This is a genomic window from Mycolicibacter acidiphilus (assembly GCF_018455725.1).
GTDB lineage: Bacteria > Actinomycetota > Actinomycetes > Mycobacteriales > Mycobacteriaceae > Mycobacterium > Mycobacterium acidiphilum.
Window position 1 is genome coordinate 1 of the sequence record NZ_JAHCLR010000013.1, and the last position, 57,047, is coordinate 57,047.

Here is a 57,047-nt window from a genome sequence, read left to right on the forward strand (position 1 = left end):
TGTCGGCACCTCGTTGCTACGACGCTATGACACCGCCTTGTTTTTCGATGCGCTATGACGCCTGAGCCCGCCGGGCGACACCGACTCTCAGCGCCGCAGCGCGGCCAACTCGGCTCTCGATCGCACCCCGAGCTTCGTGTAGATCCGCGTCAGGTGGTACTGCACGGTTTTCGGGGCGATGTAGAGTTCCGCGGCCACTTCGCGATTCGAGTGCCCCTGTGCCACCAGTGACGCCACCGACTCCTCCTGCGGTGTCAGCTCGGTGTACCTGCGCGGACCCCGGAGTTGGTGCAAGCCGCCGGCTTTGAGTTCCCGGTCGCACCGCTCCACGAACGTGCGCGCCCCCAGCGACAGGTACAGTTCCCGCGCGGTGCCGATGACCGTGTCGGCGTCGCGGCGTTTGCCGGCCCGGCGCATCGTCTGGCCATAGGCGAAATTGATGCGCGCCCGGTCGTAGCGCAACGGCAGGCCGTCGAGCAGTTCCAGGGCTTCATCGAAGCACCGCCTTGCCGCGACGAGATCGCCACCGGCGCCGAGCAACCGGCCGCGCGCACTGTACAGCCGCGCCTTCGCTGAGCGGCGCTCGGAGCAGAACCGCTCATGGGAGCGCAGCAGTTCCTCGGCGCTGTCGAGCCGGCCGACGCCGATCAGCGCACCGGCCAGCACATCCACCCACGGCCACAGTGCCGGTTCGTGTAGTGCGGTGTCCCACGACGCCCGAGCCAGTGGTTCCAGGGCCCGCAGTACGGCGGCGTGATCGGCCTCGGCTTCGGCGACGACGGCGCGGGCGATCATCGCGGGCAGCCGCATCAGCTCGTAATCGCCGGGGATCGCATCGGCCGCCGATACCGCGGCCGCCGCCTCCTGCCAGGATCCGCGCAGGCCGTGCACCTGCGCCTCGGTCCACGCCAGCAGCGGTGTCACCAGTACGATCCCGGTGCGCTCGGCCAACTCCCGGCCCGCCCGGGCGGTGTGCAGTGCGCGGTCCCAGTCACCGGTGCTGAACTGCACCCGCGCCAGCCACCCCAGCGCCCACAGGGTGATCCGCGACGACCCGCCCAACTCGGCCATCGCGACGGCACTCTCCAGGTTGCTGCGGGCGCCGTCCACGCCGTCCATGCTCAGCAGGAACCAGCCGCGGCCCATCGTGACGCGCTGCGCCTGCGCCCCGTAGCCGACGCGCTCACCGAGATCGTCGTAGGCTGCCCTGGCCTCGGCGGACCGGCCGGCCGCCGCCAGGCCCAGCCCGCGGATCGCTGCCGCCTCGATGCCGGCGGGTGACTCGTCGCCGGCAAGTGTGATGGCCTGGTCGGCCCAGCGCACCAATTCTTCACCACGACACCGCATCAGCGAGTTCAGCACGTAGCGCTGCGAGATCAGTGCGGCCGTCGCCGGATGGTGTTCGACGTTGACGATGTCCCAGGCCCGGCGCAGCCGCACCTCGGCCTCGGCCGCCCGGCCGCGCAGGATGGCGAGATAGGCCAGGGTTGCGTTGCGCAACGGGGTCTCGCGCAGGCTCTCCACCACCGGGACCAGCGTTGCCGCACCGGCACAGTCGCCGGCGGCCACCAGCGCGTCGACCGACCGGGTGAACCGGTCGTCGCGCACCAGCGGGTCGGCGGTGAGCCGGCTGGCGTCGCGGAACAGGGTGGCGGCCTGCGCCCACGATCCGGCTGCGGCCCGTTCGTGCGCGAACTCCTCGACCCGGTCGGCCAGCGCGGGGTCGGTCGTCGGGCTGGCGGCGACCAGGTGGCGCAATCGACGGGTCGGATCGGTGACGAGCTCGGCGGCGCGGCGGTGCGCCGCGGCGACGGCGTGCACCCCCATGATCGCGAGGACCGCCGCGGTCGTCATCGGGTCGTGCAGCCGGGCCCGGTATTCGGCTGTCACCGAGACCAACCCGGCCGCGGCACCCTCGTCGATCGCGGTGAGCGGGTCGGCCAGGCCGGCCAACTGCACGGCGGTGTCCAGCGGTTCGGCTGCGGCGAGAATCGCCAGGGCCTCGACCAGGGCGCGGGTCTCGCCGGTGCACCGATCCAGCCGGGTGCGCACGTCGGCGGTGCGGTAGGCCGGGGCGGGCAGCGCAGTGTCCGGGGACGTCCAGACCGACGTCGGCAGCTCGTCGAGCAGTGCGAGGACGTCCCGCGCGTTTCCACCGGTGTGCCGGGTCAACCGGGTGGCCATCACCGGGTGCAGCATCAGACCGTGCAGGCGTGCCAGTTCCGCCACCGCCGCCGAATCCAGCCCGGGCAGGGGCAGCTCCTCGACGCCGAACTCGGTCAGCGCGGGCGCGAGCGTCGCCGCGGCGAGCACCACCAGCAGCGGCAGCTTCCGATGTCGCCGCACGACACTGCTCAGCGCCCGCAGTGAGGCCGGGTCGGCGTGCTGCGCGTCGTCGACGGTGATCAGCACCGGTGCGCCGGCGCCGATCCGCTCGGCCAGCCAGTCCGCCGCGGTGACCGGATCCGCCGGAGGTGTGTCCTGCAGCAGTTGGCGCAGCACGCCGCCCGCGGTGCCGGTCTCCCACACCATGGCCTGCGCGGCATAGGTCGTCGCGCCGAGTGTGTCGGTCAGGTGGTGCAGCAGCGCGGTCTTGCCGATTCCGGGCGGACCGGTCAGGCACAGCATCGCCGCACCGCGGGCCGGCGTGTCCTCGAACCGGCCGACCAGTTCGGTGAGTTGACGATCACGTCCGACGCAGGTCACGGGCACGGTGACCATCTGTGCGCAACCCCCATCCGTCGAAACGACAGTGAAGGTTCAGCACACCACAATCCGGTGCCGGGACGGGCGCTAAAACACGTATTACCGTCGCACGTGTGACCACCACCCGGATGCCCGCCGCGTTCATCGGACACGGCAGCCCGATGAACGCACTGGAACGCAACCGCTACACCGAGGCCTGGCGCGGTTTCGGTGCGGCTGTCGGTCGGCCGCGGGCGATCCTGGTGATCTCGGCGCACTGGTACATCGGCGCGACCGCGGTGACCGCGATGCCGAATCCCCGCACCATCCATGACTTCTACGGGTTTCCGCAGGAGCTGTTCGACGTCCGCTACCCGGCGCCGGGGCTGCCGGAGCTGGCCGAGCAGGTCGCCGACACCGTCAAGCCCACCTGGGTCGGCGCCGACGCCGACAGCTGGGGCATCGACCACGGCGCCTGGTCGGTGCTGGTGCACGCCTTTCCGGGGGCGGCGATTCCGGTGGTGCAACTCTCGCTCAACGGATTCAGCAGCCCCGACGAACACTTGGAGCTGGGCCGGCGGCTGGCGCCGCTGCGTGACGACGGGGTGCTGATCATCGGCAGCGGCAACATCGTGCACAACCTGGGTGCGCTGGACTTCACCAAGCCCGACAGCGGATACGACTGGGCCCGCCGCTTCGACACCGCGGCCCGCGAGATCCTGGAGAGCGCGCCGACCGAGGTGATGACGCTGGACGCCCACCCGGATTTCCGCAATGCGGTGCCGACACCCGACCACTACCTGCCGCTGCTGTACATCGCCGGCCTCGCTGATGCCGAACCGCTGAGCCCGCTGGTGGACGGCTACGCGGCCGGATCGCTGTCGATGGCCTCGTACACCCTCGGACTCGACGCTCAACCCTGATCGCCGCCGGCGACCGGCAGCACCGTTCCGGTGATGTAGGAGGCCTCGTCGGAGGCCAGGAAGCAGATCGCAGCGGCCTGCTCGTCGAGGGTCCCGTAGCGCTTGAGCAACGACGAATCCAGGGTCTGGTCGATATGCGCCTGGAACCAGGACCGCTCGGTGTCGCTTCCGGCTTCCGGTGTGCCCCGGGAGATTCGGCGCGCCGGGGCCTGGGTGCCGCCGGGTGCGGTGGCGCAGACCCGGATCCCGGCGTCGGCGTACTCCATTGCCAGCGACGCGGTGATCGCGTTGATCCCGCCCTTGGCCGCGGAATACGGGATCCGATTGACACCGCGGGTGGCCGCCGATGAGACGTTGACGATCACCCCGTGTCCGCGGTGCACCATCGACGGCAGCGCGGCACGGCAGGCGAACAGGGTGGTGAGCAGGGAGCGGTCCACCTCAGCGCGGATCTCCTCGCCGGTGAACTCGGTGAACGGCTTGAAGTTGATCGCGCCGCCGACGTTGTTGATCAGCACGTCGATATGACCGAACCGGGAGATCGCCTGCTGCACCAGGGATTGCGCCCCGTCGGGCTGCTCCAGATCCACGGTGACCGCCAGCGTCTGCGGGCTTCCCGGCACCGGGGTGTCGGTGAGTTCCCGCGCCAGTTCGACGACCAGTTCGGAGCGATCGGCCAGCACCAGCGTTCCGCCTTCGGCGTTGATCCGCCGGGCGGTGCGCTCACCGATGCCCTGCGCGGCCCCGGTCACCACCACGACCTTGCCGTCGAAGCGGCCGGGCGTGATGAACTTCGGCCGCCGGACCGCCAGCGCGTCGGCCATCGCGCGCCGCATGGTCTGCTTGGACCGGTCGGCGTGCGCGGAGATCAGGGTTCGGGCACCGGCCCGGTCACCGGCCTCGAAAGCCGCGACGATGTCGACATGGTCCTTGGCGCACAACGGGTGACACCAGGTGGCGTTGCGCAGCACCTCGTCCATCCGGCCCTTCACCCCGAGTGCCTGATAGGCCTGCAGCAGGTGCTCGTTGCCGGTCAGGGTGAACAGGTACTCGTGGAACGCCGCGTTGGTCTCGGTGTACTGGGCGGCGTCGGCGAAGTGGTCCGAGTCGACGTAGGGCAGCGTCGACTCGGCCAGCAGTCGGTAGCCGGTGAGCTGCTGGCTGGTCAACCGGCCCAGGGTCAGTTCCACCGCCCCCAGTTCCAGGGCTTCCCGGGCTTCGAAGATCGCGTCGGACTCGTGGACCGCCGGGTGCTCCTCGCCGATCTGGTAGCCGTCGGGGGCGACGGTTCCATCCGCAACGACCGCCGCCGGTGCGGGCGGGGGAGTCGGTGCGGCGCCGAAGATCTCCTGGCCGACCAGTGACCGCCCGCCGGCGGGGATCAGCTCCTCACCGGCATCCTCATCGACCAGCGGGGCGAGCGATCCGCCGGGGACCGCGGTCGGCGCGAAGAGTTCCTGACCCAGGACGGCCCGGCCGTCGGGTGCGGGGATCAGTTCGTCGCCGGGGTTCAGCGCCGTGCCGGCGCCGGTGCCCGCCGGGATCAACAGCTGACCGAGAACCCGGTGACCCAGGTCGCCCTCGGCGGTGGCCACCACGGCGTCCGGGTGGGCGATGATCTCAGCGGCCGGCAGGATGAGCTGCCCGATCACCGAGCGGGCGTCGGCGGCCGGCAGCAGTTCCTCGACCGGGGCCGGGCGCGGCCCCGGCGGGGCGGCCTGCCCGGCGTCGGCGGCGCCGTCCGGGGTCACCGGCTCGGCACCGGCGGGCAGGGCCAGCGCGAACTTCTCGTAGTAGAACCCGGTCAGCGGGAGGTCGGCATCGGTCATGTGTTTGCGGACCGCCTCCACCATCGGCGGCGGTCCGCAGACGTAGATCGCCACGTCGCCGTCGTAGAGGTGCTCGGGGGACACCAGGCTGGTCACGTAGGCCCGTTCGGGCCCGCGGTTCGGCGCGGTGCTGTTCGGGTCGGAAACACAGTAATCCCAAGTGAATCCGGGCAGTCCGGCGGCGACTTCGGCGAGCGCGTCGAGTGCCACCAGGTCGGTGTCGTTGCTCACGCCGTAGATCAGGTGCGCCCGGCGCCGGCTGCCGTCGTCACGCAGCTTCCGCAGGATCGCCAGCACCGGTGCCAGCCCGGTGCCGCCGGCCAGCAGCAGCACCGGCCGGTCGGTCTCGCGCAGGAAGAACGATCCGTGTGGCCCGGTGAATTCGAGCCGGTCGCCGACCGCGGCCCGGTCGGTCAGATACGTCGACATCACGCCACCCGGTGTCAGCTTCACCAGGAACGTCAGCCGGTTGTCGTTGGGCGCGTTGCTGAACGAGTACGAGCGGGTCTGATCGGTGCCCGGAACCGAGATGTTGGCGTACTGGCCGGGAAGGAAGGTCAACTCCGCCCGATGCGGAATCTCCACGCCGATCAGCATGGTGCTGGCCGACAACCGGTTGAGTTGCACCAGGGTTCCCGAGTAGGAGGTGGCTCGGGTCTTGGCGACCTCGGAGGTGCTGCGGATCTGCAGGATCAGATTCGAGCGCGGCTTCATCACGCACGGCAGGCAGTACCCGGCTGCCGCCTCGTCCTCGGTGAGCGCATCGGGGACATAGTTGCCGCGGTCGTAGGTTCCGGACTCGCAGAACGCCTTACAGGTGCCGCACACCCCGTCCAGGCAGTCCACCGGGATGTTCACCCGCTGGCGGTACGAGGCGCCGGCGACCGTCTGGTCTTCGGCGCAGTCGATGAAGCGGGTGACCCCGTCTTCGAATCCGAGCGCCACCTGGTGCACAGGTGCGGCGCCCTTCGCCCCGGGCGGCGTGACGGTGGATGTTTCGGCGGGCGGCGCGGGTGGCAATGTGGCAGTCATGGTGAGTCCTCAGATGTGGTAGATGTCCACGACGTGGTCGATGTAATCGTTCTTGAGCACCACCGTCTTTCGCCGGATCAGCGGCTGGTCGCCGGAGAAGTCGATGGTGTAGAACGACGTCCCGTAGTACGGGTCGACCGCCTCATAGCGGTAGTACATGGTGTGCCAGTTGAACCGGATGTCGACGACATCGCCACGCCGGTCGATGACCTCCACGTTGGCGATGTTGTGGCTGGTGCGTGGATCCGGCAGTGAGGTGGCCGAGGACCGCTCGGTGCGGATCCGGAAGACCCGGTCGTGCAGGCCGCCCTTGTTCGGGTAGTACATCAGCGAGACCTCCGTCTGGGGGTCCTCGGTGAGCCGGTCGTCGACGTCCCAGGCGGGCATCCAGAACACGACGTCGTCGCCGTAGCACTCCAGCCACTTCTCGAACTCACGGTCGTCGAGATAGCGCGCCTCGCGGTAGAGGAACTGTTCGATCGCGTTCTGGGTGATGTGCTTGGTACCGGTCGGGGTGGATTCGGTGGTGGTCATCTGATGCTCCGTTCAGTGGCCGCAGGGGCTCGGGTGGGTTCTGTTGGCGCGGAGGGCGCGGCCGGCGCTGATCGCGGCTGCGATGGCCTGCTCCCTGGCTCGTTCCTTTTCCAGTCCGTCCTGCATCGCCTCCAGCCAGTACTGGTCCTGCACGACGAACAGGCCTTCGTCCTCGGCCTTGACCCCCGAGGAAAGGACGTCGTCCATGCCGAGCGACTTGGCCACCGGGTCCGGACCGGAGAGCCAGTGCTGGGCACCGCGACTGACGTCGTTCCAGACGGCGGTGCTGGAGTGGAAAGCGTTCTGGACCGACCGGAACTCCTCCAGGTCGTCGGGGGTTGCCATCCCGGTGGCATTGAAGAAGTCCTCGTACTGACGGATCCGGTTGGCCCGGGCCTCGGGGCTCTCGCCCTTGGGTGCGATGCACCAGATGCTGATGTCGGTCCGGTCGGCCGAGACCGGCTTGATCCGGCGGATCTGGGTGGAGAACTGGTCCATCAGGTAGACGTTGGGGTACAGGCACAGGTTCCGGGATCCGGCAACCATGAACTCGCCCTTCGCTTTTCCGTGGGCTTCCCGCAGTCGGTCGATCTCGCCGTAGAGCGGTCGGTCCTCCGGGTTGGCGGCCTGGGTCCACAGGCACATGTGGCCGTGCGGGAAGGCCCAGTACCCGCCGCCCTCCTCGGCCCACTTCGACGCGTCGAGCACCTTGGTCTCGTAGGCGGAGTCGCCGGTGGTGCGCCGCGACGTGGTGGCGGCGTAGTTCCAGTGCACCGAGGTGACGTGGTAGCCGTCGGCGCCGTTCTCGATCTGCACCTTCCAGTTGGCGTGCAGCGTGTAGGTCGAGGTGCCGCGCAGCACCTCCAGCCCCTGCGGAGACTGGTCGACCAGCAGGTCGATCACCTTCGTCGCGTCACCGAGGTATTCGGTCAGCGGTGCGACGTCGGGGTTGAGGCTGCCGAACAGGAAGCCGCGGTAGCTTTCGAACCGGGCGACCTTGGTCAGGTCGTGGGATCCGTTGGTGTCGAATTCCGGTGGGTAGCCGGCCCCCTCGGGCAGCTTGACCTTGAGCAGCTTGCCGTCGTTGCGGAACGTCCAGCCGTGGAACGGGCAGGTGAACGTCGACCGGTTGTCGGTCTTGCGCCGGCAGAGGATCGCGCCGCGGTGCGAGCAGGCGTTGACCAGGCAGTGCAGTTCACCGTCCTTGTCGCGGGTGATCACGACCGGGCTGCGGCCGATGTCGGTGGTGAAGTAGTCACCGGGGTTGGGGATCTGGCTGTCGTGGGCCAGGAAGATCCAGTTCCCCTCGAACAGGTACTTCATCTCCAGTTCGAAGATCTCCGGGTCGGTGAAGATCCGGCGGTTGACTCGGTAGAGCCCCGCTGCGGGATCTTCGATCACCGCGTCGGAGAGAACGTTGGCCAGATGGTCGAGCTTGCTGGTTGCGGGTGCAGTCATCGGGTGCCTCCAAAGGTTGGTGATTCAACCCTCGCACCGGGTGTCGACCGTCACACCAGGCATGTGCCTAGTCCTGAACTGGGCATGCATTCATAAATCAAGCAAATCAATATCGTGAAAATGCATTCTTGTTCGGTATGGATGACGGTCATACGCTGGGAGTCATGGCCGACCGGATAGTCCACGCCGGCATGCCGAGACCCGAGTGAGTTGCGAGAACGCCCATGGAGCTACGTCACCTACGTTATTTCGCCGCGGTGGCCGAGACCTGTCATTTCGGCCAGGCCGCCGAGCGTCTGCACGTCGCGCAGCCCGCCCTGTCGTACGCGATCCGGCAATTGGAGGCCGAGTTGAACACCACGCTGTTCAACCGCACCACCCGGCAGGTGGCGCTCACGGCGGCCGGTGAGTATCTGCAGAAGGAGGCGGCCAGGATCCTGGCCGATGTCGACGACGTGGTGCGCGGTGTGCGCCGGGTCGCCGAAGGCCGAAGCGGCCGGGTTCGGCTGGGCCTGACCGGAACTGCCGCGGTGTCGCATCTGCCGCGGATCGCCCGGATCGTCAAGGCGGAACTGCCCGGGGTCGACCTGGAGATCCAGGCCGACCTGCTCACACCGGAGCACTGCGACGCATTGCGTTCCGGCGCACTGGATCTCGGTGTTCTCCGACCGCCCGTGGTCGGCGAGGGGCTGGACCTGCAGACGATCGCCGTCGAGGCGCTGGTGCTGGCGGTCTCGGTCGACCATCGGCTCGCGGTGGAACCGGTGGTGTCGCTGGCGGATCTGCGCAACGAACAGTTCGTCGCCTACCAGAGCCGGGAATCGGCGGTCAACGACGCCGTGCTGCGGGCCTGCCGGAACGTCGGCTTCGTTCCGCACCGCGAGTACCTGGCACCCGGTACGGCGGTGCTGCTGGCCCTGGTCGCGGCCGGAATCGGGGTTGCGGTGGTGCCCGAGTCCGCGCGCCGGCTGCCGCTGGAGGGCGTGGTGTTCCGGGATCTGCTGGACGCCGGGACCATCGAACTGGCGCTGGCCTGGCGTGCCGGACAGGACACCCCGGTGGTCGCAGCCGTCCGCAACATCGTCCGGGACGCGTTCCCGGTGCTGACCACAGGAGGTTCGGTATGAAAATCACTGCGCTGGAGGCGATCCCGTTCGCCATTCCCTATTCCAAGCCGCTGAAGTTCGCTTCGGGGGAGGTGCACGTCGCTGAGCACGTGCTGGTGCGGGTGCACACCGATGACGGAATCGTCGGTGTCGCCGAGGCGCCGCCGCGGCCGTTCACCTACGGCGAGACCCAGGCCGGCATCATCGCGGTGGTCGAACAGATCTTCGCGCCGCAGATCATCGGGTTGACGCTGCTGGAGCGCGAGACCGTCGGCGCCCGGCTGGCGCGCACGGTGGGCAATCCGACCGCCAAAGCCGCGGTGGACATGGCGATCTGGGATGCACTCGGTCACACGCTGGGTATCGGCGTCACCGAGCTGCTCGGCGGTTTCACCGACCACCTGCGGGTCAGCCACATGCTCGGCTTCGACGAGCCCGCCGTGATGGTCGCCGAAGCAGAGCGGATGCGGGACCGCTACGGGATCAGCACCTTCAAGGTGAAGGTCGGGCGCCGGCCGGTGTCGCTGGACACCGCGGTCGTGCGGGCGCTGCGCGAGCGGTTCGGCGACGAGATCGAGCTGTATGTCGACGGCAACCGCGGCTGGACGGCCGCCGAGTCGCTGCGCGCGATGCGCGAGATGGCCGACCTGGACCTGCTGTTCGCCGAGGAACTCTGCCCGGCCGACGACGTGCTCGGCCGGCGCTGGCTGGTCGGCCACCTCGACGTTCCGTTCATCGCCGACGAGTCGGTGCCCACCCCGGCCGATGTGACCCGGGAGATCCTGGGTGGATCGGCGACCGCGATCTCGATCAAGACCGCGCGCACCGGGTTCACCGGTTCGCGCCGCGTGCATCACCTCGCCGAGGGGCTCGGGCTGGAAGTGGTGCTGGGCAACCAGATCGACGGACAGCTCGGCACCGCGTGCGCGGTGAACTTCGGCGCCGCATACCAGCTCACCTCGCGGCGGGCCGGGGAGCTCTCCAACTTCCTGGACATGAGCGACGACCTGCTCGCCGAGCCGCTGCAGATCCGCGACGGCGTCCTGCATGTGCCGTCCGGTAACGGCCTCGGAGTGGAGATCGATCCCGAGAAACTCGCGCGCTACCGCAGCGATCAGTGAACAAGACAGGAGATGAAACGATGACGACGATCGACGACTCAGAACTCAGCGCGGCCGCGTCCGGCAATGCGGCCAGCGATCGATTCGCCCTCGACAAGGGGGGCTTCGAGGAGGTCAAGGACACCCCGAAGGAACGGGTCGACATGCTGGCCCGCGAGGTGCTCACCGCCGTGCACGAGACCATCCGCAAGCATCAGGTGACCTACCCCGAATACAACGCGCTGAAGGCGTGGCTGATCAAACTCGGCCACGACGGTGAGTGGCCGCTGTTCCTGGACGTGTGGGTGGAGCACGCACTCGAGGAGGTGGTCACCGCGCACCGGCACGGCAACAAAGGCACCATCGAGGGACCCTATTACGTGCCCAACGCCCCCGAGTTGGGCCCGGACGCCACCATGCCGATGCGGCCCGACGAGAAGGGCGACCCACTGGTGTGGAGCGGCACCGTCACCTCGCTGGACGGTTCGCCGCTGTCGGCGAAGCTCGAGGTCTGGCACGCCGACGACGACGGGCTCTACTCGCAGTACGCGCCGGGCCTGCCGGTGTGGAACCTGCGCGGCACCGTCTCGACCGGCCCGGACGGCAGGTTCCGGGTGGCCACGATCAAGCCCAAGCCGTACATGATCCCGACCGACGGCGCCTGCGGCCAGCTGATCTCCGCGGCCGGCTGGCACGCATGGCGCCCCGCCCACGTGCACTTCAAGGTGTCGGCGCCCGGTCATGAGCTGGTCACCGGTCAGCTGTACTTCCCCGGCGACCCGCACAACGCTGACGACGTCGCCTCCGCGGTGAAGCCGGAGTTGATGCTCGACCCGAAGCCGCAGCCGGACGGCAGCTACACGGTGACCTACAACTTCGTCCTCGACCCGGTGCAGGGCTGAGACGATGCTGTTCCACGTACGCATGGACGTGAAGATTCCACACGATCTCGACCCGCGGCAGCGGACCGAGATCGTGGCCCGGGAGAAGGCCTATTCACAGGAACTGCAGCGGTCCGGGAAATGGCCACACATCTGGCGGATCGTCGGGGAGTACTCCAACATCTCGATATTCGATGTCGAATCCAATGACGAACTGCACGAGATCATTTCGGGTCTTCCGTTATTCCCCTACATGGACATCCGGGTGACGCCGCTGGCGACGCACCCCAGCGACGTCAAGGCGGGCGATCGCTAGCACGCCTGTCGGCGGGTGGCCGACTGCAGAAGTCGGATTTGTTTTTTCGATAAACCACGACTGAACGAGGTTTGGCGGTCTTATTCTGCTGTGCATCTCCGCGCCGCGGAGACGCACCCTATGTCAGTCCTGCGGGCCACCTGGGAGGGGCGAGTGTGAACGCGAGGGCGAAGCGGCGCAAGACCAAGAGCCTGATCAGCAGGTTCTGGGTGCTCGGAGTCCTGCTCGGTGTCATCGTCGCGGCGGGCTACGGGGTCAATGTCGTCGAGCAGATGTCCAACGACATCGGCAGCCCGCCGTCGCCGCCGTCCATTCCGCCCACCGTCGTCGAGGTGAACCCGAAAAACGTGGTCTATGAGGTGTTCGGCGATATCGGCAGCGGCGGTCGGGTCACCTATGCCGACCTCAACAGCAATCCCATCGAGGAGACCCTGAGTTCACTGCCGTGGTCGCATTCGGAGACGACGATGTCGCCCGCGGCCACCCTGAGCCTGGTCTCCCAGGGCTACGGGAGTTCGCTGGGCTGCCGGATCATCGTGAACGGCGAGGTGAAGGACGAACAATTCGTCGCCCATGAGAACGCCGCCGTCTCCTGCACGGTGATTGCCGCATGACCGGCACGCCGGTGAAGCACAGTCGCTTCGCCAAACTGATTCACGCCCTGTCGATCCCGATCATCCTGTTCTGGTTGGGGCTCGCGATCGTCGTGAACGTGTTCGTGCCGCCCCTGGAGAAGACGACGGAGGCCTTCGCCGCGCCGATGATCCCCCGGGAGGCGCCGTCGTCGGCGGACGCCGTCCGCACCGGTCAGGCGTACAACGAGTCCAACTACACCAGCGTCGCCGTGGTGCTCATGGAGACGCAGGGCGGTCGCAAACTCGGTGAGCAGGACCATCGGTTCAACGACGACCTGGTGCGCCGGCTGCGCGAGGACCACAAGCACGTCCAGTCGGTGCAGGACCTGTGGGGCGATCCGGTCACCAAGTCGGGCCAGCAGAGCCCGGACGCCGAGGCCGCCACGATCACCGTCCGCCCGGCCGGTGATCAGGGCGACCGCGACCGCGAACGAGTCGATCGAAGCCATGCGCGACATCGTGGAGAAGACCCCGAAGCCGGACGACCTCAAGGTCTACGTCAGCGGGCCGGCGCCACTGGCGGGGGATACCCTCAACGCCGCCGAAGCGAGCATGGACAAGCTGACGATCGTGACGGTCGTGCTGATCCTCGCGATGCTGCTGATCGCCTACCGCTCGTTGACCCGGGCGATCGTGCCGCTGATCGGGGTGCTGATCATCCTGGCGTCGGCCAAGGGGATCGTGTCGTTCGGTGTCCAGGCGGGCCTGTTCGGCATCTCATCGTTCGCGCTGAACATGCTGGTCGCCCTGGTGCTGGGCGCCACCACCGACTACGCGATCTTCTTCCTCGGCCGCTACCTCGAAGCCCGCCAGGCCGGCCTGGACCGCCTGGAGTCCTGGTACACCTCGGTCTCGCACACCTCGCACATCGTGCTGGGTTCGGGCCTGGCGATCTCGGGGGCGACGCTGTGCCTGAGCCTCACCCGACTCGACTACTTCAAGACCCTGGGCCCGCCGTGCGCGGTGTCGATGGTGATCGCCGTCCTGGGCGGACTCACCCTGCACCCGGCGCTGATCCACGTCGTCAGCCGGGTGGTGAAGCTGAAACCGCCTGCGCCGCGGGCGAATCCGATCTGGCGCGATCTGGGCACCAGCATGGCGCGCTGGCCGGCGGCGATGATCGCGGTGGGCGCGCTGCTGGTCCCGCTGGCCATCCTGGGGCTGTCGACCTACAAGGTCAGCTACGACGACAAGCGGTTCGCGCCGGCGCGGATGGAATCCCTGCAGGGCTATGCCGCCGCGGATCGGCACTTCCAGCAGAGCCAGCTGTCCACCGACTTCCTCTATATCCAGGCCGATCACGACATGCGCAACACCACCGACATGATCGCGCTGGACCGCATCGCGAAGAACGTCTACCGCACCCCGGGCATCGCGATGGTGCAGAGCATCACCAGGCCGAATGCCCGTCCGCTGCAACATGCCTCGCTGCCGTACTCGATGGGCAGCATGGGTACGAAAATCGGTGAGAACCTCGCCTTCCTGCGGGACCGCACTGCCGACATCGACACTATCGCCGAGAAGATGGGCGCCGTCGCCGATGCGGCCAGCCGACTGGAGCAGGTCACGAACGAGTTGGCAGCCGGCACCGACGTATCGAAGGATTCCGCGGAGGAGTTGTCCACGGCGGTCGACGGGATGCGGGATCACTTCGCTGATTTCATCGATTTCTGGCAGCCGATCCGCAGCTACTTCTTCTGGGAGCCGCACTGCTTCGACATCCCCATGTGTTGGTCGACTCGAGGGGCGATGGAGATCCCCGATGACATCGACAAGATGAGCGAGGCGACCAAGCATATGGTGGACGGCCTGACCATGGTCGACATCGCCACCCCGAAGATGGCGGCCCAGACCCACGAGATGGCGCAGAACACCTACGCGATGCAGGCGCTGACGCTGACGATGCAGAGCACGATGCACGCGCTGATTCCGCAGATGGAAGCCATGATCAATCCGATGGTCGACATGGCGCAGGCGTTCGACAACGCGAAGAACGACGACTTCTTCCTGATGACGCCGGAGGGCATGGAAACCCACGACTTCAAGGTCGGCCAGGACTTCTTCGTGACCGGCGACGGCAGGGGCGCCCGCGTGATCATCTATCACGAGGGCGAGGCGATGAGCGTGGCGGGCATCAAGCAGGTCGAAGACGCGATGGCCGCCGCGAAGGAGTCCCTCAAGGGCACGTCGCTGTCGAACTCGCGACTGTACATGTCCGGTGCGGCATCGAATTACCGTGACATCAAAGACTATTCGCGCAACGACACGATCATCATGATGCTCGCGACGTTCAGCCTGGTGTTCGCGATCATCGTGGTGCTGACCCGGGCGCTGGTCGGCGGGATCGTCGTACTGTTCACGGTGATCCTGTCGTTCGCTGCGGCCTACGGGCTGTCCAGTTTCATCTGGCACCAACTGCTGCACGTGGAGTTGTACTGGCTGACGCTGCCGATCGCGTTCATCGTGCTGGTCGCGGTCGGTTGCGACTACAACCTGCTGCTGCTGTCGCGCTACCAGGAGGAGATCCACGCCGGGATCAAGACCGGCATCATCCGGGCGATGGGCAGCGCCGGAAGCTCGGTGGTCACCGCCGGTGTCGTCTTCGCGATCACCATGCTGGCCCTGCTGTCCAGCGACGTCCTCAACGTCGGCCAGGCCGGCTCGACGATCTGCATCGGGCTGCTCTTCGACATGCTGATCGTGCGGATATTCCTGGTGATGCCGTTGGCGCGGGTGCTCGGCAAGTGGTTCTGGTGGCCGGAGAAGCTCCCGGAACGGCACCCGGAGCCGACACCCGAGGCTGCCCCCTCGACGCCGTAGTGACCCGCGGACGCCGCCTCAGCGGGCCTGAACGTCGGCGGTGACCGCACCGGTCAGCCGGATCAGGTCCGCGGGCGCCACCGCGACATCCCAGCCGCGCTGCCCGGCACTGCACAGCACCTTCTCGAAGCCCAGCGCCGAGGAGTCGACCACCGTCGGCAGTGCCTTGCGCTGCCCGAACGGTGAGATGCCGCCCAGCACATACCCGGTGGCGCGCTGCGCGGCGGCCGGATCGGCCAGCGTGGCCCTGGCGGCGCCGAGCGCGGCCGCGGCGGCCTTCAACGACAGTTTCGCCGGCACCGGCAGCACCGCGACTCCCAGCCCGCCGGGCACCGCGACCACCAGCGTCTTGAACACCTGCTCGGCGCGCAGCCCGTCGGTGCCGCCGGTGAGCCGCTCGACGGCCTCCGCGCCGAACGCATGGTCGCGCGGGTCGTGGTGGTAGCGCAGCACCTCGTGGGGCACTCCCGCGGCCACCAGGGCCGCGATCGCCCGGGTCGCGGCGCGGGTCACCCGGCCAGAATAACGGCCGGAAATCCGGAAATAGCGTTCCGGCCGGCACTGTTGAGCAAGTCAGTCGTGTGGCCGGTGCCGGGTGCCGGCGGCGGCCACCCTAGGATCTTCAGAGGAGTCGCAGGTGTCAACCTCAACCGGTCTGATGGATGTGCAGCCATTGCCGATGATGGACCCCGCGGCAGAAGGGACTGCGGCGATCGAGATGCCAGAGATCGAAGACGCGACCGAGGTCGGACCCCCGGCGACCCCTGATCATGTCCGCTCCGACGAGACCGATGAACAGCTGACGGCGCGCTTCGAACGGGACGCGATCCCGATGCTCGACCAGCTCTACGGCGGCGCACTGCGGATGACCCGCAATCCCGCCGACGCCGAGGACCTGCTGCAGGAGACGATGGTCAAGGCCTACGCCGGCTTCCGGTCGTTCCGGGACGGCACCAACCTCAAAGCCTGGCTGTACCGCATCCTGACCAACACCTACATCAACAGCTACCGCAAGAAGCAGCGCAAACCCGCCGAGTACCCCACCGATGAGATCACCGACTGGCAGCTGGCCGCCACCGCCGAGCACTCGTCGACCGGGCTGCGCTCGGCGGAGGTGGAGGCGCTGGAGTCGCTGCCGGACACCGAGATAAAAGAGGCGCTGCAGAAGCTGCCCGAAGATTTCCGGATGGCGGTGTACTACGCCGACGTCGAAGGATTCCCGTACAAGGAGATCGCCGAGATCATGGATACGCCGATCGGCACGGTGATGTCGCGGCTGCATCGCGGCAGACGCCAACTGCGCGGCCTACTGGCCGATGTGGCCAAGGACCGCGGCTTCATCCGCGACGAGGCGGCACCCGAGGAGGTGTCGTCATGACCGAGCACTCCCACGAATGCGGTGCACCCGGCCCGGACGAGCACGGGGTGGACTGCGCCGAGGTGATGGCCGAGGTGTGGACGCTGCTCGATGGCGAATGCACCGAGGACACCCGGGAGAAACTGCGGGAACATCTTCAGAAGTGCCCCGGCTGCCTGCGGCAGTACGGGGTCGAGGAGCAGATCAAGAAGCTGATCGCTCGAAAGTGCAGCGGTGAGAAAGCGCCGCGGCAACTCTACGAGCGGGTTCGGCTGGAGATCAGCCGTACCACGATCATCCGCCGCGGCGGCTAGGCGCACGATCGGCCCCTAGCTGCCGCCGCGCTGCTGCGGCCTCAGGCGTTGGGACGCTTGCCGTGGTTGGCCTTGCTGTGCTTACGGTCGCGCTTCTTGCGGCCACGCTTTGCCATGATCGATCCTCCTAGCAGGTATACCGGCTGGACAGTCTCTCATACCGGCCGGTGTGACGTGCGGCGGGGACGGTCCGGGACCGCCCCCGCCGCACCGTCAGTGCAGCGTCCAGGCGCCGGCGAGCGTCTGCGGCACCACGCCGCCAGCCGGGGCCGGGGCCGGCAGCGGGGCGCCGGGCGCACCCGCGGCGGGCGGGGTCAGCGCGCTGACATCGCTGGGCATCAGGGAACCGGCGCCGGGCACGACGCGGTTCAGCATCCCGTTGAGCACCTGCAGGAACGAGTTGGCGGCGTTCACCCCCGCGGCCGGCCCGGCGCCACCGGGTCCGGCGACGCCGGCGGGGACGGGGCTCACCGGGGGGACCGGAACCGGGCCGTCGGCGAACGCCGGGTTCGCCGTGGCCAGTGCGCCGCCGATGCCGATCGCGGCGGCCGCGGCCAGTGTCGTCGCACCGCGGACGAGTGCGGGGCGGAGGTTGGCAAAGCGGTTCGCAAACAACGGGGATACTCCTCAGATCGGTATCGACTCGGGCTGCGCGACAACGACGACGTCGCGCGTCAGAAACACTGGAGTAACGGTGCTATGAAATTGTCACAGGGGAAACACGACACGGTCACGGATCGAACTCTCTAGATCCGCTTATTTATCTTGCGGTTCGCTTAGTCGACGGGGGTGGCCGTGCGCGGCACTGCTGGTCGGCTGTGGTTCCATAGACCAACAGGTTTCAAGGAATCATCGACTGGGTGCTGAACGAGGTGGAAATGGCCGAGGACGTCCGCGCGGAGATCGTCGCCAGCGTGCTCGAGGTCGTGGTCCGCGAGGGCGACCAGATCAACGAGGGCGACACGGTGGTGTTGCTGGAATCGATGAAGATGGAGATCCCGGTGCTCGCGGAGACGTCGGGCTCGGTCACCAAAGTCGCGGTGAAGGTCGGCGACGTCATCCAGGCCGGCGATCTGATCGCCGTGATCGGCTGACACCGGCCCGCTTCCGGCGCGGCTCGCCCGATGTCCACACTCGGTGATCTGCTCGCCGAACACACTGTGCTGCCAGGCAACGCGGTGGATCACCTGCATGCCGTGGTCGGGGAGTGGCAACTGCTGGCGGACCTGTCCTTCGCCGACTATCTGATGTGGGTGCGGCGTGAACCGGGCCCCGGCGGCGCCGTCGTATGCGTCGCGCAATGCCGGCCCAACACTGCCCCGACGGTGCTGCTCAGCGACGCCGTCGGCACCGTGCCGGCGAGCGCGCCACTGGTGTCCGCGGCGTTCGAGTCCGGGTTGATCGAGCGGGACACCGCCGCCGAGACCCCCGGGGACCGGCGAACCGAGGCCGTCCCGGTCCGCTGCGGTGGCCGCGTGGTGGCGGTACTCACCTACCAGAGCGTGCCGGTCGCCGGTCGGGAAGCCAGCCGGCTGGAGGCGGCCTACCTCTCCTGCGCGCGCGACCTGGTGCGGATGCTGGCCGACGGCACCTTCCCGCGCGCCGGTGAGCCGATGCTGCCGAGTTCCAGTCCACGGGTGGGCGACGGCTTCATCCGTCTCGGGGTCGACGGCGTGGTCTCCTACGCGAGCCCGAACGCGCTGTCGGCCTACCACCGGATGGGGTTGGCCGCCGAACTGGCCGGTCAGGACCTGGTCGCCGTCACCCGGCCACTGGTCTCGGATCCGCTGGAGGCGCGGGAACTGGCCGAGCATGTGCGCGACTGTCTGGCCGGCGGCGCCGGCACCCGCTTCGAGGTGAGCGCCGCCGGCGCGGTGGTGCTGCTGCGGACCATCCCGCTGGTGGTCGACGGCGCCCCGACCGGCGCCGCGGTGCTGATCCGCGACGTCACCGAGGTGAAGCGTCGCGACCGCGCGCTGCTGTCCAAGGACGCGACGATCCGGGAGATCCACCACCGGGTCAAGAACAACCTGCAGACGGTGGCGGCGCTGCTGCGGCTGCAGGCCCGCCGCACGGTCAACGCCGAGGGGCGTGAGGCGCTACTGGAGTCGGTGCGCCGGGTGTCGTCGATCGCGCTGGTCCACGAGGCGCTGTCGATGTCGGTGGACGAGGTGGTGAACCTCGACGACGTGATCGACCGGATCCTGCCGATGATGAACGACGTCGCCAGCGTGGGCACCCCCACCCGGATCAGCCGGGTCGGGGTGTTCGGGGCGCTGGACGCCGACCGGGCGACCGCGCTGACGATGGTGATCACCGAACTGGTGCAGAACGCGATCGAGCACGCCTTCGACCCGGCCGCGACCGGCCGGTGCGTGACGATCAGCGCGCAGCGCTCGGCCCGCTGGCTCGACGTGGTGGTGCATGACGACGGCCACGGCCTGCCGGACGGGTTCAACCCGGAGAAATCCGATCGACTGGGGCTGCAGATCGTCAACACGCTGATCGGCACCGAACTCGGCGGCACGCTGACGGCCCGCAGCGCGCCCACCGGCGGCACCGAGATGGCGCTGCGGATACCGGTCGGGAGCCGTCGGCTCCGCCCGGCGCAGTAACCCGATCAACGCAGAACGACGCGGCTCCGATCGGAGCCGCGTCGTTCTACGTTGACGACCGGGTCAGACGCCGGTGCGCGCCCGGGTCCGGGCGTTCCGGCGCTTGAGCGCACGGCGCTCGTCCTCGCTCATGCCGCCCCATACGCCGGCGTCCTGGCCGGTCTCCAGCGCCCAGGTGAGGCACTCGGTGACCACCGGGCACCGGGCGCAGACCTGCTTCGCGGCCGCGATCTGGGCAAGTGCCGGTCCGCTGTTTCCCACCGGGAAGAACAGCTCCGGGTCCTCGTCGCGACAGACCGCCTTGTGGCGCCAATCCATAGGTCGTCAACTCCTTACTCTGGGCGCAGCGAGGCGCGCTAGCTTTTTCGACTGTTTAAAAGCGAACACAAGAAATCGTTACGGCTTGTGTTCGATCGCTCGATCGTTTCACAGCCTGCACAGATGTCAAGAGCAACCGTTATCACGTGGTCAACGTCACGCCCTCGCGGGGCTGCCGCCGGATCGCCGTCGACCCTGTACTACAGTGGGTTCAACTGTGCGCTCTAGACCACGCTGAGAAGTTATCTCCGCAGGTGATCGTGGGTTTTCCCGGATGGCGCCACGACGTTCAGTGCATCCGGGACCGAGCGGAACACCATCGCCGCCCGCAGCCCGAGATATTCCCCGTCGATCTGGGTCGCGATCGGTGTGTCGCCCGCGTCGACGCGCAGCGAGGCCACGTCGTCGTCGCGGATGAGCTGCTTGGCCGTGAGCTTCGGGTGCTTGGACAGCATCTTGCCGACCAGCCGCAGGGTGGGCAGCACCTTCAGGCTGGTGGTCGCGAACAGGCCCATCCCGCCCTCGAACGTGGTGTCGGGGTTGGTGAACACCGACCGGTCGTTGGCGTAGGTCCACGGGCTGCAGTTCGAGATGAAGGCGAAGTGCACGCCGGAGATCGGGTCGGCGTCGTTGATCCGCAGCGTCAGCGTCGGCTCCCGCCGGGTGGCGGCCAGCACCGTGCGCACCGACGCGCGGATGTAGCGCAACGCGCTGACGTCGCTGCCCTTCTCGCGCTCGGCCTCCACGGCGGCCACCACCGCACCGTCCAGGCCCATGCCGGCGTTCAGCACCGACCAGCGCTCACCGCAGTCGATCAGGCCGATCCGCCGCCAGCTGTGGCCGCGCTGATGGCCGTTGATCAGTTCGATCAGCTGATTGGTGGCGGCGATCGGGTCGGCCGCGATGCCCAGTGACCGGGCGAAGACGTTCGCGGACCCGCCGGGCACCACCGCCACCGCCGGCAGGTGCTTCGGCGGCGTCGACCCGGGCGTGCCCAGCAGCCCGTTGACCACCCCGTGCACGGTGCCGTCACCGCCGTGCGCGATCACCAGATCGATGCCGTCGGCGGCTGCGGCCTGCCCGATCTCGATCGCGTGACCGCGGTAGTCGGTGTGCACGACGGACAGGTCGAGGCGGCTCTTGAGCGCGTGTGTCAGCAGGTCCCGGCCGGCCGGGGTGGTGGAGGTGGCGTTGGGGTTCACGATGAGGACGGCGCGCACGACGCACAAGTCTAGGGGATGGACCTGGTTACGCTGGCCCGGTGAACTCCGTCGACGCCCCGCCGCGCGCCGTGCGCACCGCCGGTCTGCTGGTCGCGATTCAGGGTGCCGGCGGGCTGCTGGTGGCGGTGGCGCTGGTGCTGCGCGGGCTGGCCGGTGCCGACGAGCGGGTGGTCAACGGCTACGGCACCGCGGCCTGGTTCACGCTGGTCGGGATGGCCGTGCTGGCCGCCGGGTGGACGCTACGGCAGGGCCGGCGGTGGGGGCGCGGCATCGCGGTCTTCGCCAATCTGACGCTGCTGCCGGTCGCCTGGTATCTGGGGATCGGCTCGCACCGGTGGGCGTACGGCGCCGTCGTCGCGGGCCTGGCCATCGCGGTGCTGGGGCTGCTGTTCAGTCCGGCTGCGGTGCGCTGGACGGCGCAGCGTCCAGCGCCGACAGGATCGTCCTGAACTTGGTCGTGGTCTCGGCGAGTTCGTCGTCGGGATCGGACTCGGCCACGATGCCGCCGCCGGCGTGGGCCAGCGCGTGGCGGCGGTCCGCGGACAGTTGCGCGCAGCGGATCGACACCACCCAGCGGCCGTTGCCGTCGGCGTCGCACCAGCCGACCGCCCCGGCGTAGAAACCGCGGTCGCCCTCCAGCCTCGTCACCAGGTCGACCGCATCCGGGGTCGGAACCCCGGCGACCGCCGCTGTGGGGTGCAGCGCGAGGGCCAGATCCAGTGCGGTGGTGGAGGTTTCACGCAGTCGACCGACGATGGGTGTGCTCAGGTGCCAGACCGCCGCGGTGCTCGTCAGCTGCGGCTCGTCGCTGACCCGCAGGTCCGTGCAGAACGGCGCCAGTGCGGTGCGCAACTGATCGACGACCAGCTGGTGCTCGTGCCGGTTCTTGCTCGACTTCGCCAGTGCCGCACCGTTTTCGGTGTCGACACCCGGATCCGGTGAGCGTGGCGCCGAGCCGGCGAACGGGCGGCAGACGACCCGGTCGCCGTCGCGAGCCACCAGCAGTTCCGGGCTGACGCCGACCAGCGCGGTGCCGATGTGGGCACCCCCGGCCGGGCTGAGGTCGACCAGATAGCCGTAGCCGCTCGGGTCGGCAGCGGTCAGCCGGCGCAGCAGCGCCCGGGCGTCCAGCGGGGCGTCGGCGGTGAGCCGTAAACCGCGGGCCAGCACCACTTTCTCCAGTGCACCGCCGGGTGCGGCCAACGCATCGAGGGCTGCCCGGATGCGGGCGCGGTGCTCGTCGGCGGGCGGGGTCTCGGCCGTGACGGCCACCGGTGGCAGCGGCCGGGCCGGCCAGTCGGGCAGGCTGTCGCGGAGGTGCACACCGTCCGGCACGAACAGGGCGGCCGGATCGGTGAGGTCGAACGGCAACGCGCCCACCACCATCGGCGCCGACGCGCCACGCAGTGCCGCCCGCGCCGCGTCGGGATCGGTGAACGCGGTGCCGACCCGGTCGGCGAGCACCGTCCCGCCGGGACCGCAGAGCGCGAACGCCGGCTCGGCTTGGTGCGGAACCGTCAACTGACCCGGCCGGTCAGCCCGAGCGCGGCCAGCTGCCGGCCGCCGTGCTCGAACCCGCAGACCGCGAGCGACGCCGCGGCCATCCCGAAGTGCGCGCCATCGGCCAGTGGCAGTTGAAGCCAGCGGGTGATCACCGCGCGGGAGAAATGACCGTGCCCGGCGAACACCACGTCACGGGTGGGCAGGTGCTGCAGGGCGCGGGCGACGGCGCGGTCGGCGCGGTCACTGACCTGCGCCACCGATTCGCCGTCGTCGGCGCCGCCGTGCGTCCAGATCAGCCAGTCCGGTTCGGTCCGGCGGATCTCCGCGGTGGTCAGACCCTCGTAGCGGCCGTAATCCCATTCGGCCAGATCCGGGCTGACCTCGTCGATCTGCAGGCCGGCGAGTTCAGCGGTGGTCTGGGCGCGGCGCCGGGGGCTGGCGATCACCAGGGGGTTGTCCAGTTTCAGCCCGATCAGGGTTTCCCCGACGGCGACGGCCTGCTCGCGACCGGTGTCGGTCAGTGCCAGATCGGTGCTGCCGGTGTGCTGTCCACTCTTCGACCACTCGGTTTCGCCGTGCCGGAGCAATACCAGCCGGTGATCTTCGACTCCCACGCCCACCGATTCTGCCCGACGGCGGACACCCCCGCGCAACAGGCCGGGATGAGGCGGTGGTCGTGTCAGGATGGGCGGATGCGGATACTGGCGGTTGCCAACCAGAAGGGCGGCGTGGCCAAGACCACGACGGTTGCGTCGCTGGGAGCGGCGATGGCGGAGGCCGGGCAGCGGGTGCTGCTGGTCGACCTCGACCCGCAGGGCTGTCTGACGTTCTCGCTGGGCCACGATCCGGACAAGCTGCCGGTGTCGGTGCACGAGGTACTGCTCGGTGAGGTGGAGCCGAACGCCGCCCTGCTGCCCACCGAGGAGGGCATGACGCTGCTGCCGGCCAACATCGACCTGGCCGGTGCCGAGGCGATGCTGCTGATGCGGGCAGGACGCGAGTACGCGCTCAAACGGGCGCTGGCGAAACTGGACGACGAGTTCGACGTCGCCGTCCTGGACTGCCCGCCGTCGCTGGGGGTGCTCACCCTGAACGGGCTGACCGCCGCCGGCGAGGTGATCGTGCCGCTGCAGTGCGAGACACTGGCGCACCGCGGGGTCGGCCAGTTCCTGCGCACCGTCGCCGACATCCAGCAGATCACCAACCCGGATCTGCGACTGCTCGGCGCGCTGCCCACGCTGTACGACTCACGCACCACGCACAGCCGCGACGTGCTGTTCGACGTCGCCGACCGCTACAGCCTGCCGGTGCTGGCACCGCCGATCCCGCGCACGGTGCGCTTCGCCGAGGCGAGTGCGTCGGGCGCGTCGGTGATCGCCGGTCGCAAGAACAAGGGCGCGGTCGCCTACCGGCAGCTGGCGCAGGCCATCCTCAAGCACTGGAAGACCGGCACGGCGCTGCCGACGTTCTCCCCGGAGGTCTAACCCAGCGGCGATCGCAAGCGCGGCGGAGCCTGCGGAGCCGGGCGCAGCGGGTCGCCGCAATTAACCCAGCGGCGATCGCAAGCGCGGCGGAGCCTGCGGAGCCGGGCGCAGCGGGTCGCCGCAATTAACCCAGCGCGACGACGTCGTCGCCCCGCTGCTCCAGCACCGTCGCGCCCGACACCGCCGGAACCACGCCGGACGTGCCGGGTGGGCGGCTGACCGGGATGATCCGCTCCCGCTGACCGGTGTCCGGGTCGTAGACGCCGACACCGCCGGTCACCGGGATCAGCAGGCGGTCCGCCATCGACATCGCCGGTCCCAGTGGGACGGTCGCGCCGGTCGCCGGGACGGTGAACCGGTGGGCCAGGGTGCCGGAGTCGAAGACCTGCACCGCCGCGCCGGTCCACCAGCAGATCAGCCCGGTCGGCCGGGACACCGCCACGGTGGCGCTGGCCGCCGCGGGCGGACCGGAAAGTTGCGTCTCGGCGACGGTGGCGCCGGTCTGGTCGACCACCACGACCCGCGGATGCGGGGTCGGCAGGTAGACCGCGGTGTTGGTGCCGGTGTCGGAGTCGGTCACCGCCAGCACCCGGGCACCGGCGTCGGCGGCGACCCCCGGTTGCGGCACCTGCTGCAACTCCGGCTCGTCGTCCTCCTTGCCGGGCCGCAGCAGGGTGAGCTGCAGGCCGCTGCGCCCGGAACAGGACTCCAGCACCGACACCGACGACGACGCCGCGGCCGCCGACAGCAGGGTGCAGCCCTGCCCGAGGCCGCGTGCCGACGGCTTCACCCGGGCGTCGATCTCACCGTAGGACAGCACCCGCACCATGTCGGAGCGCCACAACTCCAGCCGGGTGCTGCCGAACGACAGCACCGAGCCGCCCTCGGACGAGACGGTGACCGTCCGGTCGGCGTAGCTGGTCCGGGCCGGCCCACGGTGGCCGGTGGCGGCCAGGACGGTGCTGACCTGGCCGCAGCCGCGGGCATCGGGGTAGACCGCGACGGCGTAGCGGTAGATCCACGACACCGCGCACAGGTTCACGCCGCGGGCGTAAGTCCAGCGGACCTGGCCGGTGACGGGGTCGCGCCCGGTCATCTCACGGCCGGCGCCGGTCACCAGGGTGCCGGAGACCAGGATCGGGCTGCCGGTGGCGGGGCTGGCCGCGGTCCACAGCGGGGTGAGCGCCTCGGGCACCGCGCCGGCCGCCGGCGGGTTGGTGGCCGGGGCCTCCGATGCCGCGATCGGCCGGCTGACGGTGGCCCGGGCGTCGCTGGTCCACCAGACGATCACGCCGGTCACCGCCACGATGATCGTGAGCACCGCCGCGGCCGTCAGGTCAGCGGTGGTGCGGCGTTCCGGTCGCACCATCAGGCGGCTGACACCGGGTCAGTCGCCGTTCGCCGTGGTCGCGGCCGGTTTGCGCGGACGGCGCCGACGACGCCGCCGGGCCGCGCCGTCGGCGGTCCCGGTGGGCGTGGTCTCGGTGGCGGTGCCGGGCCCGGCGGCCGGTGCCGCGGTCTCGGCGGTGCCCGCCTGACCGCCCCGGGTGCGCCGCCGTGACCGCTCCGTGTTGCGCGGCCGTTCGGCGCGGGGTTCGCGCTCGGTCCGCTTGGCGGGTGTCCGCTTCGCCTCGCCGACGCTGCCGCCGGCGTCGGTCGGGATGTTCAGCTCGGTGTAGAGGTGCGGGGAACTGGAGTAGGTTTCGGCCGGGTCGGGGCAGCTCAGGTTCAGCGCCTTGTCGATCATCGTCCAGCGGGCCAGCTCATCCCAGTCGACCAGGGTGACCGCCACCCCGGTGCGCCCGGCGCGGCCGGTGCGGCCGATCCGGTGCACGTAGGTCTTCTCGTCGTCCGGGCACTGGTAGTTGATGACGTGGGTGACGTCGTCGATGTCGATGCCGCGGGCGGCCACGTCGGTGGCGACCAGCACGTCGATGTCGCCGGTGCGGAATGACTTCAGCGACTTCTCCCGGGCGATCTGACCCAGGTCGCCGTGCACCGCACCGACCTTGAAACCGCGCTCGGCGAGGTCGTCGGCGACCTTCTGGGCGGTTCGCTTGGTGCGGGTGAAGATCATCGTGGCGCCACGGCCACGCGCCTGCAGCACCCGGCTGACCAGCTCCGCCTTGTCCAGCGCGTGCGCCCGGTAGACGAACTGCTCGGTGGCGTCGTGCACCGCCGAGGAGTGCGGCGCCTCGGCCCGGATGTGGGTGGGCTGATTCATGAAGCTGCGGGCCAGGGTGATGATCGGGCCGGGCATCGTCGCCGAGAACAGCATCGACTGCCGGTCGTCGGGAATCCGGGCCAGGATCCGCTCGATGTCGGGCAGGAAGCCCAGGTCGAGCATCTCGTCGGCCTCGTCGAGCACCAGCATCGACAGCCCGCCGAGCTGCAGGTGGTTCTGCTGGGCCAGGTCCAGCAACCGGCCGGGGGTGCCCACCACCACGTCGGCGCCGGCCTGCAGCGCCTCGATCTGCGGCTCGTAGGGGCGCCCGCCGTAGATGGCCTGCACGGACAGCGGACGGTCCCCGGCGCGCAGGTACTTGGCCGCGTCGGCCAGGTCGCCGGAGACCTGGATGCACAGCTCCCGGGTGGGCACCACGACCAGCGCCCGGGGGGTGCCGGTCAGCGGCTTGTCGGCGGAGGTGCTGACCCGCTGCAGCAGCGGGACGCCGAAGCCGTAGGTCTTGCCCATACCGGTGCGGGCCTGACCGATCAGGTCGTCGCCGGCCAGCGCCAGCGGCAGCGTCAGCTCCTGGATCGCGAAGGCGTGCTCGATGCCGTCCTCGGCGAGCGCCCGGACGATCTCGTCGCGGACGCCCAGCTCGGCGAACGTCGGTGGGGTGGTCGGGGCAGTGGTGGCGATAAGCGGGGTCATGCGGGGGCAGATGCCTTTCGACGTCGGCCCGAGGTGTCGGGCCGATTGCGTGCGGGTCCGGGCGCACACGCTGTGACCGTCGATACGTGCTGATTCGGGGGCCGTCTTCGGGGCCCTGCACTCGGTGAGAGGCGGGCCGACCGCGTGTACGCACATTGCGCGGCAGCGCCGAATCGGCACTGCCTGGCGGACATACTACCTGGTCGGGCCGTACTCGCATCCGATGCAGCCGAACGGGCGCGGGGAGCGGTCGTCGTGAACGCCTACAGTGTGGTGATGAATTCGGTACCCGCCGACCCGGTGGTGCAGCCCGACGAGGCCGCTCAGCCGCGACTGTCCACCGATCACCCCGGTATCAGTGAGCTTTTCGCGCTGCTGGCCTACGGCGAGGTGGCGGCGTTCTACCGGCTCACCGACGAAGCACGGATGGCGCCGGACCTGCGCGGCCGGATCTCGATGGCGGCGATGGCCGCCGCCGAGATGGGGCACTACGAACTGCTGCACGACGCGCTGACCCAGCGCGGTGTGGACGTGGTGGGCGCGATGTCGAAATACGCTGGCGCACTGGACAACTACCACCGGCTGACGATGCCCAGCACCTGGTTGGAAGCGCTGGTCAAGACCTACATCGGCGACGCGCTGGCCGCGGACTTCTACCTGGACATCGCCGACGGGCTGCCGGACGAGGCGGCCGACGTGGTGCACTCGGTGCTCGCCGAGACCAAGCACTCGCAGTTCGTCGTCGATGAGGTGCGGGCCGCGGTGACGGCCAGCGCCAAGCAGCGCAGCCGGCTGGCGCTGTGGTCGCGCCGACTGCTCGGCGAGGCGATCACCCAGGCGCAGTACGTGCTCGCCGACCACGACGAACTCGTCGACCTGGTGATGTCCGGAACCAACGGTCTGACGCACCTGGCCGGGTTCTTCGATCGGATGCAGCGCACCCACGACGACCGCATGCGGGAACTGGGTCTGGCCTGAAGGTCACGGGGCCCGTCCACTAGCCTGCTTGCATGAACCGGTTCGGCGCAGCCGGACGGTGTGACATCGACGAGACGTGGACGAAAGGGGCCGGTGTGGAGGTCAAGATCGGGGTTGCTGACAGCGCGCGCGAGCTGGTCTTCACCAGTGCCCAGACGCCCGACGAGGTCGAGAAACTGGTCGCCGACGCGCTGAGCAAGGGCGGCGAACTGCTCGCGCTCTCCGACGAGAAGGGCCGCCGCTACCTGGTGCAGACCGCCAAGATCGCCTACGTGGAGATCGGCGCCGCCGACAGCCGCCGGGTCGGGTTCGGGATCGGCGCCGACGCCGCCGACAAGAAGTAACGGCTCAGCGGCGCCTATCGGCGCTTACCTGGGCCTATCTGGTTAAAGGCACGTGTGACAGGCCGCCCCAGGCGAACGCCACCGTGCCCTCGATCGCGTCGTCCTTGGAGATCGGACGGTCGCTGTCCAGCCAGTACCGGGCACAGTCGACGCTGATCGCCACCAGCCCCACCGCCACCATTCGGGCCCGGTGCGGGTCGAGGCCGGAGTCGTGGCTGACCAGGTCGAAGACCGCGTCGATGCAGGACTCGGTGGCCACCCGCACCTGCACCGCAACCTGCGGTTCGGCGACGTTGTCGTTCTCGAAGATCAGCCGGTAGCCCTGACCGTCGTGCTCGATGAAGTCGAAGAACGCCTGCACCGCCGAGCGCACCCGCTGCCGGTTGTCGGTGGTGGTGCGCAGCGCCTGCCGGACCCCGGAGACCAGGTTGTCCACGTGCCGGTTCAGCACCGCCAGGTACAGCTCCAGCTTCGAAGCGAAGTGCTGGTAGAGGATGGGCTTGCTGACGCCGGCCCGCTCGGCGATCTCGTCCATACCGGCGGCGTGGTAGCCGCGATCGACGAAGACGTCGCTGGCCGCGGCGAGGAGTTGGCTGCGCCGCTCGTCGCGCGGCAGCCGGCTGCCCCGCTGGTTCGCCGGCCGCTTGCCACCCGCCGACACCTTGGCGGCGCCGCGGCCGGAAGGCTTTGCGGCACCCCGTTCAGTCGTGTCGGTCGGCTTGCTCATCGACTCCTCGATCCTGTGTGCAGCTGGTTCGATGACACTACGCGCCGCACCCGTCGTTGCCGGAATCGACGTCCGCCGAGTCACTGATCGAGCGGCCGATGATCGGACTCGGTTCGGCGTCGAAATGATCTCCGAAACGATCACAGCGGCGGATCCGGGCGCGGCGTCGAGTCGCAGCTCGCGGTGGCTGTGCCATCCTGGTCAGGTGACCTTTGACCCGGGGCGGCACGGGGGCGGCCGAGCGCCGGTGCTGCGTGATCGCTTCCGGGAGCCGCTGCGGGCGCAACGCGACCCGCTGGCCGCCGGGGCCGGGCGGGTGCGGTCCGACCGCGACGTCCACCGGCAGTGGCGCCGGCAGAGCTGGCTGGGCCGGTTCATCTCCACCTACGGCTGGCGGGCCTACGCGCTCCCGGTGCTGATGGTGCTGACGGTCGTGGTGGTCTACCAGGCGGTGACCGGGACCGGCGTGCGCACCAAGACGGTCGAAGAGCCGGTGCAGGGGCCGCCGACGATCGGGTCGGCCGGCACCTCGATCATCGGTGCGCCGCCGCGCGGCCTCACCCAGTTCGACATCAACCTGCCCATCGGGATCCTGCCGGGGGGCGGACCGTACAACGAGACCGGCGAGATGAGCTGGCACATCGTGCCCGGGACCACCCAGGAGTTCGGCCAGGGCACCGAGAAGGTGTTCGCCTACACCATCGAGGTCGAGAACGGCATCGACACGACTCCCTTCGGCGGCGACGAAGCGTTCGCCCGGATGGTCGATCAGACGCTGAGCAACCCCAAGGGTTGGACGCACAACCCGCAGATCGGGTTCGTCCGGGTCGACGCGGCCAGCCGGGTCAACCCCGACTTCCGGATCTCGCTGACGTCGCCGATGACGGTCCGGGAGGGCTGCGGCTACGAGATCGAACTGGAGGCGTCCTGCTACAACCCGTCCTACGGGGTGCACGCGGAGCCTCGGGTGTTCATCAACGAGGCCCGCTGGGTGCGCGGGGCGGTGCCGTTCCAGGGCGACATCGGCTCCTACCGGCAGTACCTGATCAACCATGAGGTCGGCCACGCCCTCGGCTACCAGCATCACGAGCCCTGCGACAAGCAGGACGGTCTGGCGCCGATCATGATGCAGCAGACGTTCGGCACCTCCAACGATGACGCTGCGAAGTTCGACCCGGACTGGGTCAAGGCCGATGGGAAGACCTGCCGGTTCAACCCGTGGCCCGCGCCGATCCCGTGAGCCTGGGCACAAACCCGTCGGGAAGGTTGGGCGCTCGTTTGTCGTTGACCGGACCACCTGCTGTGATGGTTCGGGTACGCGACTAATGAGGAGAGTTCGGTGTCGATATCGTTGCCGCCGCTGGTTGAACCCGCTGGTGAGCTGACCAGGGACGAGGTGGCCCGTTACAGCCGCCACCTGATCATCCCGGATGTCGGCGTCGACGGGCAGAAACGACTCAAGAACGCCCGGGTGCTGGTGATCGGCGCGGGTGGGCTGGGTGCGCCGGCCCTGCTGTACCTGGCGGCGGCCGGGGTCGGGACGATCGGGATCGTCGACTTCGACGTCGTCGACGAGTCCAACCTGCAGCGTCAGGTGATCCACGGCATCTCCGACGTCGGCCGGCCCAAAGCCGAGAGCGCACGCGACTCGATCCGTGAGATCAACCCGCTGGTGCAGGTCAACCTGCACGAGGTGCGGCTGGAGCCGGAGAACGCGGTCGAGCTGTTCAGCGGCTACGACCTGATTCTGGACGGCACCGACAACTTCGCCACCCGGTATCTGGTCAACGACGCCGCGGTACTGGCGCACAAGCCGTACGTGTGGGGGTCGATCTTCCGGTTCGAGGGGCAGGCCTCGGTGTTCTGGGAGGACGCGCCGGACGGACTGGGCCTGAACTACCGCGACCTGTACCCGGAGCCGCCGCCGCCGGGCATGGTGCCGTCCTGCGCCGAAGGCGGCGTGCTCGGCATCCTGTGCGCGTCGATCGGCTCGATCATGGGCACCGAGGCGATCAAGCTGATCACCGGGATCGGCGAGCCGCTGCTGGGCCGGCTGATGGTCTATGACGCGCTGGAGATGAGCTACCGCACGATCCGCATCCGCAAGGATCCGGCGACTCCGAAGATCACCGAGCTGATCGACTACGAGGAGTTCTGCGGAGTGGTCTCCGACGAGGCGGCCCAGGCGGCCGCCGGGTCGACCATCACTCCGGCGGAGTTGCGGGAGCTGCTGGACTCCGGGCAGGAGCTGGCGCTGATCGACGTGCGTGAGCCGGTGGAGTGGGCGATCAACCACATCGAGGGCGCCCGGCTGGTGCCGCAGTCGACGATCAACACCGGGGAGGGGCTGGCCGAGCTGCCGCAGGACCGGATGTCGGTGCTGTACTGCAAGACTGGTATCCGCTCGGCCGAGGCACTGGCCACCCTGAAGAAGGCCGGCTTCGCCAACGCGGTGCACCTGCAGGGCGGAATCGTGGCGTGGGCCAAGCAGATGCAGCCCGACATGGTCATGTACTGAGCGCTGCCCCGAGCTGATCCGCAGCGCGCCGTTCCCCGGGACACCTGCGGTTACGACATAGGCTGGACGGGTGACCCTGGAACCGCCGCCTGAGCACGTGTTGGCGACGTTCGGGCTGCGTGGTGCACGTCCGGTCCGGCTGGGCGCCGGCTGGGAAGACGGCTGGAAGTGCGGCGAGGTCGTGCTGTCGATGGTCGCCGACCACGGGCGGGCCGCCTGGTCGGCAAAAGTGCGCGAAACCCTGTTCGTCGACGGTATCCGGCTGGCCCGGCCGGTGCGTTCCACCGACGGACGCTACGTGGTGTCAGGGTGGCGGGCGGACACCTTCGTCGCCGGCAGTCCGGAGCCCCGCCACGATGAGGTGGTGTCGGCCGCGGTCCGGCTGCACGAGGCCACCGCCAAACTGGAGCGTCCGCGCTTCCTCACCCAGGCGCCGGTGGCGCCGTGGGCCGACGTGGACGTGTTCATCGCCGCTGACCGTGCCGCCTGGGAGGAGCGGCCGTTCGCCTCGCTGCAGCCCGGTGCCCAGGTCGCCCCGGGGTCGGTGGACGGTCAGCGCTCGATCGACCTGATCAACCAGCTCGCGACGCTGCGCAAGCCCACCCGGGCCTCGAATCAACTGGTGCACGGCGACCTGTACGGCACAGTGCTTTTCGCCGACGCCGCTGCACCGGGCATCACCGACATCACGCCGTACTGGCGGCCGGCGTCGTGGGCGGCCGGTGTGGTAGTGGTGGACGCCCTGTCGTGGGGGGACGCCGACGACGGGCTCATCGAACGCTGGTCGGCGCTGCCGGAGTGGCCGCAGATGCTGTTGCGCGCGTTGATGTTCCGACTTGCCGTGCACGCTCTGCACCCGCGGTCGACGGCGGAGGCCTTCCCCGGGCTGGCGCGCACCGCCGCGCTGGTGCGGTTGGTGCTCTAACCCGCGGTTCTGGGGAACCGATGCCGGACGGCGGCGAGATCCACCCGGCCGTCGACGGCGAGCACCCCTTCGGCACGCAGCCGCTCCAACTGCTCGGTGCGCAGGTGGTCCGTCGGCCGCCCGGACGCCCGGATGACCCGGTGCCAGGGCAGGTCGGAGCCGTCGACGCGCAGGATCCAGCCGACCGTGCGGGCGTTGGAAAGTCCTGCCGCGGCGGCGATGTCGCCGTAGGTGGCGACCTGCCCGGCGGGGATCGAGCAGATCAGCGCACGCACCAGTTCGACCTGTTCGTCGGTGACCGCGGCCATGATCGGCGGCTACCGCCGGTCCAGATGCCCGCGGAGCACGGCCGCCACCTCAGCCGGGCGCGCCTGCGCCACCATGTGGTCGCAGTTCAAGTCCACCAGGGTGAAGTCGGCGCCCAATCGTTCGTTCAGTGCATCGAGCAGCGCCGCACCGACGTAGGGCGGTGCGGTGTGCGTCGCCCGGACCAGCGTCGTCGGTGTGCCGACGGTCGGCAGCACGACGTCGCGGGCCAGTTCGCTCCAGTAGGACATCATCGCGGGAACGCTGATCCGCCAGCCGTACCGGCCGTTGGGCAGTGCGACCAGGTGTTCATCGAGTTCGACGTCGAGCAGCGCCGGATCCACGTCGGCCCAGGAGCCGTGGACCTTCTCGGCGCGGGCCTCGGCGGGGTCCGGGTAGTCCGGGGAGGACAGCATCGCTGCGGCGATCTCGGCCATCCAGCCGCCGTCGAGTCCGATCGCCGGGTCGAGCAGCACCAGCGAGCCGACCAGATCGGGCCGGGCGGCGGCAAGATGCAGCGCGATCGCGCCGCCGAAGGAATGCCCGACCACCGCCACCGGGCCGTCGGCGGTGTCGTCGAGCAGTGCGGCAAGTGCGGTGACATTGGCGTCGATCGTCCACGGGGCCGCCCACGACGACCGGCCGTGCCCGAGCAGATCCGGTGCTGCCACCGGGATTTCGGGGAAGTGTCCGGCGAGCGGTCGCCATCGTGCACCGTGGCCGGTCAACCCGTGGATGGCCAGCAGTCGAACCGGGCCGGCTGGCCCGTAGCGATGGACGTGCAGACCGTCGTGATCGGAACTCACCCGTCGATGGTGCCAGTCACCCGGCTGCGCTTCAACGTCACCTCGCAGTCGGCGCCGACGTCGACTTCGGACGGCCGATGCGACCGAGGCCGCGTAAACAGCACGCGCCGAGCGAGATAGCGCATTCCGAGCGAACGCGCTCCCTGCCGCCCGCGCTGTCCAAACATGCTGCTCAGCGATAGAATATGTACATCGATACGCATGAATTATCGATGAGGTATTCGAGGTGAGAAATGATGCTCATGAGAACAGATCCGTTCCGTGACCTCGACCGTCTGACTCAACACATGCTAGGCACCGCGGCACGTCCGGCTGTCATGCCGATGGATGCGTGGCGGGACGGCGACCAGTTCGTCGTCGAGTTCGATCTGCCCGGCGTACAAGTGGATTCGCTCGGACTCGACGTCGAGCGCAACGTGCTGACCGTGCACGCCGAACGCGCCGACGTCGACCCGGCCCGGGAGATGGTGTCGGCGGAGCGACCGCGCGGCGTCTTCAGCCGGCAGTTGTTCCTCGGCGAGAATCTCGACACCGACAGGATCGAGGCCGGCTACTCCGATGGCGTACTGCGCCTGACGATCCCGGTGGCGGAGAAAGCCAAACCACGCCACATCGCGATCAGCCACAGTGGTAACGGTCACGCGATCAGCGCCTGACGGCGACACGTGAACAACATTGCGACGTCCGACCCCTACGCGGTGCTGGGCGTCGCACGCAGTGCGACGAATGCGGAGATCACCCGCGCATATCGGCGGCTGCTGCGAACCCACCACCCGGACCTGCGATCCGGCGGTGACGCACCGACCCACACCACGGCTGAGTTGCAGCGGGTTCTGCAGGCGTATGCGGTGCTGCGCGATCCGGTGCGTCGTGCCGCCCACGACCGCGCGACGCGGCGGATGAACGGGCTGCGCGCAACCCGACCGGGTCCGCCGCCCCTGTGGGCGGGGCCGGTGCGCTGGCACGCGGTGCGCTAGCTGTCGGACCGTGATGCTGTCATGGGCGGTATGGCCAGGCGGTGGACTTCGGATGTCGATGCGGCGTTCGACACGGAGTCACGCGGGGTGCTGCGGGTCGTCGGCGGGCCCGGCACCGGCAAGACGAGCCTGCTGGTTGACGTGGCGGCAGCACACATCGGATCGGGTGTTCCGGTCGACTCGGTGCTGCTGCTGACCGGATCGGGTCCGGTGGGCAACCGGATTCGCGGCTCGCTGACCGGGGCCCTGCTGCGAACCGGCGGCGGCACTCTGCCGCCGGTGACCGGCGCGTCACCGGTGCGCACGCTGCACAGCTACGCGTTCGCGGTGCTGCAGTCCGCAGCGCGGCGGGCCGGGAACCCACCGCCGCGGCTGGTCACCGGCGCCGAACAGGACATCGTCGTCCGCGAACTGCTGGCCGGTGACGGTCCGCAGGCGTGGCCCGGGCCGCTGCAGGCGGCGGTGCACACCGACGGCTTCGCCACCGAACTGCGCGACCTGCTGGCCCGCTGTGCCGAACGCGGCGTCGACCCGACGGACCTGATGCGGCTGGGCCGGCGGTCCGGCCGCCCGGAGTGGACCGCGGCGGGCCGGTTCGCCCAGCAATACGAACAGGTGATGCTGCTGCGCGCCGCCGCCGGCACCGCCGCCCCGCAAGCGACGGTGCCGGCCCTGGGCGCCGCGGAACTGGTCGGCGCGGCGCTGGAGGCGCTCGCGGTCGACCATGACCTGCTCGCCGACGAGCGGGCGCGCATCCGGGTGCTGCTCGTCGACGATGCACAGCAACTCGACCCGCAGGCAGCCCGACTGGTGCGGGCGCTGGCGGCGGGCGTCGGGCGCACCGTGATCGCCGGGGACCCCGACCAGGCGGTCTTCGGATTTCGCGGCGGAACCGCCGACGGGCTGCTCACCGACGGGCCCGGCCTGGTGCTGGTCGAGTCGCACCGCTGCACGGCGACGGTCGCCGACGCGGTCCGCGGGACCGCCGCCCGGCTGCCGGGGCAGGGCGCGGCGCGGCAGCTCACCGGCAGCGGCGCCGGCGGGTCGGTCCGGTGCCGGCTGGCGTCCTCAGCGCGCGCAGAGGAGGCGCTGATCGCCGATGCGCTGCGCCGGGCCCACCTGGTCGACGGCGTGCCGTGGTCGCAGATGGCGGTCATCGTGCGGTCGGTGCCGCGCGCCGCGGCACGACTGCCGCGCGCCCTGGCCGCCGCCGGGGTTCCGGTGACGCTGCCGGCTACCGGTGGCCGGCTGCCCGAACAACCGGCGGTCGCCGCCCTGCTGACGGTGCTGACGGCCACGGTCGACGGGCTCGACGGTCCGTCCGCGATCGCGCTGCTGACCGGACCAATCGGGCGGATGGACCCGATCTCACTGCGCCAGCTGCGCCGACTGCTGCCGGATACCGACGGCGGCTTCCACGATCGCCTGGTCGCGGTGCTCACCGGGGAGTCGACCCGGCTGCCGGCCGCCTACGCACGAACGTTGCAGCGAGTGCGCGGGGTGCTGGCGGCAGCCACCCGGTCGCACGCTACCGGCGAGACCCCGCATCACACGCTGTGGCAGGTGTGGCACCGATCCGGGCTGCAGCGGCGCTGGCTGTCGGCGGTGCAGCGCGGCGGGCAAGCCGGTGCCCAGGCATCCCGTGACCTCGACGCGGTGACCGCACTGTTCGACGTCGCCGAACAGTACGTGGCGCGCACCGTCGGCAGCACGGTGCCGGGGCTGCTCGAGCACGTCGCCGCACTGCGCCTCGCGGTGCCCCGCACCGAACCGGCCGCCGGTGTCGAGGCGGTCAGCGTGCTCAGCGCACACGGGGCGCTGGGACAGGAGTGGGACTTCGTCGTCGTCGCAGGCCTGCAGGAGGGGTTGTGGCCCAACACCGTTCCGCGTGGCGGGGTGCTCAACACCCAGCGGTTGCTGGACACGCTCGATGGGATCGGCGCGGACACCTCGATCCGGGCGCCGCTGCGTGCCGAGGAACGCCGGCTGCTGGTGGCGGCGCTCGGGCGGGCCCGGAACCGGCTGCTGGTGACCGCCGTCGACGGCGGCGAGGAGGGTGGTGACGCCGAGGATCAGATCCCGTCCGGGTTCTTCACCGAGCTGACCGGCGTCGACACCGGCGACGACGATCCCGGCCGGTGGTCACCGGTGGTGGCGCCGCCGGTGCTCTCGGCTGCGGCGGTGGTGGGCCGGCTGCGCGCGGCGGTGTGCGCGCCGGCGGGCAGCGTCGAGGACGCCGACCGGAGCACCGCCGCCACCGAACTGGCTCGGCTGGCCCGGGCCGGGGTTCCCGGTGCCGATCCGGCGACCTGGCACGGGGTGGCGTCGGTCAGCACCGAGGAGCCGCTGCGCACCGACCGGGAACTGAGCCTGTCGCCGTCGTCGCTGCAGACCCTGCTCGACTGCCCGCTGCGCTGGGTGATGGAGCAGCACGGTGCACGTGACGGCGCCGATCTGCGCTCGACGATCGGGTCGGTGCTGCACGCGCTGATCGCGGAGACGGGCCGCAGTGAAACGGAACTGCTGGCCGAGTTGGACCGGGCCTGGCAGCACCTGCCGTTCGACGCGCAGTGGTACTCCGACAACGAGCTCGACCGGCATCGCGGCATGCTCGAGGCCTTCCACCGCTGGCGCGACCAGACCCGGGGCGAGCTGACCGAGGCCGGGGTCGAGATCGGGTTCGAGGGCCCGATCGACGGCGTTGACGGGGTGCGGCTGCGCGGGCGGGTGGACCGGGTCGAACGGGACGCCGCCGGCCGTCTGGTCGTCGTCGACGTCAAGACCGGCCGGACGCCGGTCACCAAGGACGACGCCCAGCGGCACGCCCAACTGGCCACCTACCAGCTGGCGGTCTCGGCCGGGCTGATCGCCGAGGGGGAAGAGTCGGGCGGTGCGCGGCTGGTCTACCTGGGCCGGCAGGTGGCCAGCGGCCCCGCCGAACGACACCAGGATCCGCTGACCCCGGAGGCGAACGAAGCCTGGCGCGCCGAGATCGCCGAGGCCGCCGCGGCGACCGTCGGCCCGGTCTTCACCGCGCGGATCAACGACGGCTGCCGGCACTGCCCGGTGCGGCCGATCTGTCCGGCGCACACCGAACGGCCCGGATCGTGACGCCGCGGTACGCGCCCGTCGACCTGGCCGATGCGCTCGGGCTGCACCGGCCCACCGAGGAGCAGGCCGCCGTCATCGCCGCACCGCCGGGACCGCTGGTGGTGATCGCCGGCGCCGGCGCCGGCAAGACCGAGACGATGGCTGCCCGGGTGGTGTGGCTGGTCGCCAACGGCTACGCCGAGCCCGGGCAGGTGCTCGGGCTGACGTTCACCAAAAAGGCGGCCGGGCAACTGCTGCGCCGGGTGCGGTCCCGGCTGGCGCGGCTGGCCGGTGCCGGCCTGATGACCGGTGAGCCCACCGGCGGAGCCCCGGACTCCCCGGACGCCCCGACCCCGACCGTCAGCACCTACGATGCGTTCGCCGGTGCGCTGCTCCGTGAGCACGGATTGCTGATCGGGATCGAACCGAGCACCCGGCTGCTCACGGCCACCGGATTCTTCCAACTGGTCCTCGACGTGGTCAACAACCACCCGGGCGCGCTGGCCACCGACAAGGATCCGGCCGCGATCGCCTCAATGGTGTTGCGGCTCAACGGCCAACTCGCCGAACATCTGGTGGACACCGACGCGCTTCGGGACACCCACCGCGAACTGGAACAGCTGATCACCACCCTGCCGCCCGGCCCACGCCAACGCTCCAGCGGACCGACCAAGGAACTGCTGAAGCTGCTGGACGCCCAGACCGGACGCGCCGACCTGGTGCCGATCATCGACGCGCTGCACCGGCGGATGCGTGCCGAACGGGTGACCGATTTCGGGGTGCGCATGTCGGCTGCCGCGAGGCTGGCCTCGACGTGCGGCTCGGTCGGGGAGCAGTTGCGGGCCACCTACCGGGTGGTGTTGCTCGACGAGTACCAGGACACCGGGCACGCACAGCGGGTGGCGCTGTCGGCGCTGTTCGGCGGCGGTGTCGACGACGGTCTGGCGCTGACGGCGGTCGGCGACCCGATCCAGTCGATCTACGGCTGGCGCGGCGCATCGGCCACCAATCTGCCCCGGTTCGCCACCGACTTCCCGCTCTCGGACGGCAGCCCGGCGCCCACCCTGCAGTTGCGCACCAGTTGGCGCAACCCGGCCGAGGTGCTGCAGGTGGCCAACGCGGTCTCAGCCGAGGCGCGCAGCCGGTCGGTCGATGTGCGCACGCTGCGCCCGCGCCCGGATGCTCCGCCGGGAACGGTGCGGGCGGCCCTGCTGCCTGATGTGGTCGCCGAACGCGAATGGGTGGCCGAGCACCTGGCGCAGTGCTATCAGCGGGCCGACGCCGCCGGGGTCGCCCCGCCCACCGCCGCAGTGCTGGTGCGCCGCAACGCCGATGCCGCCCCGATCGCCGAGGCGATCCGGGCCCGCGGTGTGCCGGTGGAAGTCGTCGGGCTGGCCGGTCTGCTGTCGGTCCCGGAGGTCGCCGACCTGGTGGCGATGCTGCGGCTGATCGCCGAACCGACCGCCGGTCCCGCAGCCGTGCGGGTGCTGACCGGTCCGCGCTGGCGGTTGGGAGCCGCCGATCTGGCTGCGCTGTGGCACCGTGCACGTGAGCTGCGGGGCACTGGGCGCACTGCCGGGCCGGAATCACCGACGGAGATCGCCGCCCAAGCCGATCCCGATGAGCGCGACGATGCGTGCCTGGCCGATGCTCTGGCCGACCCCGGTGCGCCGGAACGGTATTCGGCCGTCGGGTATCGACGGATCGAGGCGCTGGCGGGGGAGCTGTCAACACTGCGTGCTCAACTGTGGCAGCCGCTGCCGGATTTCGTTGCGGAGGTGCGCCGGGTCCTCGGGCTGGACTGTGAGGTGCGTGCCCGCTGCACGCCGACGGCGGCCGAGACCTCGGAGACCGGCACCGAGCACCTAGACGCGTTCGCCGACGTCGTCGCCGGCTACGCGGATCCGAACGGCAGCGCCATCGGCCCGACGCCGGCCACGGTGCCGAGCCTGCTGGCCTACCTGGATCTGGCCGAGGAGCAGGAGAAGGGGCTGACCTCGGGTGCCCCCGCCGTCGTCGCCGACCGGGTGCAGGTGCTCACCGTGCACACCGCGAAGGGCCTGGAGTGGCAGGTGGTGGCGGTGCCCCACCTGGTGGACCGGGTGTTCCCGTCCAACGCCGCCCGGCGCAGCTGGCTCGGCGACCCCGGCGAGCTGCCGCCGCTGCTGCGCGGTGACCGTGCATCGGCCGGCGACCACGGGGTTCCGGTGCTCGACGTCTCGACCGTCGTCGATCGAAAACAACTGTCCGACACCATCGTCAGTCACCAGGCTCAGTTGGACCGCCGCCGGGTCGACGAGGAACGCCGACTGCTCTACGTCGCGGTCACCCGGGCCGAGGACACGCTGCTGGTGTCGGGGCATCACTGGGGTGCGACCGAGACCAAACCGCGCGGACCGTCGGACTTCCTCACCGAGGTCAAAGCCGTGATCGACGAATCGGCGTCGTCCGGCCAGCCCTGCGGTGTGGTCGAGCACTGGGCGCAGACACCCGCCGATGGGGATTCGAATCCGTTGCGGGACAACGTTGTCGAAGCCTCCTGGCCGGTCGACCCGCTGGGTGCACGCCGTCGTGATGTGGCGGACGGTGCTGCGCTGGTGGCCGCTGCGATGACAGCAGAACCGGCTGCGGTCGACAGCGTCTGGACGGCGGACGTGGAAGCACTGCTGGCTGAGCGCGCCCGTGCCGGTGAGCAACCCGAACCGGTGCTGCCGAACCAGGTGTCGGTGAGCAACCTGGTCGAGTTGAGCCGCGACCCCGACGGTGCGGTGCAGCGGATCAGTCGGCGACTGCCCGCAAGACCCGACCCGCACGCCCTGCTCGGTACGGAGTTCCACGGCTGGGTGCAACGGTTCTACGGCGCCGACCGGCTGTTCGACCTGGCGGATCTGCCCGGCGCCGCCGACACCGATGTGGCCGTGGCCGACGCCGAGCAGTTGGCGGCGCTGCAGGACGCGTTCCGCGCCTCCTCGTGGGCTGATCGCACCCCGGTGGCCGTCGAGGTGCCGTTCGAGATGATGCTCGACGGCACCGTGGTGCGGGGCCGGATCGACGCGGTGTTCGCCGACCCGGACGGCACCGTCACCGTGGTGGACTGGAAGACCGGTGCAGCGCCAGATGGTGCCGACGCACGCCGGCAGGCCGCAGTCCAGTTGGGGGTGTACCGGCTGGCGTGGGCGGCGCTGGCCGGTTGTGACGAATCGGCGGTGCGTGCGGCCTTCCACTACGTGCGCAGCGGGGTCACCGTGGTGCCCGACACGCTGCCGGGCCCGGCGGAGTTGGCCGCGTTGCTGCATCCGCAACCCGGGTGATGGCTACAGTGGGTCCGTGCGTCAGGGTGACCGGTGACCGTCCGCCGTGGGTAGGGGCAGTTGGCGGCGTCGGCTCGGCGGGGAATCGGGGGAGCCCGGCTACGCACTCGTCGGCGTGCTGCACGCTCCCCAGCGCCAGGCCAGCCCCGGTGCGATCGTCCTGCGCCGTACCCTCATGGCGCTGGCGGCGCTGGCCGTCGCGACCCTCTGCGTGTACTTCGACCGCGACGGCTACCAGGACGTCCGGGGGGACCGGCTGACGTTCCTGGACGCGCTCTACTACTCCGCTGTCACCCTGTCGACCACCGGCTACGGCGACATCACCCCGGTCACCGAGTTCTCCCGGATGATCAACGTCCTGGTGATCACCCCGTTGCGGGTCGTGTTCCTGATCCTGTTGGTCGGGACGACATTCGAGGCGCTGACCGAGGAATCGCGGCAGGCGTTCAAGATTCAGCGTTGGAGGAGGAAAGTGCCCAACCCCACCGTCGTCATCGGCTACGGCACCAAAGGCCGGACCGCGATCGACGCCATGCTCAGCGACGAGGTCCCGATGGCGGACATCGTCGTGGTCGACACCGACCCGGCCGCGCGCAAACGCGCCAACGACGCCGGGCTGTTCACCGTGGACGGCGACGCGACCAAGTCCGGCGTCCTGCGCAAAGCGAACGTCCAGCATGCGTCGTCGGTCATCGTGGCGGTCGGCGAGGACGCCACCGCGGTGCTGGTCACGCTGACCGCACGTGAGATCGCCCGGGACGCCAAGCGAGACGTCAAGATCGTCGCGGCGATCCGGGAGGACGAGAACCAGCATCTGCTGCTGCAGTCCGGTGCGGACTCGGTGGTGGTGTCCTCGGCGACCGCCGGGCGGCTACTCGGCATCGCCACCAGCACACCGATGGTGGTGGAGGCCATCGAGGATCTGCTGACCCCCGGTGAAGGTCTGGCCATCGTCGAACGGGAGGTCGACGCGACCGAGGTCGGCGGCTCGCCGCGGCATCTGCGCGACATCGTGCTCGGCGTGGTCCGGGACGGCCGCCTGCTGCGGGTGGGCGCACCCGACGTCGACGCGCTTGAGGCCGGTGACCGCCTGCTGTACGTGCGCAACGTGGCGAACTAGTGGACTTCCAACTCAAGCAGGTGCCGCTGCTGTCGCGGGTCGGCGCGGACCGGGCCGACCAACTGCGCACCGATGTCGACGGGGCTGTCGCCGGCTGGCCGCAGGCGGCGCTGCTGCGGGTGGACGGCCGTGGTCAGGTACTGGTCGCCGAACACCGGGTGGTGCTGGCCGACGCGATCGAACTGGGCCCGACACCGCCGCCGGACGCGGTGTTCCTGGGCCGGATCGAAGACGGTCGGCACGTCTGGGCGGTGCGGGCCGCGCTGCAGGCGCCGACGGGCGTCGACACCACCGTGCTGAACCTGCGGGCCACCGGCGACATCTTCGACGACGTCAGTGCCCAACTGGTGTCGTCGGCCGTTGCGCTGCTGAATTGGCATGACAGTGCACGCTTTTCAGCGGTCGACGGGTCCGCGACCCGGCCGGCGCGCAGCGGCTGGGCGCGGGTCGACCCGGTGACCGGGCGGGAGGAGTTCCCGCGCATCGACCCGGCGGTGATCTGCCTGGTGCACGACGATGCCGACCGGGTGGTGCTGGCCCGTCAGCACGGCTGGCCGGAGCGGATGTTCTCGCTGCTGGCCGGGTTCGTCGAAGCGGGCGAGTCGTTCGAGGTCTGCGTCGCCCGCGAGGTGCACGAGGAGGTCGGGCTCACCGTCCGCGACATCCGCTACCTGGGCAGTCAGCCGTGGCCGTTTCCCCGATCGCTGATGGTCGGCTTCCATGCGGTCGCCGATCCCGGCGGCGAGTTCGTGTTCAGCGACGGCGAGATCGCCGAAGCGGCCTGGTTCACCAGGGGTGAGGTGCGCGCCGCGCTGGCCGCCGGTGACTGGCAATCCGGTGCGTCGAATCAGGACCTGCTGCTGCCCGGCTCGATTTCGATCGCTCGGACGATCATCGAGTCCTGGGCGGCGGTGGATGGGTAGCCGAGCCGTGCTGCCGATCGCGCTGGCAGCGGTCGCGGTCGGCGCTGCCGTGACCGGAGTGTGGGTTCTCACCGGGCGGGGTGTGCCCGAAGCGGTGGGCCCGCCCGGCTTTCCCGACCTCGCCGGCTATCGGGCCGTCGACGCGGCGTCGTACCGGAGCAGTGCCGGTGGTGAAGCCGAGGTGGTCTTCTCCACCCGCGGCGGCGTGGAGTGCCGGCTGCCCGAAGATGCGGACCGTCTGGGCGGTGCCCGGTGCTCGGGCCTGCTGCCCGGCCTGCCCGAAACCGCGGACTCCGGATTGGGGTGGACGAACTGTCCGGCGGTCGGTACGGACTGGGGGAGTTCAGCGAATTACTTCCCCTGGTACGTCTTCCATGCCCGAAGCGAGGGGTACCTCCCGCGCGCACCTGGTGCCGCATACCATTCCAATCCGCCGTGCCGCCCGTCGTTCCGCTCACCGATCTTGGAAGACGGGCAGCGGATCAGCGCCGCGCACATCACCTGCGCGGTCGGGCCCGGCAACCAGCTCTCCTGTATCGACCCGGTTCTCAACCGCGGTTTCGTGTTGACGCCTGCCGGCAGTTGGACGTTCTAGATGCTGTCACCGCGTGCCGCAGCGATGCCCCGCATGATCGGGGCGGTGGCCGGCGCCGTGCTGATGATCGCTGCAGGGTTGCCGATCACCTCGTGTCATCGCGGCGCGGGCGGCGGCGGCCGGTCCGACTCCGAGCCGGCGGCTGAATGGTCGACACCCGCCGGGGCGGCGATGATGGCGCTGGACCGGGCACCGGTGCAGGCTTGGCAGCGAAGCGCCGTCGACCTCGGTCTGCCTGCGGACACCGGCCTCGGGAGGGTCTTCGCGACCAGCGGCGACAACGCGTACCTATTCACCAGCGGCTGCATCGGCAGGTGCGGTGACCGGCCGATACGCAACTGGGTGTACGGCATCGACAGTCGCACCGGGGCGCCGCTGTTCGCACCTGTGGAACTCACCGCGGCATTTTCCGGCACCGCGCGGTGCTACTCCAACGGCCCGCGGCTGGCGGTGTGCGTCGGCTCCGATCAGGACGGCTCGATTGCCGTCGTCGATCTGCAGCGCGGAGTGCTGAACTTCGCCGGTGTCACCGACTGGAAAGCCCTGGAGGTGTGGGGTTCGCGGCCGGTGGTCAACGAGCCGGACGGGTTCTACGGTATCGGTGCGCACGGCGAGCGCACCTGGCATTACCCGGGGCGCGGCGCATTCATCGGGGTCAAGTTCGATGACCCCTCCGACGATGATCAGCGTCCTGAGGTCGCCGTGCGCTTCGTTCGCGACGCCACCCCCGCGTATCGGGTGGTCTCGCTGCTCGACGGGGCGGACCGTACCCCGGTGCCGCCGGCCGGCATTGAGTTGAAGGCCGCCGCGGCCTACACCGGCGGCTTCGCGTACCAGTACCGGAACCGGGATGGCTCGGTTGGGGTGCTGCTCTATGACGACACCGGCCGGCTACTCAACCGAGTGCCTATGGCGCGGAACGTGCTCTGGGACAACCCCGTGCTGCCGACCGTCCTTGCGGGTGCAGAGTTGACGCTGTATCGGGCGAGCGGTGAGCCGGTTATCACGGTCCCGGCCGCTCAGCAGGTGCCGTCATTGCGGGTCGCCGGTGACACCTTGTTCGTCTGGCAGCGGCCCGACGGCGCCGGCGGCGCGCTTTGGAAGACATACGACCTGAGCACCGGCCGGGCCGGCTCGACCTGTCGGCTCGATATGTACTACGACGGTGGTAACGGTTACCTCGGCACCGACGGGCATACCGTCGTCGACAAGGGCGCCGGCGGCATGGATCTGGTCGGCACGGATCTAACCGGGTGCCGGACGGTCTGGACGGTTCCGGTGGGTCCAATCGCGTCGGCCTGCCGGGTCGCCGGCCGGATCGTCGTCGTCACACCCGAACACTTGACCGCGCTGCGCCAGCCGGATTAACCGGCCAGTTCCGCCAGCTTCGCCTTCACGTCGCGCCCGGTCGGGTTCGTCAGCGTCGAGCCGTCGGCGAAGCGCAGCGTCGGTACGGTGCGGCAGCCGCCATTGGCCGACGCGACGAATGCGGCGGCGGCCGGATCCTGTTCGATGTCGATCTCCTCGAACGGGATCTCGTACTTGTTCAGAACTTTCTTGAGCTGGCTGCAGTAACCGCACCAGCGGGTCGAGTACATGACAATCGGGGTCATAGTCATCTGAAACTAGTCGCCCGCTCGGGTTATGCCCGAACCGGTGTCGGGGGCGCCTGACAAGATGGACGCCGTGGTGGACGGCAGCAACGCATTGATCGCCGGCCTGGACGCCGAGCAGCGGGCGGCCGTGCTGGCACCCCGCGGCCCGGTGTGCGTACTGGCCGGGGCCGGGACCGGCAAGACCCGCACCATCACCCACCGGATCGCACAGCTGGTCGCGGGCGGCCACGTCGCCGCCGGACAGGTGCTGGCGGTGACGTTCACCCAGCGGGCCGCCGGCGAGATGCGCACCCGACTGCGCGCCCTGGGTTCGGTGAGCGGTTCCGGGGTCGGCAACGTGCAGGCGTTGACCTTTCACGCCGCCGCACGGCGTCAGTTGCGCTACTTCTGGCCGCGGGTGGTCGGTGACACCGGCTGGGAGCTGCTGGACCGCAAATTCGGGGTGGTGGCCCGCGCCGCCGGACATGCCGGGCTGCGGCTGTCCAACGACGACGTCCGCGACGTGGCCGGTGAGATCGAATGGGCCAAGGCCTCGCTGATCGGGCCCGAGCAGTACCCGGTGGCCGTCGCCGCCGCCGGCCGGGACACCCCGGTGGACGCCGCACAGCTGGCCGCGGTGTACGCCGGCTACGAGGCGCTGAAGGTCCGCGGCGAGGTGGCGATGCTCGACTTCGACGACCTGCTGCTGCACACCGCCGCCGCGATCGAGAACGATCCCGCGGTGGCCGCCGAATTCCGGGACCGCTACCGGTGTTTCGTCGTCGACGAATACCAGGACGTCACCCCGCTGCAGCAGCGGGTGCTCTCGGCGTGGCTGGGGGAGCGCGACGACCTGACCGTGGTTGGCGACGCCAACCAGACCATCTACTCGTTCACCGGCGCCTCACCGCGCTACCTGCTCGACTTCACCCGCGACTTCCCCGACGCCACGCTGGTGCGGCTGGAACGCGACTACCGATCCACCCCGGAGGTGGTGTCGCTGGCCAATCGGGTGATCGCCGCCGCCCGCGGCCGGGTGGCGGGCAGCAAGCTCAAACTGATCGGGCAGCGCGAGCCCGGCCCGACACCGACGTTCCGCGAGTACCCCGACGAGGTCGCCGAGGCCGCCGCGGTCGCCAGGGCGATCGGCACTCTCATCGAGGCCGGTGTCGCCCCCGCGGAGATCGCCGTGCTGTACCGGATCAACGCCCAGTCCGAGGTGTACGAGGAGGCGCTGACCGAAGCGGGCATCGCCTACCAGGTGCGCGGGGGAGAGGGCTTCTTCACCCGGCAGGAGATCCGGCAGGCGCTGGTCGCGCTGCGCCGCGCTGCCGAACGCGGGGCCGACGGCCCGCTGGCCGAGATCGTGCGCGGCATCCTGGAACCGCTGGGGCTGACCGCCGAACCGCCCAGCGGTGCCAAGGCGCGGGAGCGCTGGGAGGCGCTCGCGGCGCTGGCCGAACTGGTCGACGAGGAGGTGGCGCAACGGCCGGCCCTGGACCTGCCCGGTCTGGTGGCCGAACTGCACACCCGGGCCGATGCCCGGCACGCGCCGACCGTGCAGGGCGTGACGCTGGCATCGCTGCATGCCGCCAAGGGACTGGAATGGGACGCGGTGTTCCTGGTGGGCCTGGCCGACGGCACCCTACCGATCTCGCACGCCCTGGCCCACGGCCCGGACTCCGAGGCGGTCGAGGAGGAGCGCCGACTGCTGTATGTGGGGGTCACCCGCGCCCGGGTGCACCTGGCGCTGAGCTGGGCGTTGGCCCGCGCCCCGGGCGGACGGGCCGGCCGCAAGCCGTCGCGGTTCCTCAGCGGCATCGCCCCACAGGCCGACGCGGCGGCGTCGGCACCCGCCCGGCGTAAGGCCCGCGGCGCTCCCAAGCACTGCCGCATCTGCGGCAAGGCGCTGAGTTCTCCGGCCGCGGTGATGCTCAGCCGATGCGAGACGTGTGCCGCCGACGTCGACACCGAACTGCTGACCGCGCTCAAGGACTGGCGATCGCGTACCGCCACCGAATTGAAGGTGCCCGCCTACATCGTGTTCAGCGACAACACGCTCACCGCGATCGCCGAGATGCTGCCCACCGACGAGGCCGCACTGGTCGCGATCCCCGGCATCGGGGCGCGAAAGCTGGAGCAGTTCGGGCCGGACGTGCTCGACATGGTCCGCAGCCGGGGCTGAGCCGTCGCCGAAAAAAATCGGTTGTGGGCCAGCGGCTCGACCGATTACCCTGCTCAACCATGACCACCCGAAGCACGGTCGCGGTAGCCGCCGCACCCGCCGCAGCGCATGCCGCTGCCGGCGTGTCCGTGCATCGTGGTTTCGGTTAACCCGTCAACCGACCGACTCGATGGCCACGGACCCGCTGCGGATCCGTGGCCATTTTTCGTTTTCCGAACCAGGAGCACCCCGATGAAGAACCGATTGCGATTGCCGTGCCGCACCGAACCCGATCTGTGGTTCGCCGACGACCCCGCCGACCTGGAACGGGCCAAAGCGCTATGCGCCGGTTGCCCGATCCGGCAGCAGTGCCTCACCGCGGCGCTGCAGCGGGCTGAGCCGTGGGGCGTGTGGGGTGGTGAGATCCTCGACCGCGGTGCGGTCGTCGGTCGGAAACGCCCGCGCGGCCGCCCGCGCAAAGACCAGGTGGCGGCCTGAGTGCACCCAACCCTTTGGCGTCATCGAGATTGCAGCCTGGGTCGCCGATCTCGCTAACCCACGACCGTCGGCGCAACCTGAACGAGGCGGTCCGACCGCCCGGTTCGACCGCCTACGCCGCCGGTTCAGCGAAGCCCGGGACGAACTCCTCGCTGAGCCGTCTGATCGGCACGTGCGCGTCGAGCTGGCACATGATCGCCGTGGTGGACGCCAGCACCCGCATCGGCATCGCCAGCTTCGGCGGCAGGTCCAGCTGGCGGGCGGTCTTGAGCTGCTCCACCGGGCGCTCCAACTGCTTGCCGGCCATCTTCTGCAGCCACTTGCGGGTGTAGTGGAACACCTCGACCTCGACGGGCTGGACGTACTGGCGCAGCATCTCGTCGATCTCGCGGACCGACACCTCCTGGCCGGGCTGGATGAAGCCGCCCTGGCGCATGGTGGCGATGACGCTGTCGTAGTCCTTGTCGCGGGCGAAGCGGACCGCGGCACCCAGTTCCGGCGGGAACCCGCCGGGCATCGGGGCGACCGCCCCGAAGTCGATGACACCCATCCGGCCGTCGGGCATCAGCATGAAGTTGCCCGGGTGGGCGTCGCCGTGGATCAGTTCCAGTCGGCGGGCGGCGTCCCAGGTGAACTCGGCCAGCCGGGTGCCCATCAGGTCGCGCTGCTCGACGGTGCCGTTGCGGATGATCTCGGCCATCCCGACGCCTTCGATCCACTCCTGAATCACGGTCTTGGGGGCGCTGGCCACCACGTTGGGGATCAGGAAGTGCGGGTGCCCGGCGTAGGCCTTGGCGAAGATCCGCTGGTTGTCGGCTTCGAGCCGGTAGTCCAGTTCCATCTCGGTGCGCTCGATCAGCTCATCGACCACACCCTGCACGTCGACGCCGGGCGCCAGCTGCTTGAAGATCCCGGTCAGCCGCCGGATCGTCTTCAGGTCGGCGCGCAGCGCCTCGTCGGCGCCGGGGTACTGGATCTTCACCGCGACCTTGCGGCCGTCGGCCCAGACCGCCCGGTGCACCTGGCCGATGCTGGCCGAGGCGACGGGGGTGTCGTCGAACTCACTGAACCGTTCCCGCCACTTGGTGCCCAACTGGGCGTCGAGCACCCGGTGCACCTTGTCGGCGGGCAGCGGTGGGGCGTCCTTCTGCAGCTTGGTCAGCGCCTCGCGGTAGGGCTCGCCGAACTGCTCGGGGATGGCGGCCTCCATCACCGACAGCGCCTGCCCGACCTTCATGGCGCCGCCTTTGAGCTCACCGAGCACGGTGAACAACTGGTTGGCCGCCTTCTCCATCAGTTCGGCGGTGACCTCATCCTTGGACTTACCGGCCAGGCGCTTGCCCAGTCCCAGTGCGGCCCGACCGGCGAACCCTACGGGCAGGCTGGCCAGTTTGGCGTTGCGCGCTGCACTCCCACGCTTGATTTCTGACACCTGTCCATCATCCATGACGGGGTTGTGGCGTCCGTCACCGCGTTGGGCATACGGCCGTCAGCAATCACAAAGCGGATGCGGATCCCAATGCCGCGTCATGATGGTTCCCGCTGCCAGATCGAACTCCAGGGTGGTGTTGAGGATGGGCGGCGGTGCCGACTCGCCGACGGTGCCGCGAACCGCCGCCAGCACCCGGTTGACCTGATCGAGGGCCAGCGCCGCCGTCGCCAGCAGTGTCGGCCGGTCGGCGTGGGCGACGGTGTCGCGTAACTGGGCGGCGAGCGCAGGCCAGGCGGCGTCCCGGTCCCGCCGATGCAGGTCTGCGCAGTTCAAACACGAGGTCATACCCGGCAGCACCAGGGGGCCGACCAGTCCGGTGCCGTCGCGCACCCGCACCGGCAGATGCGGGACCCGGTCGGCGTGCAACTCGCGCAGCAGTCGGGGATCGGTGACCAGATAGTCCGACAGCACCACCAGGTCGGTGTCGGAGGCGCTGATCGAGGCGTGCGGTGCGCTGCTGTGCCGGATCCGCGCTCCGGAGCAGCGCAGGGCCTCGACGAGAAGATCCGATAGCGGTCCGCGACCATGAACCCGGATCGACGCCGCTCGGCGTCGCCGGGACCGGGGCGTGTCCCGGGCTGCCACCCGGGCCGTCACCAGCGCTCCCAGCAGGTCGTCGAAGTCCGCGGCGTCGGCCAGGCCGTGCTGCGCGGCATCGTGGTGCAGCGCGGCCAGTGTGGTCGGCGTCTGCATGGTCCGCAGCACGGCGGCCAGTCCGGTGGTGGTCAGTCCGGCCGGCGGGCGCACCAGCACGGCGCGGCGCGGATCCCAGCCGACCTGCACCGCGCCGTCGGGTCGCAGCAGCACCGGCAATGTGGAGTCGAGTGCGTAGACGGCCGTGTCGGAGGCGGGCATGACGGCGACCGTGCCACACCCGGCGGCGCGGTGCTGTCAGTCATCCACAGGCGGGTCAGCCGCCGAGCGCTGCGATCAGATCCTTGATCTTCGCCGCGTCGGTGTCGGAGACCGATTCGTCGACCTCCACCGCCTCGATGAGGTCGGCGCGCAGCCCGACACCGTTGGCGGCCTCCTTGGTCGTCAGCTTGGCGCGGGTGCGTGCCGTGTAGAGGCGCTGACCGAGCGTGCCGGAGGGGGTCGCGGCGGCGCGGGCCATCAGGGTGTCGTAACAGATGCGGATCTCGCTGAGCGCCACCGCGACCGACGGCGCGGTCCGGCTGCGGCGCGCGGCGTGGGTCAGCGAGCGGTGCAGCTTGCGCAGGCCGGCCAGGATGATCCCGACCCGCTCGCCGAACTCGGCGTCGTCGGTGTCAGGCAGTTCGTCGATCGCCGAGCCGTACATGTGCATGGCCGCCTCGGCCATGCCGACGATCACCGGGCCTTCGCCCTCATCCAGTACGGCCTCGGCCATCGTTCCTCCATGCGGTCAGCGCGAATTAAGTGAATAGTGGTGTGACGCGCCGGATTTCGGGTCCGTACCCGGTTCGGCACCGGCCGAAACGGTAACGCGCTTTGATCCCCCAGGCAAGACCCGGCGCGGGCTCACAACCGCGGCCGGCGAGCCAGGTCGCGGATGCGCTGAGCGCACCGGTCTTCGTAGTTCCGGATCTCGGCATCCATCCGTTGCAGCCGCTGCTGGTAGACGGCGGCCTGCTCGGTGCGGGCGATCCGCTCGGCGTCCAACTGGACCCGGACCGCCGGGTCGGTAGTGGTTTCGGCAGTCGACCAGTCGAGGCCGTCGGTGACGGTGGTGAACGTTTCGGTGTCGACGCGGTAGCGCTCGGACTCGATGCGGCGGATGAGGGCGATGAACGGCTGACGCCGGGCGTGGATGGAGTCCTCGGAGCTTTGCCACAGGCCGGCTAGCTCTTCGAGTGCCTCGCCGACGAATCCCAGGGTCGCAGCCGCTTCGCCGGCGTGGTTCTGCAGGTAGCTCAGCGTCGGCGTGGCGTTGACGGGCGTCCGGTCGGCCACCGGTTTCACTTCGGCGATGAGCCAGTCCATCACCTCGCACACAGCCGCACCGGTCGGGCGGTGGCCGACCTCGCGCTCGTCTTGGCGCCGCTGGGTTTCCAGGAAGCGCAACATCGCGTGCAAGGCGCTCATCGTGTGGCCATTGTCAATACGCTGCGGACGCCGACAAGACCGGCGCTCACTTCTCGCCGGTGTCGCCCAGATCTTTCTCCAGCTGCGCGATCGCCGCGTCGATCCCGCTGGTGTCCCCGCCGATCAGCCGGTCGATGAACGCCGCCGGATCGTCGAGGTCGTCGGCTTGCGGCAGCAGGTCCGGGTGCTCCCACACCCGGTCGCGGGCGTCGATGCCGACCGCAGTCGTCAACCGCTCCCACAGCATCGCGGCCTCGGCCAGTTTGCGCGGCCGCAGCTCCAGGCCGACCAGGGTGGCGAACGTCTGCTCGGCCGGGCCACCGGTGGCCCGACGCCGGCGCAGGGTCTCCGACAGCGCGGCGGTCCCCGGAATCCGGTCGCCGAGGGCGGCGGTCACCACCGTGCGCACCCAGCCCTCGATCAGCGCCAGCAGCGTCTCCAGCCGCTCCACGGCGGCCAGTTGCTCCGGCGTCGACTTGGGCTCGAACACCCCCTGGCCGAGCAGTTGCTCCATCGCCGCGGGGTCGGCCAGCGACGACGGGTCGAAGCTCTGCGCCAGCTCCTCGATGCCGTGGATGTCGATCTTCATGCCGCGGGCGTAGGCCTCCACGGTGGAGAGCAGTTGGTTCGCCAGCCAGGGAATATGGCTGAACAGCCGGTGGTGGGCGGCCTCCCGGGCGGCCAGGAACGTGACGACCTCGCTGCGCGGCTGCTCCAGCCCTGCGGAGAGCTTCTCGACGGCATCCGGCAGCAGCGCGGCCACACCTCGCGGCCCCAGCGGCAGGCCGATGTCGGTCGAGGTGAGCACCTCACCGGAGAGCCGCCCCAGCGCCTGACCCAGCTGGGAGCCGAACGCCATGCCGCCCATCTGCGACATCACCGACATCAGTGGGCCGGCCATCGCCTTCGCCTCGTCAGGCAGCGCCGAGGCCCACACCGTCGAAACCTGCTCGGCCATCGGGTCGCAGAGCCGCCGCCAGGTCGCCAGGGTGTTGTCCACCCAGTCGACCGGGGTCCAGGCCGCGGTACTCGTGGTGCCGGCAGGCAGCGACGTCGCCCCGTTGAGCCAGGTCTCGGCCAGGTGCACGGCATCACCGATGGCGGTGTTGGTCGGCGCCGAGATCGGGGCGACCGACCCGATCGACTGCGCCGCGACCCGACGGGCCAGGTCGTAGTTCACCGGCCCGGCAGTCCCAGCGCTCGCCGTCGGGTTGCCGGCTCCGCTGAACATCTGCCCGAGCTGAGTGAAGATCTGACCCAGGTCCGCCATGTTGAACGTGCCGCCGCCGCCAAATCCCATGCCGAACGGGTCGGCCGGACCGGATCCGGAGTCGTTGGCACCGCGCTTGTCGCGGTCGGGGTCGTCCCCGGGGGAGAAACCGAAGGGCAGATCAGCCATGTGCCCAACGGTACTCACCGCCGCCGCGCGTCGCGCAGCACACGCCCGGCAAACGACGCTCGGAGTTGGATCGGATGCGGGCCGTTTACCATACCCGGAGTGAACAGGCGGATTCTGACTCTGCTGGCCGCGCTGCTGCCGGTGCTGACGTTCGGCGTGCTGCTGGCGGCGGTCACGGTGCCCTTCGTGTCGCTGGGTCCGGGCCCGACGTTCGACACCCTGGGCAGCATCGACGGCAAACAGGTGGTCGACATCCAGGGCACCAAGGTCCACCCGACGACCGGACACCTCAACATGACCACGGTGTCGCAGCGGGACGGCTTGACACTCGGCGAGGCGCTGACGCTGTGGCTGTCCGGCCGGGAGCAACTGATGCCCCGCGACCTGGTCTACCCGCCCGGCAAGTCGCGGGAGGAGGTCGACGACGACAACAACGCCGACTTCCGGCAGTCCGAGCAGAGTGCGGCCTACGCCGCACTGGGCTATCTGCGCTACCCGGCGGCGGTCACCATCGCCGAAGTCCGCGATCCCGGGCCGTCGCTGGGGGCGTTGCAGGTCGGCGACGCCGTCGACGCCGTCAACGGCCGGCCGGTGTACACCGTCGACCAGTTCACCTCGATGCTCTCCGCGACCAAACCGGGCGAGGTCGCGGTGCTCGACTACCGCCGCAAGAACGCCCCGCCGGGTGTTGCGCGGATCACCCTCGGCGAGCACAAGGACCGGCCCAGCGGCTTCCTGGGGGTCTCGGTGCTCGACGCGCCGTGGGCGCCGTTCACCGTCGACTTCAACCTCGCCAACGTGGGCGGCCCGTCGGCGGGCCTGATGTTCTCGCTGGCGGTCGTCGACAAGCTCACCGACGGCGCCCTGGCCGGCCCGAACTTCGTGGCGGGCACCGGCACCATCAAGTCAAACGGCCAGGTTGATGCGATCGGCGGCATCGCCCACAAGATGGTCGCCGCCAAAGAGGCCGGGGCGACGGTGTTCCTGGTGCCGTCCCAGAACTGCTACGAGGCGAAGTCCGACAGCAACGGCATGCAGCTGGTGAAGGTCGACACCCTGGCCGAGGCGGTGGACGCGCTGCACACGATCACCGGTGGCGGTCAGCCACCGTCCTGCTGACGCCTGGTTGGCTACAGTGGGGCGGTCAGCCGAACCGACTTAGGGAGCGTGGCACGTGGGTATGCGGCCCACCGCGAGGATGCCGAAATTGACCCCGCGCAGCCGGATCATGGTCGGGAGTGCCCTGGCCGTCATCGTTGCACTGCTAGTGGGGCCGCGCCTGGTCGACGGCTACGTCGACTGGCTGTGGTTCGGTGAGCTCGGGTATCGATCGGTATTCGTCACGACGCTGCTCACCCGACTGGTCGCCTTCCTGGTGGTGGGAGTGTTCGCCGGTGCGCTGGTCTTCGCCGGGCTGGCGCTGGCCTACCGGGCCCGTCCGGTGTTCGTGCCCAGCAACGGCGCCAACGACCCGGTAGCGCGCTATCGGGCGGCGGTGCTGCCGCGGCTGCGACTGGTCGGGATCGGGGTGCCGGCGGCGATCGGACTGCTGGCCGGCATCGTCGCGCAGAGTTACTGGGTGCGGATCCAGTTGTTCTGGCGCGGCGGTGATTTCGGGATCGCGGACCCGCAGTTCGGCAAAGACCTGGGTTTCTACGCCTTCGACCTGCCGTTCTACCGCCTGGTCGTCGGTTTCCTGCTGGTGACGGTGTTCCTCGCCGCGATGGGGAACCTGGTGGCGCACTACATCTTCGGTGGGATTCGACTGTCCGGCCGCGGTGGTGTGCTGAGCCGGCCGGCGCGCATTCAGGTCGTCAGCCTGATCGGGACCCTGGTGCTGCTCAAGGCGGCCGCGTACTGGCTGGACCGCTACGAACTGCTCAGCCACACCAGAATGGGCAAGCCGTTCACCGGGGCGGGGTACACCGACATCAACGCGGTGCTGCCGGCCAAGATGATTCTGCTGGCGATCGCATTGATCTGTGCAGTCGCGGTGTTCTCGGCGGTCGTGCTGCGGGACTTGCAGATTCCGGCGATCGGGCTGGTGCTGCTGCTGCTGTCGTCGGTGGTGGTCGGGGCGGGCTGGCCGATGCTGGTCGAGCAGTTCAGCGTCAAACCCAATGCCGCGCAGAAGGAGAGCGAGTACATCGCCCGCTCCATCGTCGCGACCCGGCAGGCCTACGGTCTCACCGGCGACGTGGTCACCTACCGCGACTACAGCGGCGACGCGCGGGCAACGGCCGCGCAGGTCGCCGCGGACGCGGCCACCACCTCCAACATCCGGCTGCTGGATCCGACGATCGTCAGCCCGGCGTTCACCCAGTTCCAGCAGGGCAAGAACTTCTACTTCTTCCCCGACCAACTCACCATCGACCGCTACCGCGACCGCAGCGGGCAACTGCGCGACTACGTCGTCGCCGCCCGCGAACTCAACCCGGACCGGCTGATCGACAACCAGCGGGACTGGATCAACCGGCACACCGTCTACACCCACGGCAACGGGTTCATCGCCTCACCGGCGAACACCGTCCGCGGCATCGCCAACGACCCCAACCAGAACGGTGGCTACCCGGAGTTCCTGGTCAACGTCGTCGGGGCCAACGACACGGTGCGTTCTGACGGCCCGGCGCCACTGGACCAGCCGCGCGTCTACTACGGGCCGGTGATCGCCAACACCCTGGCCGACTACGCGATCGTCGGGCGCAACGGTGTCGACCGCGAGTACGACTACGAGACCAACACCGACACCAAGAACTACACCTACACCGGTGCCGGGGGCGTTCCGATCGGAAACTGGCTGGCGCGCAGCGTGTTCGCCGCGAAGTTCGCCGAACGCAACTTCTTGTTCTCGTCGGTGATCGGCTCGGACAGCAAGATTCTGTTCAACCGGGACCCGGCCAAGCGGGTGCAGGCGGTGGCGCCGTGGCTGACCACCGACTCCACCATGTACCCGGCGATCGTCAACAAGCGGCTGGTGTGGATCATCGACGGCTACACCACCCTGGACAACTACCCGTACTCGGAGCTGACGTCGCTGTCGTCGGCGACGGCGGACTCCAACGAGGTGGAGTTCAACCGGCTGCTGCCCGACCGGCGGGTGTCCTACATCCGCAACTCGGTGAAGGCCACCGTCGACGCCTACGACGGCACCGTGAGCCTGTACGCGCAGGATGAGAAGGACCCGGTCCTGAAAGCCTGGATGAAGGTGTTCCCGGGTACCGTGCAACCCAAGTCCGACATCTCGCCGGAGCTGGCCGAGCACCTGCGTTACCCCGAGGACCTGTTCAAGGTGCAGCGGATGCTGCTGGCCAAGTACCACGTCAACGACCCGGTGGAATTCTTTGCCGCACAGAACTTCTGGGATGTGCCGCTGGATCCCAACCCGACCGCCAGCAGCTTCCAGCCGCCCTACTACATCGTGGCGAAAAACCTTGCCAAGAACGATAATTCGGCGTCATTCCAGCTGACCAGTGCAATGAACCGGTTGAAGCGGGACTTCCTGGCCGCCTACGTCAGCGCCAGCTCCGACCCGGACAGCTACGGCAAGATCACCGTGCTGACCATCCCCGGCGAGGTCAAGGGGCCGAAGTTAGCGAACAACGCGATCACCACCGACACCGCGGTCACCCAGGACCTCGGGGTGATCGGTCGGGACAACCAGAACCGGATCCGCTGGGGCAACCTGCTGACGCTGCCGGTGGCCGATGGGGGACTGCTCTACGTCGAACCGGTGTATGCATCTCCCGGGGCCAGCGACGCGTCGTCGTCGTATCCACGGCTGATCCGGGTGGCGATGATGTACAACGACAAGATCGGCTACGGCCCAACGGTTTCCGACGCGCTGACCGGGCTGTTCGGTCCGGGTGCGGGCGCGGCGGCCGCGGAGATCGCGCCCACCGAGAACGGTGCGCCCGCCGCGAAACCCGAGACGCCCAGTGCGCCGGTCGCCGCGGTGCCGCCACCGACCGGTGACGCCGGACTGTCGCCGGCGAAGGCTGCCGCGCTGCGCGAGATCCAGTCCGCGATCGCCGCGGTGCGTGAGACGCAGCGCAAGGGTGACTTCGCCGGCTACGGCGCGGCGCTGCAGCGTCTCGACGAGGCGATGGAGAAGTTCAACAGCGCCAAGTGATCTCCCCGGGACCGTGCAGAGTTCACCGCCCCCACCAGGGATTTCAGCGGTGAGCTCTGCACGGCCGGGTTCGTG

General features: G+C 69.7%; 51 protein-coding genes and 1 pseudogene. 30 read left to right on the forward strand and 22 right to left on the reverse strand.

From position 1 onward, the window contains the following. Positions 1–87: 87 nt before the first annotated feature. Positions 88–2,721, reverse strand: coding sequence for a helix-turn-helix transcriptional regulator (locus KIH27_RS08425; RefSeq protein WP_214092493.1), 2,634 nt, complete (start codon positions 2,719–2,721; stop codon positions 88–90). 113 nt (positions 2,722–2,834) lie between these two features. Here KIH27_RS08425 and ygiD point away from each other — a divergent pair, with 113 nt between their 5' ends. Beyond that, complete coding sequence (gene ygiD, locus KIH27_RS08430; RefSeq protein ID WP_214092585.1) at positions 2,835–3,608, forward strand: 4,5-DOPA-extradiol-dioxygenase; 774 nt, start codon at positions 2,835–2,837, stop codon at positions 3,606–3,608. Here ygiD and benC read toward each other — a convergent pair. Genes benC through KIH27_RS08445 form a run of 3 tightly spaced genes read right to left on the reverse strand, consistent with a single transcriptional unit; the run spans position 3,599 to position 8,461 of the window. Continuing rightward, a complete protein-coding gene (gene benC / locus KIH27_RS08435; protein ID WP_214092494.1) occupies positions 3,599–6,469 on the reverse strand; it encodes a benzoate 1,2-dioxygenase electron transfer component BenC in 2,871 nt (956 codons plus the stop codon). The genes ygiD and benC overlap by 10 nt on opposite strands. Before the next feature lie 9 nt (positions 6,470–6,478). Next, positions 6,479–7,003: a benzoate 1,2-dioxygenase small subunit gene (gene benB / locus KIH27_RS08440; RefSeq protein ID WP_214092495.1), complete on the reverse strand. Its 525-nt coding sequence runs from the start codon at positions 7,001–7,003 to the stop codon at positions 6,479–6,481. 12 nt (positions 7,004–7,015) lie between these two features. Continuing rightward, positions 7,016–8,461, reverse strand: a complete 1,446-nt coding sequence (locus KIH27_RS08445; protein WP_214092496.1) for a Rieske 2Fe-2S domain-containing protein — start codon at positions 8,459–8,461, stop codon at positions 7,016–7,018. A 224-nt stretch (positions 8,462–8,685) separates the two neighbouring features. On the opposite strand from KIH27_RS08445, the gene KIH27_RS08450 reads away from it, so the two are divergent. From KIH27_RS08450 to KIH27_RS08475, 6 genes and pseudogenes are all read left to right on the forward strand, one after another. Beyond that, positions 8,686–9,588, forward strand: coding sequence for a LysR substrate-binding domain-containing protein (locus KIH27_RS08450; RefSeq protein ID WP_214092497.1), 903 nt, complete (start codon positions 8,686–8,688; stop codon positions 9,586–9,588). Next, positions 9,585–10,688 carry a mandelate racemase/muconate lactonizing enzyme family protein gene (locus KIH27_RS08455; RefSeq protein ID WP_214092498.1) on the forward strand — a complete coding sequence of 368 codons (1,104 nt, stop codon included), beginning with the start codon at positions 9,585–9,587 and terminating at the stop codon, positions 10,686–10,688. Before KIH27_RS08450 ends, KIH27_RS08455 begins: the two co-directional genes overlap by 4 nt. Positions 10,689–10,708: 20 nt before the next feature. Beyond that, complete coding sequence (gene catA, locus KIH27_RS08460; protein ID WP_214092499.1) at positions 10,709–11,569, forward strand: catechol 1,2-dioxygenase; 861 nt, start codon at positions 10,709–10,711, stop codon at positions 11,567–11,569. 4 nt (positions 11,570–11,573) lie between these two features. Continuing rightward, entirely contained in the window at positions 11,574–11,864 is a 291-nt protein-coding gene (catC, locus tag KIH27_RS08465; protein WP_214092500.1) for a muconolactone Delta-isomerase, read from the forward strand. 209 nt (positions 11,865–12,073) lie between these two features. Next, on the forward strand, positions 12,074–12,478 hold the full coding sequence (locus KIH27_RS08470; protein WP_214092586.1) for an MmpS family transport accessory protein: 405 nt from the start codon (positions 12,074–12,076) through the stop codon (positions 12,476–12,478). After that, positions 12,475–15,319 (forward strand): annotated as a pseudogene (locus KIH27_RS08475) (MMPL/RND family transporter). Before KIH27_RS08470 ends, KIH27_RS08475 begins: the two are co-directional and overlap by 4 nt. A gap of 18 nt (positions 15,320–15,337) precedes the next feature. Here KIH27_RS08475 and KIH27_RS08480 read toward each other — a convergent pair. Next, on the reverse strand, positions 15,338–15,832 hold the full coding sequence (locus KIH27_RS08480; protein WP_214092501.1) for a YbaK/EbsC family protein: 495 nt from the start codon (positions 15,830–15,832) through the stop codon (positions 15,338–15,340). A gap of 205 nt (positions 15,833–16,037) precedes the next feature. On the opposite strand from KIH27_RS08480, the gene KIH27_RS08485 reads away from it, so the two are divergent. Next, positions 16,038–16,697, forward strand: a complete 660-nt coding sequence (locus tag KIH27_RS08485) for a sigma-70 family RNA polymerase sigma factor (protein WP_214092587.1) — start codon at positions 16,038–16,040, stop codon at positions 16,695–16,697. Continuing rightward, a complete protein-coding gene (gene rsrA, locus KIH27_RS08490) occupies positions 16,694–16,990 on the forward strand; it encodes a mycothiol system anti-sigma-R factor (protein WP_214092502.1) in 297 nt (98 codons plus the stop codon). The genes KIH27_RS08485 and rsrA overlap by 4 nt, the downstream gene beginning before the upstream one ends. 41 nt (positions 16,991–17,031) lie before the next feature. Here rsrA and KIH27_RS23280 read toward each other — a convergent pair whose 3' ends face one another. Then, positions 17,032–17,106: a 50S ribosomal protein bL37 gene (locus tag KIH27_RS23280; RefSeq protein WP_011728008.1), complete on the reverse strand. Its 75-nt coding sequence runs from the start codon at positions 17,104–17,106 to the stop codon at positions 17,032–17,034. Between the two features lie 97 nt (positions 17,107–17,203). Then, a complete protein-coding gene (locus KIH27_RS08495) occupies positions 17,204–17,605 on the reverse strand; it encodes a hypothetical protein (RefSeq protein ID WP_214092503.1) in 402 nt (133 codons plus the stop codon). A gap of 263 nt (positions 17,606–17,868) precedes the next feature. Here KIH27_RS08495 and KIH27_RS08500 point away from each other — a divergent pair, with 263 nt between their 5' ends. Further along, a complete protein-coding gene (locus KIH27_RS08500; RefSeq protein ID WP_214092588.1) occupies positions 17,869–18,084 on the forward strand; it encodes a biotin/lipoyl-binding carrier protein in 216 nt (71 codons plus the stop codon). A 30-nt stretch (positions 18,085–18,114) separates the two neighbouring features. Then, on the forward strand, positions 18,115–19,605 hold the full coding sequence (locus KIH27_RS08505) for a sensor histidine kinase (protein WP_214092504.1): 1,491 nt from the start codon (positions 18,115–18,117) through the stop codon (positions 19,603–19,605). Between the two features lie 63 nt (positions 19,606–19,668). Here KIH27_RS08505 and KIH27_RS08510 read toward each other — a convergent pair whose 3' ends face one another. Both KIH27_RS08510 and KIH27_RS08515 read right to left on the reverse strand, forming a co-directional pair. Then, positions 19,669–19,923, reverse strand: coding sequence for a WhiB family transcriptional regulator (locus KIH27_RS08510; RefSeq protein ID WP_214092505.1), 255 nt, complete (start codon positions 19,921–19,923; stop codon positions 19,669–19,671). Positions 19,924–20,165: 242 nt separating this feature from the next. Next, the gene (locus tag KIH27_RS08515) at positions 20,166–21,143 is read right to left on the reverse strand and encodes a diacylglycerol/lipid kinase family protein (protein ID WP_214092506.1); all 978 of its coding nucleotides are present in this window, start codon (positions 21,141–21,143) and stop codon (positions 20,166–20,168) included. Between the two features lie 41 nt (positions 21,144–21,184). On the opposite strand from KIH27_RS08515, the gene KIH27_RS08520 reads away from it, so the two are divergent. Further along, positions 21,185–21,595, forward strand: coding sequence for a hypothetical protein (locus tag KIH27_RS08520; RefSeq protein WP_214092507.1), 411 nt, complete (start codon positions 21,185–21,187; stop codon positions 21,593–21,595). Here KIH27_RS08520 and KIH27_RS08525 read toward each other — a convergent pair. Next, complete coding sequence (locus KIH27_RS08525) at positions 21,537–22,667, reverse strand: isochorismate synthase (RefSeq protein ID WP_214092508.1); 1,131 nt, start codon at positions 22,665–22,667, stop codon at positions 21,537–21,539. The genes KIH27_RS08520 and KIH27_RS08525 overlap by 59 nt on opposite strands. After that, the gene (locus KIH27_RS08530; RefSeq protein ID WP_214092509.1) at positions 22,664–23,263 is read right to left on the reverse strand and encodes an acid phosphatase; all 600 of its coding nucleotides are present in this window, start codon (positions 23,261–23,263) and stop codon (positions 22,664–22,666) included. The genes KIH27_RS08525 and KIH27_RS08530 overlap by 4 nt, the downstream gene beginning before the upstream one ends. 78 nt (positions 23,264–23,341) lie before the next feature. Here KIH27_RS08530 and KIH27_RS08535 point away from each other — a divergent pair, with 78 nt between their 5' ends. Further along, the gene (locus tag KIH27_RS08535; protein WP_214092510.1) at positions 23,342–24,133 is read left to right on the forward strand and encodes a ParA family protein; all 792 of its coding nucleotides are present in this window, start codon (positions 23,342–23,344) and stop codon (positions 24,131–24,133) included. A gap of 124 nt (positions 24,134–24,257) precedes the next feature. Here the strand turns inward: KIH27_RS08535 and KIH27_RS08540 are convergent, their stop codons facing one another. Together KIH27_RS08540 and KIH27_RS08545 are read right to left on the reverse strand one after the other, a co-directional pair. Continuing rightward, positions 24,258–25,502, reverse strand: coding sequence for an Rv3212 family protein (locus KIH27_RS08540; protein ID WP_214092511.1), 1,245 nt, complete (start codon positions 25,500–25,502; stop codon positions 24,258–24,260). Between the two features lie 18 nt (positions 25,503–25,520). Next, on the reverse strand, positions 25,521–27,011 hold the full coding sequence (locus KIH27_RS08545; protein WP_214092512.1) for a DEAD/DEAH box helicase: 1,491 nt from the start codon (positions 27,009–27,011) through the stop codon (positions 25,521–25,523). 276 nt (positions 27,012–27,287) lie between these two features. Between KIH27_RS08545 and KIH27_RS08550 the strand changes: the two genes are divergently transcribed. Together KIH27_RS08550 and KIH27_RS08555 are read left to right on the forward strand one after the other, a co-directional pair. After that, positions 27,288–27,989 carry a ferritin-like fold-containing protein gene (locus KIH27_RS08550; RefSeq protein WP_214092513.1) on the forward strand — a complete coding sequence of 234 codons (702 nt, stop codon included), beginning with the start codon at positions 27,288–27,290 and terminating at the stop codon, positions 27,987–27,989. Between the two features lie 95 nt (positions 27,990–28,084). Then, positions 28,085–28,333, forward strand: coding sequence for a DUF3107 domain-containing protein (locus tag KIH27_RS08555; protein WP_214092589.1), 249 nt, complete (start codon positions 28,085–28,087; stop codon positions 28,331–28,333). A 34-nt stretch (positions 28,334–28,367) separates the two neighbouring features. Here the strand turns inward: KIH27_RS08555 and fasR are convergent, their stop codons facing one another. Continuing rightward, positions 28,368–29,060, reverse strand: a complete 693-nt coding sequence (gene fasR, locus KIH27_RS08560; protein ID WP_214092514.1) for an HTH-type transcriptional activator FasR — start codon at positions 29,058–29,060, stop codon at positions 28,368–28,370. A 205-nt stretch (positions 29,061–29,265) separates the two neighbouring features. Between fasR and KIH27_RS08565 the strand changes: the two genes are divergently transcribed. The 3 genes from KIH27_RS08565 to KIH27_RS08575 all read left to right on the forward strand — a co-directional run bounded on the left by KIH27_RS08565 (position 29,266) and on the right by KIH27_RS08575 (position 32,503). Further along, positions 29,266–30,300, forward strand: a complete 1,035-nt coding sequence (locus tag KIH27_RS08565) for a DUF3152 domain-containing protein (RefSeq protein ID WP_307856817.1) — start codon at positions 29,266–29,268, stop codon at positions 30,298–30,300. Between the two features lie 99 nt (positions 30,301–30,399). Beyond that, complete coding sequence (gene moeZ, locus KIH27_RS08570; RefSeq protein ID WP_214092516.1) at positions 30,400–31,578, forward strand: adenylyltransferase/sulfurtransferase MoeZ; 1,179 nt, start codon at positions 30,400–30,402, stop codon at positions 31,576–31,578. Positions 31,579–31,648: 70 nt separating this feature from the next. Further along, the gene (locus tag KIH27_RS08575; protein ID WP_214092517.1) at positions 31,649–32,503 is read left to right on the forward strand and encodes a TIGR02569 family protein; all 855 of its coding nucleotides are present in this window, start codon (positions 31,649–31,651) and stop codon (positions 32,501–32,503) included. Here KIH27_RS08575 and KIH27_RS08580 read toward each other — a convergent pair. Next, entirely contained in the window at positions 32,500–32,811 is a 312-nt protein-coding gene (locus tag KIH27_RS08580) for an MGMT family protein (protein WP_214092518.1), read from the reverse strand. The two genes, KIH27_RS08575 and KIH27_RS08580, sit on opposite strands and share 4 nt — an antisense overlap. Before the next feature lie 9 nt (positions 32,812–32,820). Beyond that, on the reverse strand, positions 32,821–33,615 hold the full coding sequence (locus KIH27_RS08585) for an alpha/beta fold hydrolase (protein ID WP_214092519.1): 795 nt from the start codon (positions 33,613–33,615) through the stop codon (positions 32,821–32,823). 233 nt (positions 33,616–33,848) lie between these two features. Here KIH27_RS08585 and KIH27_RS08590 point away from each other — a divergent pair, with 233 nt between their 5' ends. Genes KIH27_RS08590 through KIH27_RS08625 form a run of 8 tightly spaced genes read left to right on the forward strand, consistent with a single transcriptional unit; the run spans position 33,849 to position 44,999 of the window. Further along, positions 33,849–34,271: an Hsp20/alpha crystallin family protein gene (locus KIH27_RS08590; RefSeq protein ID WP_284144705.1), complete on the forward strand. Its 423-nt coding sequence runs from the start codon at positions 33,849–33,851 to the stop codon at positions 34,269–34,271. Between the two features lie 9 nt (positions 34,272–34,280). After that, complete coding sequence (locus KIH27_RS08595) at positions 34,281–34,592, forward strand: J domain-containing protein (protein ID WP_307856818.1); 312 nt, start codon at positions 34,281–34,283, stop codon at positions 34,590–34,592. Positions 34,593–34,622: 30 nt separating this feature from the next. After that, on the forward strand, positions 34,623–37,703 hold the full coding sequence (locus tag KIH27_RS08600; protein ID WP_214092521.1) for an ATP-dependent helicase: 3,081 nt from the start codon (positions 34,623–34,625) through the stop codon (positions 37,701–37,703). Next, a complete protein-coding gene (locus tag KIH27_RS08605; RefSeq protein WP_214092522.1) occupies positions 37,700–40,993 on the forward strand; it encodes an ATP-dependent helicase in 3,294 nt (1,097 codons plus the stop codon). The genes KIH27_RS08600 and KIH27_RS08605 overlap by 4 nt, the downstream gene beginning before the upstream one ends. Before the next feature lie 46 nt (positions 40,994–41,039). Continuing rightward, the gene (locus KIH27_RS08610) at positions 41,040–42,113 is read left to right on the forward strand and encodes a potassium channel family protein (RefSeq protein WP_307856819.1); all 1,074 of its coding nucleotides are present in this window, start codon (positions 41,040–41,042) and stop codon (positions 42,111–42,113) included. Beyond that, complete coding sequence (gene nudC, locus KIH27_RS08615) at positions 42,113–43,036, forward strand: NAD(+) diphosphatase (protein ID WP_214092523.1); 924 nt, start codon at positions 42,113–42,115, stop codon at positions 43,034–43,036. The genes KIH27_RS08610 and nudC overlap by 1 nt, the downstream gene beginning before the upstream one ends. Beyond that, entirely contained in the window at positions 43,029–43,631 is a 603-nt protein-coding gene (locus tag KIH27_RS08620) for a hypothetical protein (protein ID WP_214092524.1), read from the forward strand. Before nudC ends, KIH27_RS08620 begins: the two co-directional genes overlap by 8 nt. Positions 43,632–43,664: 33 nt before the next feature. Further along, positions 43,665–44,999 carry a 9-bladed beta-propeller domain-containing protein gene (locus tag KIH27_RS08625; protein WP_214092525.1) on the forward strand — a complete coding sequence of 445 codons (1,335 nt, stop codon included), beginning with the start codon at positions 43,665–43,667 and terminating at the stop codon, positions 44,997–44,999. Here KIH27_RS08625 and KIH27_RS08630 read toward each other — a convergent pair. Then, a complete protein-coding gene (locus KIH27_RS08630; RefSeq protein ID WP_214092526.1) occupies positions 44,996–45,250 on the reverse strand; it encodes a mycoredoxin in 255 nt (84 codons plus the stop codon). The genes KIH27_RS08625 and KIH27_RS08630 overlap by 4 nt on opposite strands. Before the next feature lie 58 nt (positions 45,251–45,308). Here KIH27_RS08630 and KIH27_RS08635 point away from each other — a divergent pair, with 58 nt between their 5' ends. Together KIH27_RS08635 and KIH27_RS08640 are read left to right on the forward strand one after the other, a co-directional pair. Beyond that, positions 45,309–47,411, forward strand: a complete 2,103-nt coding sequence (locus KIH27_RS08635) for an ATP-dependent DNA helicase UvrD2 (protein WP_250149814.1) — start codon at positions 45,309–45,311, stop codon at positions 47,409–47,411. Between the two features lie 231 nt (positions 47,412–47,642). Continuing rightward, positions 47,643–47,888 (forward strand): WhiB family transcriptional regulator, encoded by a 246-nt coding sequence (locus KIH27_RS08640; RefSeq protein ID WP_214092527.1) that lies wholly within the window; start codon positions 47,643–47,645, stop codon positions 47,886–47,888. A 112-nt stretch (positions 47,889–48,000) separates the two neighbouring features. Here the strand turns inward: KIH27_RS08640 and KIH27_RS08645 are convergent, their stop codons facing one another. The 5 genes from KIH27_RS08645 to KIH27_RS08665 form a co-directional block, all read right to left on the reverse strand. Then, positions 48,001–49,335, reverse strand: coding sequence for a macrolide-binding ATPase MABP-1 (locus tag KIH27_RS08645; protein WP_214092528.1), 1,335 nt, complete (start codon positions 49,333–49,335; stop codon positions 48,001–48,003). Positions 49,336–49,377: 42 nt separating this feature from the next. Continuing rightward, on the reverse strand, positions 49,378–50,235 hold the full coding sequence (locus KIH27_RS08650) for a TOMM precursor leader peptide-binding protein (protein WP_214092529.1): 858 nt from the start codon (positions 50,233–50,235) through the stop codon (positions 49,378–49,380). A 55-nt stretch (positions 50,236–50,290) separates the two neighbouring features. Beyond that, entirely contained in the window at positions 50,291–50,680 is a 390-nt protein-coding gene (locus KIH27_RS08655; RefSeq protein ID WP_214092593.1) for a hypothetical protein, read from the reverse strand. A gap of 200 nt (positions 50,681–50,880) precedes the next feature. Then, complete coding sequence (locus tag KIH27_RS08660; protein ID WP_214092530.1) at positions 50,881–51,444, reverse strand: hypothetical protein; 564 nt, start codon at positions 51,442–51,444, stop codon at positions 50,881–50,883. A 46-nt stretch (positions 51,445–51,490) separates the two neighbouring features. Beyond that, positions 51,491–52,843, reverse strand: a complete 1,353-nt coding sequence (locus KIH27_RS08665) for a zinc-dependent metalloprotease (protein WP_250149798.1) — start codon at positions 52,841–52,843, stop codon at positions 51,491–51,493. A 99-nt stretch (positions 52,844–52,942) separates the two neighbouring features. Between KIH27_RS08665 and KIH27_RS08670 the strand changes: the two genes are divergently transcribed. Next, entirely contained in the window at positions 52,943–53,962 is a 1,020-nt protein-coding gene (locus tag KIH27_RS08670; RefSeq protein WP_214092532.1) for a YlbL family protein, read from the forward strand. A gap of 55 nt (positions 53,963–54,017) precedes the next feature. Beyond that, entirely contained in the window at positions 54,018–56,972 is a 2,955-nt protein-coding gene (locus KIH27_RS08675; RefSeq protein ID WP_214092533.1) for a UPF0182 family protein, read from the forward strand. Positions 56,973–57,047 lie beyond the last annotated feature (75 nt).

What these genes read in the sequence shown, in the direction of transcription:
- KIH27_RS08510 (WP_214092505.1), bottom strand. Translation starts at nt 19,923, where the DNA reads ATGGATTGGCGCCACAAGGCGGTCTGTCGCGACGAGGACCCGGAGCTG.
- KIH27_RS08445 (WP_214092496.1), bottom strand. Translation starts at nt 8,461, where the DNA reads ATGACTGCACCCGCAACCAGCAAGCTCGACCATCTGGCCAACGTTCTC.
- KIH27_RS08485 (WP_214092587.1), top strand. Translation starts at nt 16,038, where the DNA reads ATGCCAGAGATCGAAGACGCGACCGAGGTCGGACCCCCGGCGACCCCT.
- KIH27_RS08505 (WP_214092504.1), top strand. Translation starts at nt 18,115, where the DNA reads ATGTCCACACTCGGTGATCTGCTCGCCGAACACACTGTGCTGCCAGGC.
- KIH27_RS08630 (WP_214092526.1), bottom strand. Translation starts at nt 45,250, where the DNA reads ATGACTATGACCCCGATTGTCATGTACTCGACCCGCTGGTGCGGTTAC.
- KIH27_RS08550 (WP_214092513.1), top strand. Translation starts at nt 27,288, where the DNA reads ATGAATTCGGTACCCGCCGACCCGGTGGTGCAGCCCGACGAGGCCGCT.
- KIH27_RS08600 (WP_214092521.1), top strand. Translation starts at nt 34,623, where the DNA reads ATGGCCAGGCGGTGGACTTCGGATGTCGATGCGGCGTTCGACACGGAG.
- catA (WP_214092499.1), top strand. Translation starts at nt 10,709, where the DNA reads ATGACGACGATCGACGACTCAGAACTCAGCGCGGCCGCGTCCGGCAAT.
- KIH27_RS08535 (WP_214092510.1), top strand. Translation starts at nt 23,342, where the DNA reads ATGCGGATACTGGCGGTTGCCAACCAGAAGGGCGGCGTGGCCAAGACC.
- benB (WP_214092495.1), bottom strand. Translation starts at nt 7,003, where the DNA reads ATGACCACCACCGAATCCACCCCGACCGGTACCAAGCACATCACCCAG.
- KIH27_RS08665 (WP_250149798.1), bottom strand. Translation starts at nt 52,843, where the DNA reads ATGGCTGATCTGCCCTTCGGTTTCTCCCCCGGGGACGACCCCGACCGC.
- KIH27_RS08635 (WP_250149814.1), top strand. Translation starts at nt 45,309, where the DNA reads ATGGACGCCGTGGTGGACGGCAGCAACGCATTGATCGCCGGCCTGGAC.
- KIH27_RS08620 (WP_214092524.1), top strand. Translation starts at nt 43,029, where the DNA reads ATGGGTAGCCGAGCCGTGCTGCCGATCGCGCTGGCAGCGGTCGCGGTC.
- KIH27_RS08540 (WP_214092511.1), bottom strand. Translation starts at nt 25,502, where the DNA reads ATGGTGCGACCGGAACGCCGCACCACCGCTGACCTGACGGCCGCGGCG.
- KIH27_RS08645 (WP_214092528.1), bottom strand. Translation starts at nt 49,335, where the DNA reads ATGGATGATGGACAGGTGTCAGAAATCAAGCGTGGGAGTGCAGCGCGC.
- rsrA (WP_214092502.1), top strand. Translation starts at nt 16,694, where the DNA reads ATGACCGAGCACTCCCACGAATGCGGTGCACCCGGCCCGGACGAGCAC.
- KIH27_RS08650 (WP_214092529.1), bottom strand. Translation starts at nt 50,235, where the DNA reads ATGCCCGCCTCCGACACGGCCGTCTACGCACTCGACTCCACATTGCCG.
- KIH27_RS08580 (WP_214092518.1), bottom strand. Translation starts at nt 32,811, where the DNA reads ATGGCCGCGGTCACCGACGAACAGGTCGAACTGGTGCGTGCGCTGATC.
- KIH27_RS08425 (WP_214092493.1), bottom strand. Translation starts at nt 2,721, where the DNA reads ATGGTCACCGTGCCCGTGACCTGCGTCGGACGTGATCGTCAACTCACC.
- KIH27_RS08590 (WP_284144705.1), top strand. Translation starts at nt 33,849, where the DNA reads ATGATGCTCATGAGAACAGATCCGTTCCGTGACCTCGACCGTCTGACT.
- fasR (WP_214092514.1), bottom strand. Translation starts at nt 29,060, where the DNA reads ATGAGCAAGCCGACCGACACGACTGAACGGGGTGCCGCAAAGCCTTCC.
- KIH27_RS08545 (WP_214092512.1), bottom strand. Translation starts at nt 27,011, where the DNA reads ATGACCCCGCTTATCGCCACCACTGCCCCGACCACCCCACCGACGTTC.
- KIH27_RS08660 (WP_214092530.1), bottom strand. Translation starts at nt 51,444, where the DNA reads ATGAGCGCCTTGCACGCGATGTTGCGCTTCCTGGAAACCCAGCGGCGC.
- KIH27_RS08455 (WP_214092498.1), top strand. Translation starts at nt 9,585, where the DNA reads ATGAAAATCACTGCGCTGGAGGCGATCCCGTTCGCCATTCCCTATTCC.
- KIH27_RS08625 (WP_214092525.1), top strand. Translation starts at nt 43,665, where the DNA reads ATGATCGGGGCGGTGGCCGGCGCCGTGCTGATGATCGCTGCAGGGTTG.
- ygiD (WP_214092585.1), top strand. Translation starts at nt 2,835, where the DNA reads ATGCCCGCCGCGTTCATCGGACACGGCAGCCCGATGAACGCACTGGAA.
- catC (WP_214092500.1), top strand. Translation starts at nt 11,574, where the DNA reads ATGCTGTTCCACGTACGCATGGACGTGAAGATTCCACACGATCTCGAC.
- KIH27_RS08500 (WP_214092588.1), top strand. Translation starts at nt 17,869, where the DNA reads ATGGCCGAGGACGTCCGCGCGGAGATCGTCGCCAGCGTGCTCGAGGTC.
- KIH27_RS08655 (WP_214092593.1), bottom strand. Translation starts at nt 50,680, where the DNA reads ATGTACGGCTCGGCGATCGACGAACTGCCTGACACCGACGACGCCGAG.
- KIH27_RS08450 (WP_214092497.1), top strand. Translation starts at nt 8,686, where the DNA reads ATGGAGCTACGTCACCTACGTTATTTCGCCGCGGTGGCCGAGACCTGT.
- KIH27_RS08640 (WP_214092527.1), top strand. Translation starts at nt 47,643, where the DNA reads ATGAAGAACCGATTGCGATTGCCGTGCCGCACCGAACCCGATCTGTGG.
- benC (WP_214092494.1), bottom strand. Translation starts at nt 6,469, where the DNA reads ATGACTGCCACATTGCCACCCGCGCCGCCCGCCGAAACATCCACCGTC.